At 50.2% G+C, this 57671-nt stretch carries 48 protein-coding genes (2 of these 48 running past the window's edge); 33 read left to right on the top strand and 15 right to left on the bottom strand.

Translation table 11 applies throughout. The features are described 5' to 3' along the window. Nucleotides 1-321 carry the end of a carbohydrate ABC transporter permease gene (locus tag PGL01S_RS00655; RefSeq protein ID WP_127490645.1) on the top strand. The gene continues 498 nt to the left of window position 1, outside the view, so the window shows 321 of its 819 coding nt (coding positions 499-819); its start codon lies off the left edge, out of view; the stop codon is at nucleotides 319-321. A gap of 56 nt (nucleotides 322-377) precedes the next feature. Here PGL01S_RS00655 and PGL01S_RS00650 read toward each other — a convergent pair whose 3' ends face one another. The 5 genes from PGL01S_RS00650 to PGL01S_RS00630 are packed head-to-tail and all read right to left on the bottom strand — an operon-like array spanning nucleotide 378 to nucleotide 5220. Next, nucleotides 378-1286, bottom strand: coding sequence for an aldo/keto reductase (locus PGL01S_RS00650; RefSeq protein WP_127490644.1), 909 nt, complete (start codon nucleotides 1284-1286; stop codon nucleotides 378-380). Between the two features lie 31 nt (nucleotides 1287-1317). After that, nucleotides 1318-2223: an RraA family protein gene (locus PGL01S_RS00645; RefSeq protein ID WP_127490643.1), complete on the bottom strand. Its 906-nt coding sequence runs from the start codon at nucleotides 2221-2223 to the stop codon at nucleotides 1318-1320. A 34-nt stretch (nucleotides 2224-2257) separates the two neighbouring features. Further along, on the bottom strand, nucleotides 2258-3643 hold the full coding sequence (locus PGL01S_RS00640; protein WP_127490642.1) for a mandelate racemase/muconate lactonizing enzyme family protein: 1386 nt from the start codon (nucleotides 3641-3643) through the stop codon (nucleotides 2258-2260). Between the two features lie 39 nt (nucleotides 3644-3682). Then, nucleotides 3683-4426, bottom strand: a complete 744-nt coding sequence (locus PGL01S_RS00635; RefSeq protein WP_127490641.1) for an SDR family NAD(P)-dependent oxidoreductase — start codon at nucleotides 4424-4426, stop codon at nucleotides 3683-3685. Then, on the bottom strand, nucleotides 4423-5220 hold the full coding sequence (locus PGL01S_RS00630) for an SDR family NAD(P)-dependent oxidoreductase (RefSeq protein ID WP_127490640.1): 798 nt from the start codon (nucleotides 5218-5220) through the stop codon (nucleotides 4423-4425). The genes PGL01S_RS00635 and PGL01S_RS00630 overlap by 4 nt, the downstream gene beginning before the upstream one ends. A gap of 244 nt (nucleotides 5221-5464) precedes the next feature. On the opposite strand from PGL01S_RS00630, the gene PGL01S_RS00625 reads away from it, so the two are divergent. From PGL01S_RS00625 to PGL01S_RS00590, 8 genes are all read left to right on the top strand, one after another. Further along, nucleotides 5465-6118, top strand: coding sequence for a GntR family transcriptional regulator (locus PGL01S_RS00625; RefSeq protein ID WP_127490639.1), 654 nt, complete (start codon nucleotides 5465-5467; stop codon nucleotides 6116-6118). Between the two features lie 52 nt (nucleotides 6119-6170). Next, nucleotides 6171-7316: a helix-turn-helix domain-containing protein gene (locus PGL01S_RS00620; protein WP_127490638.1), complete on the top strand. Its 1146-nt coding sequence runs from the start codon at nucleotides 6171-6173 to the stop codon at nucleotides 7314-7316. A gap of 58 nt (nucleotides 7317-7374) precedes the next feature. Continuing rightward, entirely contained in the window at nucleotides 7375-8367 is a 993-nt protein-coding gene (locus PGL01S_RS00615) for a mannonate dehydratase (protein ID WP_127490637.1), read from the top strand. Nucleotides 8368-8553: 186 nt separating this feature from the next. Beyond that, nucleotides 8554-9510 (top strand): carbohydrate ABC transporter permease, encoded by a 957-nt coding sequence (locus PGL01S_RS00610; RefSeq protein WP_127490636.1) that lies wholly within the window; start codon nucleotides 8554-8556, stop codon nucleotides 9508-9510. Beyond that, the gene (locus tag PGL01S_RS00605) at nucleotides 9507-10343 is read left to right on the top strand and encodes a carbohydrate ABC transporter permease (RefSeq protein WP_127490635.1); all 837 of its coding nucleotides are present in this window, start codon (nucleotides 9507-9509) and stop codon (nucleotides 10341-10343) included. Before PGL01S_RS00610 ends, PGL01S_RS00605 begins: the two co-directional genes overlap by 4 nt. Before the next feature lie 49 nt (nucleotides 10344-10392). Then, nucleotides 10393-11715 (top strand): ABC transporter substrate-binding protein, encoded by a 1323-nt coding sequence (locus PGL01S_RS00600; RefSeq protein WP_127490634.1) that lies wholly within the window; start codon nucleotides 10393-10395, stop codon nucleotides 11713-11715. Between the two features lie 132 nt (nucleotides 11716-11847). Next, the gene (locus PGL01S_RS00595; RefSeq protein WP_127490633.1) at nucleotides 11848-12417 is read left to right on the top strand and encodes an SF0329 family protein; all 570 of its coding nucleotides are present in this window, start codon (nucleotides 11848-11850) and stop codon (nucleotides 12415-12417) included. Nucleotides 12418-12584: 167 nt separating this feature from the next. Further along, a complete protein-coding gene (locus PGL01S_RS00590; RefSeq protein WP_127490632.1) occupies nucleotides 12585-13184 on the top strand; it encodes a hypothetical protein in 600 nt (199 codons plus the stop codon). A 47-nt stretch (nucleotides 13185-13231) separates the two neighbouring features. On the opposite strand, the gene PGL01S_RS00585 is transcribed toward PGL01S_RS00590, so the two are convergent. After that, complete coding sequence (locus tag PGL01S_RS00585; RefSeq protein ID WP_127490631.1) at nucleotides 13232-13948, bottom strand: DUF421 domain-containing protein; 717 nt, start codon at nucleotides 13946-13948, stop codon at nucleotides 13232-13234. A gap of 109 nt (nucleotides 13949-14057) precedes the next feature. After that, complete coding sequence (locus tag PGL01S_RS00580; protein WP_127490630.1) at nucleotides 14058-14990, bottom strand: cation diffusion facilitator family transporter; 933 nt, start codon at nucleotides 14988-14990, stop codon at nucleotides 14058-14060. Nucleotides 14991-15254: 264 nt separating this feature from the next. Between PGL01S_RS00580 and PGL01S_RS00575 the strand changes: the two genes are divergently transcribed. From PGL01S_RS00575 to PGL01S_RS00550, 6 genes are all read left to right on the top strand, one after another. Then, complete coding sequence (locus PGL01S_RS00575; protein ID WP_127490629.1) at nucleotides 15255-16853, top strand: xylulokinase; 1599 nt, start codon at nucleotides 15255-15257, stop codon at nucleotides 16851-16853. A gap of 126 nt (nucleotides 16854-16979) precedes the next feature. Further along, entirely contained in the window at nucleotides 16980-18077 is a 1098-nt protein-coding gene (locus PGL01S_RS00570) for a GntR family transcriptional regulator (protein ID WP_127490628.1), read from the top strand. A 97-nt stretch (nucleotides 18078-18174) separates the two neighbouring features. Then, nucleotides 18175-18867 carry an L-ribulose-5-phosphate 4-epimerase gene (araD, locus tag PGL01S_RS00565; protein WP_127490761.1) on the top strand — a complete coding sequence of 231 codons (693 nt, stop codon included), beginning with the start codon at nucleotides 18175-18177 and terminating at the stop codon, nucleotides 18865-18867. Nucleotides 18868-19067: 200 nt separating this feature from the next. Beyond that, complete coding sequence (locus PGL01S_RS00560) at nucleotides 19068-20675, top strand: spore germination protein (protein WP_127490627.1); 1608 nt, start codon at nucleotides 19068-19070, stop codon at nucleotides 20673-20675. A gap of 15 nt (nucleotides 20676-20690) precedes the next feature. Further along, nucleotides 20691-21815 carry a GerAB/ArcD/ProY family transporter gene (locus PGL01S_RS00555; protein WP_127490626.1) on the top strand — a complete coding sequence of 375 codons (1125 nt, stop codon included), beginning with the start codon at nucleotides 20691-20693 and terminating at the stop codon, nucleotides 21813-21815. Then, entirely contained in the window at nucleotides 21802-22989 is a 1188-nt protein-coding gene (locus PGL01S_RS00550; protein ID WP_127490625.1) for a Ger(x)C family spore germination protein, read from the top strand. Before PGL01S_RS00555 ends, PGL01S_RS00550 begins: the two co-directional genes overlap by 14 nt. Here PGL01S_RS00550 and PGL01S_RS00545 read toward each other — a convergent pair. Together PGL01S_RS00545 and PGL01S_RS00540 are read right to left on the bottom strand one after the other, a co-directional pair. Next, nucleotides 22976-23509, bottom strand: coding sequence for a hypothetical protein (locus PGL01S_RS00545; protein ID WP_127490624.1), 534 nt, complete (start codon nucleotides 23507-23509; stop codon nucleotides 22976-22978). The genes PGL01S_RS00550 and PGL01S_RS00545 overlap by 14 nt on opposite strands. A gap of 154 nt (nucleotides 23510-23663) precedes the next feature. Then, nucleotides 23664-24740 carry a GntR family transcriptional regulator gene (locus tag PGL01S_RS00540; RefSeq protein WP_127490623.1) on the bottom strand — a complete coding sequence of 359 codons (1077 nt, stop codon included), beginning with the start codon at nucleotides 24738-24740 and terminating at the stop codon, nucleotides 23664-23666. Between the two features lie 435 nt (nucleotides 24741-25175). Between PGL01S_RS00540 and PGL01S_RS00535 the strand changes: the two genes are divergently transcribed. The 4 genes from PGL01S_RS00535 to PGL01S_RS00520 are packed head-to-tail and all read left to right on the top strand — an operon-like array spanning nucleotide 25176 to nucleotide 32407. Continuing rightward, a complete protein-coding gene (locus PGL01S_RS00535) occupies nucleotides 25176-26093 on the top strand; it encodes a glycoside hydrolase family 43 protein (protein ID WP_127490622.1) in 918 nt (305 codons plus the stop codon). Nucleotides 26094-26112: 19 nt separating this feature from the next. Then, a complete protein-coding gene (locus PGL01S_RS00530; protein ID WP_127490621.1) occupies nucleotides 26113-28725 on the top strand; it encodes a glycoside hydrolase family 38 N-terminal domain-containing protein in 2613 nt (870 codons plus the stop codon). Beyond that, nucleotides 28691-31729, top strand: coding sequence for an alpha-mannosidase (locus PGL01S_RS00525; protein WP_127490620.1), 3039 nt, complete (start codon nucleotides 28691-28693; stop codon nucleotides 31727-31729). Before PGL01S_RS00530 ends, PGL01S_RS00525 begins: the two co-directional genes overlap by 35 nt. Before the next feature lie 15 nt (nucleotides 31730-31744). Further along, nucleotides 31745-32407 (top strand): SGNH/GDSL hydrolase family protein, encoded by a 663-nt coding sequence (locus tag PGL01S_RS00520; protein WP_127490619.1) that lies wholly within the window; start codon nucleotides 31745-31747, stop codon nucleotides 32405-32407. A 48-nt stretch (nucleotides 32408-32455) separates the two neighbouring features. Here PGL01S_RS00520 and PGL01S_RS00515 read toward each other — a convergent pair whose 3' ends face one another. Next, a complete protein-coding gene (locus PGL01S_RS00515; RefSeq protein ID WP_127490618.1) occupies nucleotides 32456-33421 on the bottom strand; it encodes an MTP-1 family protein in 966 nt (321 codons plus the stop codon). Nucleotides 33422-33565: 144 nt separating this feature from the next. Between PGL01S_RS00515 and PGL01S_RS00510 the strand changes: the two genes are divergently transcribed. The 10 genes from PGL01S_RS00510 to PGL01S_RS00465 all read left to right on the top strand — a co-directional run bounded on the left by PGL01S_RS00510 (nucleotide 33566) and on the right by PGL01S_RS00465 (nucleotide 45871). Beyond that, nucleotides 33566-34435 carry a helix-turn-helix domain-containing protein gene (locus PGL01S_RS00510; RefSeq protein ID WP_127490617.1) on the top strand — a complete coding sequence of 290 codons (870 nt, stop codon included), beginning with the start codon at nucleotides 33566-33568 and terminating at the stop codon, nucleotides 34433-34435. 397 nt (nucleotides 34436-34832) lie between these two features. Next, on the top strand, nucleotides 34833-35747 hold the full coding sequence (locus PGL01S_RS00505) for an ABC transporter permease (protein WP_127490616.1): 915 nt from the start codon (nucleotides 34833-34835) through the stop codon (nucleotides 35745-35747). A gap of 13 nt (nucleotides 35748-35760) precedes the next feature. Beyond that, nucleotides 35761-36657 carry a carbohydrate ABC transporter permease gene (locus tag PGL01S_RS00500; protein WP_127490615.1) on the top strand — a complete coding sequence of 299 codons (897 nt, stop codon included), beginning with the start codon at nucleotides 35761-35763 and terminating at the stop codon, nucleotides 36655-36657. 95 nt (nucleotides 36658-36752) lie between these two features. After that, nucleotides 36753-38408 (top strand): extracellular solute-binding protein, encoded by a 1656-nt coding sequence (locus tag PGL01S_RS00495; protein WP_127490614.1) that lies wholly within the window; start codon nucleotides 36753-36755, stop codon nucleotides 38406-38408. A gap of 40 nt (nucleotides 38409-38448) precedes the next feature. Beyond that, nucleotides 38449-39216, top strand: coding sequence for a sugar phosphate isomerase/epimerase family protein (locus tag PGL01S_RS00490; protein WP_127490613.1), 768 nt, complete (start codon nucleotides 38449-38451; stop codon nucleotides 39214-39216). Nucleotides 39217-39366: 150 nt separating this feature from the next. Next, nucleotides 39367-41352 (top strand): discoidin domain-containing protein, encoded by a 1986-nt coding sequence (locus tag PGL01S_RS00485; RefSeq protein ID WP_127490612.1) that lies wholly within the window; start codon nucleotides 39367-39369, stop codon nucleotides 41350-41352. Between the two features lie 26 nt (nucleotides 41353-41378). Then, complete coding sequence (locus tag PGL01S_RS00480) at nucleotides 41379-43388, top strand: discoidin domain-containing protein (RefSeq protein ID WP_127490611.1); 2010 nt, start codon at nucleotides 41379-41381, stop codon at nucleotides 43386-43388. 153 nt (nucleotides 43389-43541) lie between these two features. Continuing rightward, nucleotides 43542-44423, top strand: coding sequence for a nicotianamine synthase family protein (locus PGL01S_RS00475; protein WP_164775334.1), 882 nt, complete (start codon nucleotides 43542-43544; stop codon nucleotides 44421-44423). 74 nt (nucleotides 44424-44497) lie between these two features. Beyond that, nucleotides 44498-45073 carry a LysE family translocator gene (locus PGL01S_RS00470; protein ID WP_127490609.1) on the top strand — a complete coding sequence of 192 codons (576 nt, stop codon included), beginning with the start codon at nucleotides 44498-44500 and terminating at the stop codon, nucleotides 45071-45073. An 18-nt stretch (nucleotides 45074-45091) separates the two neighbouring features. Then, nucleotides 45092-45871 carry an AraC family transcriptional regulator gene (locus tag PGL01S_RS00465; protein ID WP_127490608.1) on the top strand — a complete coding sequence of 260 codons (780 nt, stop codon included), beginning with the start codon at nucleotides 45092-45094 and terminating at the stop codon, nucleotides 45869-45871. A 15-nt stretch (nucleotides 45872-45886) separates the two neighbouring features. On the opposite strand, the gene PGL01S_RS00460 is transcribed toward PGL01S_RS00465, so the two are convergent. After that, nucleotides 45887-46768, bottom strand: coding sequence for an AraC family transcriptional regulator (locus PGL01S_RS00460; RefSeq protein ID WP_127490607.1), 882 nt, complete (start codon nucleotides 46766-46768; stop codon nucleotides 45887-45889). Between the two features lie 151 nt (nucleotides 46769-46919). Between PGL01S_RS00460 and PGL01S_RS00455 the strand changes: the two genes are divergently transcribed. Continuing rightward, nucleotides 46920-47957 carry a glycoside hydrolase family 88/105 protein gene (locus tag PGL01S_RS00455; protein WP_127490606.1) on the top strand — a complete coding sequence of 346 codons (1038 nt, stop codon included), beginning with the start codon at nucleotides 46920-46922 and terminating at the stop codon, nucleotides 47955-47957. A 120-nt stretch (nucleotides 47958-48077) separates the two neighbouring features. On the opposite strand, the gene PGL01S_RS00450 is transcribed toward PGL01S_RS00455, so the two are convergent. From PGL01S_RS00450 to PGL01S_RS00435, 4 genes are all read right to left on the bottom strand, one after another. Continuing rightward, nucleotides 48078-49181: a Ger(x)C family spore germination protein gene (locus PGL01S_RS00450; RefSeq protein WP_127490605.1), complete on the bottom strand. Its 1104-nt coding sequence runs from the start codon at nucleotides 49179-49181 to the stop codon at nucleotides 48078-48080. Continuing rightward, nucleotides 49178-50263: a GerAB/ArcD/ProY family transporter gene (locus tag PGL01S_RS00445; RefSeq protein ID WP_164775333.1), complete on the bottom strand. Its 1086-nt coding sequence runs from the start codon at nucleotides 50261-50263 to the stop codon at nucleotides 49178-49180. The genes PGL01S_RS00450 and PGL01S_RS00445 overlap by 4 nt, the downstream gene beginning before the upstream one ends. After that, nucleotides 50260-51687, bottom strand: coding sequence for a spore germination protein (locus tag PGL01S_RS00440; RefSeq protein WP_244935465.1), 1428 nt, complete (start codon nucleotides 51685-51687; stop codon nucleotides 50260-50262). The genes PGL01S_RS00445 and PGL01S_RS00440 overlap by 4 nt, the downstream gene beginning before the upstream one ends. 66 nt (nucleotides 51688-51753) lie before the next feature. Beyond that, nucleotides 51754-54057: an AraC family transcriptional regulator gene (locus PGL01S_RS00435; protein WP_127490602.1), complete on the bottom strand. Its 2304-nt coding sequence runs from the start codon at nucleotides 54055-54057 to the stop codon at nucleotides 51754-51756. Between the two features lie 313 nt (nucleotides 54058-54370). Here PGL01S_RS00435 and PGL01S_RS00430 point away from each other — a divergent pair, with 313 nt between their 5' ends. From PGL01S_RS00430 to PGL01S_RS00420, 3 genes are all read left to right on the top strand, one after another. Beyond that, on the top strand, nucleotides 54371-55966 hold the full coding sequence (locus PGL01S_RS00430; RefSeq protein ID WP_127490601.1) for an extracellular solute-binding protein: 1596 nt from the start codon (nucleotides 54371-54373) through the stop codon (nucleotides 55964-55966). 78 nt (nucleotides 55967-56044) lie between these two features. After that, nucleotides 56045-56944: an ABC transporter permease gene (locus PGL01S_RS00425; RefSeq protein ID WP_127490600.1), complete on the top strand. Its 900-nt coding sequence runs from the start codon at nucleotides 56045-56047 to the stop codon at nucleotides 56942-56944. 19 nt (nucleotides 56945-56963) lie between these two features. Then, on the top strand, nucleotides 56964-57671 hold the 5' portion of the coding sequence (locus PGL01S_RS00420) for a carbohydrate ABC transporter permease (protein ID WP_127490599.1). 162 nt of this gene lie beyond the right edge of the window; 708 of the gene's 870 nt are visible here — the first part of the coding sequence; it begins with the start codon at nucleotides 56964-56966; its stop codon lies beyond the right edge, outside the window.

Here is a 57671-nt window from a genome sequence, read left to right as displayed (position 1 = left end):
AGCGCGCGCATCGACGGCTGCTCGGATCTCGGAATCTTTTTCAGGATCGTGCTGTCCTTTATTTATCCGGCATTAACAACGCTTTCCCTGCTGGTCTTCCTCTGGTCGTGGAATAATTACCTGCTGCCGTTAATCGTCATAAACAAGCCGGAGATGTACACGATCCCGCTAGGCATCACGACGCTAGGCTCCGCGTACAGAACCGATCTTGCGGCGCAAATCCTTGGACTGTCGATCGGAACGCTGCCGGTGCTCGTCTTATTCGCAATTGGTTCGAAAAGCTTCATTCGGGGGCTGACCGCCGGATCGGTAAAAGGATAAACGCTGAATAAAAAAACGAGCCAATGGAATTTGAATTCCATTGGCTCGTTTATGTTTTATTTCACGATTGCCGTCCGCCCGATGGCGTCCAATCGTTTCTTTGCTTCCTCGTAGACGTCGCTTGGTAGCGGGCCAAGCTCGGCATAACGGAGATTTTCAGCCAAGTGGGAGGGATTCTTGGTGCCCACGATCGTTGTCGTCATGGAAGGATGGGATAGGGTAAAGCGCAGCAGGAATCCGGTCCTCTGCTCGCCATGTTCCAAGAGGTCGTCCAGCTTCGCTTGCTCCCAGGCGCTCCAGCGTTCCTCCGAACCCCGCCCGATACCCGGTTCGCCTTGTCCCACGCCGCCGCGGACAATGATGCCGGCTCCGGTGTCCGCGGCTTTTGTTACCCAATCCTCGTGTTCTCGTTCCAGAGCGGAGTAGGGCAGCTGGAACGTATCGAATGCTCCCCAGTCCACGAAGGCCGGAAGATTCGGAAGGTAAGAGGAAACGCCGATGTAACGGGCTTTGCCGCTAGCTTGAATTTCCTTCAGGACATCGACCAGCGCGCCTTCTTCGGCTTGCTGCACCGTAGGTCCATGAAGCTGCAAGACGTCGACATAGTCGGTTTTCATGCGCTTTAAGCTTGTATCGATATTATGAAGCAGATTATCTCGCGTCCAAATATGGGATGTCTCGTCATGATCGCCGCGGTTCGTGACGCAGCAGCCGCATTTTGTCACCAGAATAAACTCGCTCCTGCGGTGGCTGATGAAGCGGCCGATTAATTCTTCGCTGCGGCCGTAATCGTAAGAGGTGTCGATCAGATTGATACCCGCATCGAGCACGGTATTCAAGATGAGGCCCGCATCGGCATCCTCGACCGGTCTTCCGTTCCATACGCGGGGTCCGCGTATTTCCATGGCGCCGTAGCTTAATTTCGTAACCTGCAAACCGGTACGGCCTAATATCGCTTTATCCATCAATTAAGCTCCTTTTTATTCCTATATTACCTTATAACCGGACATCGCTGGAAGGGCCGTTATTTTCACTCTTGCGCGCTTCTTCGAGCTCCTGCTCCCATGTCAAATGGCGATATGGCACGGCAGCTTTGTCAGTGTCGAACCATTGAATGAAGTCCTGCCACATGGCGGTCGTCCATGCTGCATCGATTTGCGCCGTCGTATAGGTTCTGCTGTTCAAGCGGGCAAAGCCAAACACGTCGCGGACCTGCGATTTTTCCGCATGGGTAGCCGTCAGCTCCGCCAAATGGGCAGGGATGAAGATGACGCCTGCCGGCGTGCCAAGCACAACGTCGCCGGGGAGGCAGACGGCCCGGCCAATGCGGGCGGGAACGTTCATGCCGACCATCGTGACATCTGCTATTGCGGTTGGGTCGCTGCCCCGATAGAAAACATTAATGTTTTCGATTTGCTGAACCTGCTGATTGTCGCGTATACCGCCCCATATAACGGCGCCTCCTGTCTTCGTGCGGGTTGAGATAGCCGTGGACAGGTTGCCTCCCACGTAGGTGCCTTGATAGATTTTATCGAACATATCGATGACGGCGACATCCTCTTCCTCCAGCGAATCGATTACCCATTGGTTAAAAAAGCCTCTGCGATCCTCTTGCTCATGGCCGTAATTGAGCAGCGTATCATGCAGATCCGGACGTTTCGGCACCATAACGGCCGTAACCGCACGGCCAACCATCACCTTGTTCGGGTGAATGATTTTGAAATCGCCCTCGAATTGATAATGATATCCTCTCGACCAGAGGGGGCCCCAAGCCTCCTCGAGCGTGATCCTGCCTAGTCGGGCAAGAACGCTGGACGGCACTTTGGGACGGCCGTCGGGAAAGCGCTCGCCTTGCCATAGCGGCGATAACTGAATGGTATCTTCGGCATTATTAAATTTCATATCGGACACCTCGCTTTATTTTTTGTCTTGCTGCTTAGCTCCATAGCCGGTCGTTGGACCAGTAGCCGTTCCATTCGTCGGTAGGGAGCCAAAGCCCTGGAATTTCAGGATGCAGATGCTGAGCGATAACCTCGTCGTTAAGCGCTTCGATGCCAAGGCCCGGCGCATCGGGCACATGAATGAAGCCGTTCTGGACAAGCGGCTTTGGCAACTTGCTGACGATCAGATCGTCCCACCAATCGACATCGACGGAATGGTATTCGAGCGCCAGGAAGTTTTCCGTGGCGGCTGCGGCATGCACGGCTGCGAGGCAGGCGATAGGGCTCTCCGCCATATGAATGGCCATCGCGACGCCGTATTCCTGGGCCATGTCGCCGATTTTTTTCGTTTCCAGAATACCGCCCGTCGTCAGCACGTCGGGATGGATGACGGATACGCCGCCGGATTCCAGAAGCGGCTTGAAGTTCTCCTTGAGATAGATGTCCTCTCCGGTGCAGACCGGAGTTGTCACCGCGCTTGCGAGCTGGGCATATTGATTCGTGTATTGCCACGGAATCATGTCTTCCATCCAAGCCAGGTTGTACTTTTCGATGCGGCGGCCCAGCTTGATGCAATCCTGCAAGCCGATATGCCCGAAATGGTCTACGGCAAGAGGTACCTCGTAGCCGACGACCATGCGAACGTCGGCTACGTATTGCTCCAGCATGTCGAGACCTTTCTCCGTCACATGGATGCCCGTAAACGGATGTGCGATGTTATAAATATCGTAGTGGCGGCTGCGAATTTCCCGCAGCTGGTGCTCGGAGAGGTTCGAATGCTTTCGGGAATACCAGGCTTTGGACAACGCTTTCATATCCTCCAGGAAGCCAAGAGGGGCACTTAACGTTCCGGGCTCGTTAATAATCTGATTGATGCCCAGATCCATCTTAAGGAAGGTGTAGCCCTGCTCCATTCTTTTTTGCAGCGCCAGGCCCATAGCTTTACCCGTATCTTTACCGTCAACGTCGGTGTCGCAATACATGCGGATTTTGTCGCGGAATTTGCCGCCAAGCATTTGATAGATGGGCATGCCGTAAGCTTTGCCGGCAATATCCCAGAGGGCGATCTCGATGCCGCTTACGCCGCCGCCTTGCCGGGAATGTCCGCCGAATTGCTTGATTCTGCGGAACAGCTTGTCGATATTGCACGGATTTTCGCCCAGCAGCCTGCTTTTGAGCTGAAGGGCAAACTGTTTGTCGGCGCCGTCGCGCACTTCCCCGAAGCCAACGATGCCTTGGTTCGTGAACACCTTGATCAGGCTGCAGTGCATGGGAGCGCCTGCGATATCGGCAAAGCGAATGTCGGTAATGCGAAGCTCCGAAGGCTTGGAGTAGGTGTTGACGTGAGCTAACGTGCTATCATAGGTTTCCTGTTGAGTCATGGGCAATGCTCCTTTGCGGGAATATGGGTATTGGGCAGATTACATCAACATGCCGGCACCATCCATGCGGATGGTCGAGCCGGTCATAAACGAACTTTCGTCTGAGGCGACGTAGCAGACGAGCGAAGCGATATCCTCAGGCAGTCCGACGCGTCCAAGCGGAAACTTTTTGCGGTTGGGTTCCTTATGAGACGCCTTGAACTTGCCCACGTCGACCGCGCCGGGAGCGATCGTATTGACCGTTATGCCATAACGCGCCAGTTCAATGGCGCTTTCCCTCCCGAGCATTTTGATGCCGCCTTTCGACATGCAGTAGACCACGTCGAAGTCGGTAGGTCTTTTGCCATGCACGGAGGAAATATTAATAATGCGGCCGAAATGCCGTTCCTTCATATAAGGGATAACCGCCTGCATGCATTGCCAGTATCCTTTAAGGTTGATGTTCATGACGCGGTCGTATAGCTCCTCCGTATAATCGAACCAGTTAAGATTAAGCTGCAGCGCGGCATTGTTGACCAGAATGTCGATGCCGCCAAGCTCAGCCGCGGCCGTATCGACCATGCGCACGATCTGCTCCCGTTCCGCGACGTCGGCTTGAACGGTTATGCAATTGCCGCCAAACTCCTCGATCTGGTGCTGCGTATCCTTGGCTCCGGCATCGCTGGAATTGTAGTGAATGGCCACCTTCGCGCCGCGCCTTGCCAGCTCCAAGGCGATACCCTTGCCGATGCCCGTTCCCGCGCCGGTGACAAGTGCCGATTTTCCTGTCAAGCTGTGGCTCATGACGTTCGCGTCTCCTCCCCGGCCGGCTTGTTCATGCGATGATCCATGTAATGCAGGAGAAAACCGCCGTCCAGCCGTATATCGGCGCCGTTCAAATAGCCGGCTTCCTCTCCGGCCAGGAAGAAGGCAAGCTCGGCCAGATCTTTAGCCGTCCCAAGCTTTCCGCCAGGCACCTTGTAACGGTAATCGTCGTAAAGTCCGGACACCGGGCTTTGAAACGTCGTGTCCGAACCCTCGACAGGGCCCATCTCAATTACATTGACTCGGATGCCTGATCGGCCGAGAAACAAGGCCGCTTCATGAGCAAGCATCTTCACCGATCCTTGAGAGATGCTGTAAGCGAAGGACGATCCGGCAGGCTTCTCGTTATGAATGGAGCTGACGAAGATCATGCTTCCGAAGCCTCTTACCGCCATCCGTTTGCCTAGCGCTTGGGTACAGAAGAAGGCCGATTTGGCATTTTTCCGCATGATTTCGACAAACTCCGTTTCTTCGCAGCTTTCGACAGAGGCGGGACTTATCGCACAGCAATTGTGAATCATGACGTCGACTGGGCCAAGCAGCTTCTCGGCTTGATCCAGCATTGTTGATATGTCGCCGCTGCTGCTAAGATCGGCATGGGTAACAAGCAGGTTTGAGCCTGCGGCGGTGCAGCTAACGATCATGTTGTCCCATTCTTTATCCTCACGTGAACTATTCAGAATGAGATTCGCGCCATCTTGACTAAACCGTGCGATAAGTACCTCGGCGGACCAGCTGTCGGCATCCGCGATAAAGACCACTTTCCTCTTCAAATCATGTACACCCCCTCATGAATACTGGACTCTTTTCGGCAGGCGATTTGCTTTACATGACCATCTTACCGACCGATTGAAGCGAAAAGCCATGCCGCAAAATTATGATTTTGTTTGTTTTTTTACGGTTGATTCAGCTTGAAAAAAGTGGGAAATTTTCATCTTGACTTTCCCGTCCGAAGCGACTAGCATCGAATTATCGATTATCGATAATCCGTACCAAATCTCAAGGTGGTGAGAGCCCGTGTCCATCGAAACAGCCAGTTCAGAGCAAAGTCCAATCTCTCTTAGCGAGCATGTCTATATCGCCTTAAAGAAAAAAATTATGAAAGGTGAACTGCTGCCCGGACACCGCATTATCGTTTTGGATATCGCCAAACAATTCAACGTCAGCCAAGCTCCCGTCAGGGAGGCGCTCGAGAGGCTGAAGCAGGAAGGTCTCATTGTCGGCAAAATGAATAAAGGCTCGGCCGTTTCCGAAATTACGGCCCAGGAGATACGGGACATTTACGAGCTCCGGCAAATGGTTGAGGGCGAGGCGCTTCGCAGAGCGATGAAGGTGCTGGATGAGAAGGATATCGCTTACCTGGAAAGCGTTATTGCCGGCATGCGGGATGCGATCGACAAGGACGATCCTTACCGGCTGGTCGAGCTGGATATGCTCTTTCACGGTTATTTTTATTTGAGGAGTGGCAATGCTCTTCTCTACGACATTTGGAACAGCATCAAAACGAAAGTTATGCGTTTCATTACGGTAACGAACAAGGATCATCCCGGCCATACGCTTTCTGACTCCCATACCGAAATTCTGGATCTCATTAAATCGGGCGACGTTGATCAGACGGAAACGAAGCTGATAAGGGGACTCGATTTCTATAAAAACTATATCGGAGAGTAGCCCTTCAGCCGCATTCTTTTATTCATCCTTTCTCAAGAGAGGAGTGCCGATTATGAAGCAAGGGGTTATGGATCGAGCTCAGACGCTAAACGACCTGCTTCCCGGCGGCAGCTTTGAAGCCGGAGAAATGAAGAGGAGGCTGGATGAGTGCGGGCTTCACGCTTATTACTCTTATCCGGCTCTAGCCCTGTTTGGCGTTAGCCTCCCGGAGGCGGATTTATGGTCCCGAAGATACGCCGTGGATGAACTCTATGCGGTCATCAAGCGCCATGGACCGGACAACACCGCTATTTTGCCAGATGACAAGGGAAATGTCGGAGTTCTATTCTCCTGGGACGACCGCGAATCCATCATGAAGTTATACGGCAGCATCTGCAAGCAAGAGCATAGCTTTAACCCTCAATTGATCTCGCTAGGCATCAGCAATCCTACTTCGCAATTATCAAGTCTGCATCATGGATACGAACAAGCCCTCTTCGCCATGAAACACCGATTCTATCAAAACCATTCGCAGCCCATTTACTACAGCAGTATTCCCGAGTATGCAACGGACGCCGAATATCCCCGGGATAAGGAAGACGAGCTTCTGCGTCTCTTGACTAACGATTCCATTACCGAACAATCAACCCGGCAAGCGGTAGAGAACTTCTACCGGCAGCTCACTCGCACCGGTCCTCTGCCGGTCAAGAAAGTCGTTGACGCGACGCTTCAACTACTGGTCAGCCTGCAGCTTCGGGTCAAATATGAGCTTGGACAGTCCCATTTATGCAACACGCCCGATATGACGGCGCTTATGCAGCTGAATACGCTGGAAGAAATGACGGATGCCGTTTGCCAGGCGATAAAAGGAATGGGAGGAACGCCTTGCAGCGCCGACAGCCTAAATCGCAACCTAATTAAGAAAGCGGTTACATTGATGGAGGAGGAATACGATAAGGCATCCTTGCATTACGTCGCCGATAAAGTATTTATTACTCCCGCCTATTTAAGCTTTCTATTCAAATCGAAAATGGGAGTCACGTTTATCGAGCATCTGACCCGCATCCGAATAACCCATGCCAAAAAACTGCTCAAGCAGACTCATCTGCGAAACTATGAAGTCGCCGAGCGTGTCGGCTACCAGGACTCTCGTTATTTCAGTCAAATTTTCAAAAAGAAGGTAGGTTTGTCGCCAAGCGAATTCCGAGATGCAAATTAACCAGCTATCCATCATCTCATTGGGGGTTATTTACGATAATGAAGGAGTGTACAAGGTTATGAAACTAGCCGAGTTTTTCACTTCCCATCCGAACCAGCTATGGCATCTGGCGAAGCAGATGGGCGTCGATTACGCCGTTGGCCCGCTGCCGAAGGAAGATAACGGCATGAAGCCTTGGGATTATATGAACCTGCTGCACATGAAGCAGCGTTACGAGAATCACGGAATCCAGCTGCTCGTTATTGAATCGGCACCGCCAACCAATAAGATTAAGCTTGGCTTGCCGGGACGAGACGAAGAAATTGAATGGATGGGCCAGCTCATATCGAATATGGGCGCTCTTGGCATCCCGGTCTTATGCTACAATTTCATGGCGCAGTTCAATTGGTTCCGCACGTCGACAACGACGCGTACGCGCGGCGGAGCGCTTGTGTCGAGCTACGATCATTCCTTGATGCAAAGCGCGCCGCTTACGGAAGCGGGGATCGTAACGGAGGATCAATTATGGAACAACCTGCGATATTACTTGGAGAGAATTGTGCCGATTGCCGAGAAGGCGAAGGTCAAGCTGGCTTTGCATCCCGACGATCCACCTATAAGCCCGATTCGCGGCGTATCGCGCATTCTCCGGAATAGCGAGGCTTTGCAGCGCGCCATTGATCTCGTGCCAAGCGAATACAGCGGAATTACGTTATGCCAAGGCACGCTTGCGACCGCTGGCGAGCATATCCCGGATGTCATCCGCCATTTTGCGAATCGGAACAAGTTGTTTTTTGTGCATTTCCGCGACGTCGTGGGCACGCCGGACAAATTCCAGGAGACGTTCCACGATGACGGCAAGACCGATATGTACGAAGCGATGAAAGTGTATTACGAGGTTGGATTCGACGGACCGGCAAGACCGGACCATGTTCCGACAATGGAAGGGGAGGACAATGCGAATCCCGGCTACGAAACGCTTGGACGACTGTATGGCGTAGGGTACATTAAAGGGTTGATGGAGGCGGCCACGGCGGAACGAAGGGCGCTTGCGGGGAATCTGAACGGATAAGCAGGTTTGATAGGGAAGAAGCTATGCAAGCTGCGGCTGCATAGCTTTTTTGTGTTCGAAAGAGCTTTTTAAGGTCGCTTAAGAGTGTAAAAAAACAAACCAATTCATAAATCTATCGCATGTACACATGTAAGCGATTTCAATAGAATGAGCCTTATAGATGCTGTGAGGGGGGATGAACATGAAATGAAGGCTGAAGCTATGAATAAGCCGGCAACGGCAACAAAGCTGCGCTTGACGAAGAAGCTCAAAGGAACCAACGATAACAATCTGGCAGGCTACATATTCATTTCACCTTGGTTAATAGGCTTTTTATTGCTTACCGCATGGCCAATCATCCAGTCTTTTTATTTGTCCTTTACGGAGTATTCGCTGCTCGAGGCTCCGACCTGGACCGGTACGGATAACTACGCCAACATTTTCACTAACGATAACGATTTCAAGACATCGCTGAAAGTCACCTTTATCTTCGTGTTGTTTTCCGTCCCGCTGAAGCTTTTCTTTTCCTTAATGGTCGCGATGATGCTGAATAAAAATGTGAAGGGCATGAATCTGTACCGGACGGCCATCTATTTCCCTTCTCTCATTGGCGGTAGTATTGCCGTAGCGGCGCTGTGGCGCAACATGTTTAATCTGAACGGTTATTTCAATCATGTGCTTTCCTGGTTCGGCATTCAAGGCGTCGGATGGATAACGAATCCGCATACCTCGCTTGGGACTCTTATTCTGCTGAATACATGGCAATTCGGCTCTACGATGGTTATCTTCCTGGCCGGGCTGAAGCAGATTCCGGGCGAGCTTTACGAATCGGCGTCGGTTGACGGCGCATCGAAGCTGAGAAAGTTTTTCCACATCACGCTTCCGATGCTGTCGCCGGTCATGTTTTTCAACTTGGTGCTTGGCATTATCGGTTCCTTCCAAATGTTCACCTCCGCGTTTATCGTTACGCAGGGCGGCCCGATCAATTCGACGTATATGTACGCCCTGTTCCTCTACGAGAAAGCGTTTAAGCATTATCAAATGGGATATGCCTCGGCGCTTGCCTGGATTCTGCTCGTAATCGTGGCGCTGATGACCGCCATTAACTTCCTGGTATCGCGCTACTGGGTATTTTACGAGACGGACGGAGGGAAGCAAAAGTGAACAAAGCGCTTAAGAATCATAAGGTTGCCAGCCATCTGCTGCTGATTGCGTTCTCTCTCCTGATGCTTTACCCGGTTATCTGGTGGGTGGGCGCTTCGCTCAAAACGACGGCCGAGATGAGCTCGCCATCTATCTGGCCCTCAACGCCGATATGGGAAAATTACACCAAGGGCTGGCAATTCTCCCCTGAATTTACGTTTGGACGTTTCTTCGGAAATACGCTGCTTATGGAGTTCTGGAACGTGCTGGGAGGCGTTCTTACAAGCGCGATCGTCGCTTACGGCTTTGCCCGTCTGAACTTTAAGTTTCGCGGTGCGTTATTCTCGATCCTATTGCTTACGATGATGCTGCCGGGACAAGTGACGATTGTGCCGCAGTACATTCTCTACAATAAACTTCAGCTCATGGACAGTTACATACCTTTAGTTCTTCCTCATTTCTTCGGCGGCGGCGCCTTCTTTATCTTTTTGCTCGTGCAATTCATCCGAGGGATTCCGCGGGAGCTGGACGAAGCCGCCAAGATCGACGGTGCTTCCGTCTACGGTATTTTCTATCGGATTGTTTTACCGCTGATTAAGCCTGCCTTGGTGACCGTGGCGATCTTTACGTTTATATGGAGCTGGGACGATTTCTTCGCGCAAATGCTGTACTTGAATTCGGTTGGCAAGTTTACGGTTGGTCTGGCGCTGCGCATGTACGTGGATCAGTTCGAGATCCAATGGGGCAGGCTGCTTGCGATGTCGCTGCTTTCGGTTATGCCGTCCGTCATTTTGTTTTTCTTCGCGCAGAAGCAGTTCGTCGAGGGGATTGCAACGACGGGCTTAAAGGGATAACGGCATGGCGGATCCCGCTTAAAAATTACAAGGTAAAGGGGAAAAAAAGATGAAGCGAAGTGTTTACAAAGGATTCACGTTATTCATGCTTGCCGCCACACTGGGCTTGTCGGCTTGCGGGAACGGCGGCGCGAATAACGGGGAGGCGAATGCTTCAAACGCTGGCGGCAATGGCGCCTCCAATGCTCCGGTGAAGCTCAAAATCATGTGGCAAGGCGCGGATATCAGGCATCAGGCGATGTTGAAGACGCAGGAGGTCTATACGAAATTAAATCCATCGGTTACCTTCTCGCCCGAATACATGGCATGGGACGATTATTGGAAGAAGCTTCCGACATTGGCCGCTTCCCATTCGCTGCCGGATGTCCTTCATATGGACGGGGCATACATTCAAGAATACGCGACTAGAGGCACGCTGGAGGATTTATCGGATATCGATCTCACAGGCGTCATCGACGATAAAACGCTCGAAAACTTGAAAATCGGCGGCAAGCTTTACGGCATCCCGATCAGCCGCAATGCGCAAGGCATGGCGTTCAACAAGGAAGCGCTCGAGGCTGCCGGCATCGAACTGCCGAAGAAAGACTGGACGTGGGACGAATATTTCGACTTTGCGAGAAATGCCCGCGCCAAGCTTCCGGATGGCGTCTATCCGATCAGCGACACGGATACGTGGGATTTCTACCAGTATTATCAAATGTCATACGGCAAAGGCCGGATTATTCAAGAGGACGGCAAGAAGTTTAATCTGGACAAAGACCTGTTCATGAAATTCTACGGCATCCATGCGGAATTCCGCGAAAAGAAAATCGTTCCTCCTGCGGACATGGTTAGCGCATTTAAGGAGAACGACCCGCAAGCGGACCCGATGGCAAGCGGCAAAGTGATGACGCGGGGCGCAACGGTTGGTTCGGTAGGAGCGCTTGAGCAGTTAATGCCGGGAAAAATAGACGTCGTCAATCTTCCGGTAGGGCCGGAAGGCGGCGGATGGGCGCAGCCGACTATCTTCCTAAGCGTAAGCACCGATGCCAAGCATAAGGATGCGGCGAAGGCTTTCATCAAATGGTTCGTGACGGATCAGGAAGCCGGCAAAACGTATGGCACGAACTTCGGCATTCCGATCTACGACGAGATCTATGCAGCGCTTGAACCTACCTTGCAACCGAAGGAGAAGCTGGGCAAGAAATTATACGATACGTCGATTGATAAAGCCATGCCGTTCTCCCCGGCTGCCGCAGGGTGGACGGAGTGGGTAGACAACTACAAGAAAACGATGGATGCCGTTATGTACGGCCAGAAATCGATTGAAGATGCCTATAACGAGATTTCCAAGTCGGGCAACGCGATCGCAGAGAAGCAAGCCGCGAAATAATTATTTTCGAATACGAGTTAACGAAAAGGCGGCAAACCTATCCGGGTTTGCCGCCTTTTCGTTAACATTAGTGGGATTGAGGTGCATATTCCTGTATGATAGACAAGAAGTATTGAAATTTTGGAGGTTTACATGTCCTGGAGCAAAATGAAGCAGCAACTGGAGAGCTTTCTTAGTCCGGCGTTATCGGGGAGGGTCGAATACCGGTCAACCAGCTACCGTTATTTACCCGATAAAGCAGGGCTTTGTTATATAGCCGTAGATAAGAAGAACGTATTTAATATGAATGATGCAACTACATTGATCAGATGGTATCAGACCGAGCAGGAAATCAAGAATGACCCGTTGCTTCAAATTCCGATCAGCAAGGATGAGATTGAAGCCGTCAGAGCGGATACCAAAGGGCTTGTTCCGGAGGATCGTCTAAAGGTTATGGCAAGAGGCAGGAAAATCGGTGAGCTAGCAAAGGAGCTTTTGACGGCGCAGACATCCCTAAGCAAATCGAATTTTGTGTTTATAGCCAATAAATTTTTATCTCTTTCCATTGAAGAGAGCATGGAGAGCAAGGATATCTTATTGAATATCCTTGCGTTGATTGACAGAAGGGTCGGGAAAAAAAGGCTTCAAAACATGAGCGATACAATCAAGTTAAAGCATCCCGTCGTTCAGTATTTTTATGAATTGCGGCTTAGCGCGATGTGAGTATATGAAGCTTAACAATGGTTTAATCAGTAACCGATTACCGTCTCCTGCGGTGAACGGTTTTTTTTATGGAAACAGAAATAATAAGTGAATAATAAATTTTTAAGATCTTTTTAATACCTGCCTCCTATACTGAATCAAACGTTGAAGAGAGAAGGGGAATGCACATGAAACCTGGTCGTAGCGTATTTGTTCCCGCCGTAGTTGTGGCACTGGCAAGTCTTGCCTTGATCTTCTACGCATTTTTTGGCACAATCCATCAGGGCCCTCCCGGAATAAACCCTGAAGAAAGAGGCAGCGAAGGCCTATTCAAGACCATGGGAACGATTGCTGTCTGGTGCGCCGCCGTTAGTTACGCGTGGCTGCGATTGAAGCGCAAGCGCAAATCGCCGTCTCCTCTTGTGAAGAAGCTGGTCAAGCTATTTGACAAAGCGCATCGACTTGCCGGGTACGCCGTAATCGTCTTAATTGCTGCGCATGGCATCTATTTTTTGACGCAATCGAGAATAAAAGACGACACTTATACAGGTATCGCAGGATTTGCGCTGCTGCTTTCGTTAGGGATCTACGGTTTTCTAATCCGGCGCGTCAAGAACAAGCATTTGCGAAAAATTCATTTCTTGCTGGCAACCGCGTTTGCCGTTGTGGCTATTATTCATGCAGGCGGTTCTGCGATTATCGCGATACTCAGCACAATCGTGTTCTGGGGATTGGTCTGGTTGATTGAACGAAGGGCGGCCCAGCAGACCGGGAAGAGAGCAGCATAATCTTTCAGTGAACTCACGGCAGGCAGTTACGCCGTGAGTTCCTGGATTTACATATCTTTTGGACGATCTAATTGGTCTTGATAAAAATCAAAATACATTTTCCCATCCGTACCTCTTACAGCGTAAAACACATCGGTAAGAACATGTCCCTTCTTTTGCACAGCCTTTTCGATCATTTCAGTCTTAATATTTGCTTCATGCAAATGTTCGTAAATAAACTTGCCTTCTTTTATGAGTTCCACAGGAACGTTTATTGGTTTTGGCGGATATGCTTTTTCAACATTTAGTAAATGTAAATTAAGATGCCGATATTCTTTCTTTCTCAGAACGGAGAGTTTGCCGCTGTTTTCAAGTAAGGCATACTCAACTTCGGCAATGTCGAAAATCTCCTTCTCCCGGAGCATCTCGTTTAAGGAATCCAGTGTTAATTTGTTTTTCTTCATGTTTTCCTGAAGTAATACTCCTCCATCTACGACGACGGATGGTTTTCCAAATAACCATCTCTCCACATTTCTTCCTTTTAAAGATAAAAGACTAAGCAGCCACGAAGTGACAGTAAACACACCTAGTGAAATGACAAGATGGGATAGAACGATTTTCTCGTTAAACGCAATGTTCGCCGCTATGGCGCCTAGGATAATCGCGGTTACGAAATCGTGGCTATTCATGTTTGATAATGTTTGTTTGCCAATCAATCTTGTGATGATTAAAAGGAGGATAAAGGAAGAGATACTCCTTATAAAAATGACATAGTATTCAGACATTTAGCTCCTCCAAAAATTGTATTTAAATTAATTTTTCTTCAAGAGCTTTTATTTATTCAGGCACAAAAAAAGACCAGCCTATATGCTGATCTCAAGGTTTGTAGTTTCGTTAGGTTAAAGTCAAAAACTGTCGTCCGTATTCGCCATGATGATGAATGGCGGCATGCTCGATCTGGATGGTCGAGTGGACGATGCCGTATTTCTCCTTCAATAATTCGTTCAAGGCAAGCGTAATGCAATACGGCTGGGTATCCGAATGCGCAAGGACATGGGCGGTTAAGGAATAATGGTCCGTCGATATTGCCCACAGATGCATATCATGCACGTCCAATACTCCTGCTATGCTGCTCAAATCCCGGCGTATCGCCTCCAGATCAAATTGCTCCGGCACAGCCTCCATTAGAATAACATAAGACTCCCGGATAATTTTTGCGCCGCCGATCGCGATAATGCCGCCGATCACCATGCTTATAAGAGGATCGAATATAAGAATGCCAGTGGCTTTCATCAGAATGGCGGATACGATTACTCCCGCCGAGCTGAGCGTATCGCCTATGAAATGCCATAAAGCGCTTTTAACATTCAGGTTTTCTTCTTCTTTCGTGCTTCGATGAAGCAGCAAGGTGAGTACGACATTCACGACTAATCCGATCACCGCAATGCCAAGCATGAGCCCCATATTTACCGGCTCAGGATGGATTAGCCGCTGAACGCCTTCGTACCAGATGAACACGGCTATAGCCACTAGCGCAAGGCCATTCAAGAAGGAGGCCATAATCTCGAAACGCACGAACCCGAAGGTGTATTTGCTGGTAGGCTGCCGTGATGCCATATAGATGGCGAACATGCTTAAGCTAAGCGCAAGCACGTCGGATACCATATGCGCCGAATCGGAGAGCAAAGCTAGCGAACCAGACAATAAGCCGCCGATTATTTCAATTGCGGTAAAGATTGAGGTTAGCGTCAAGGTGAGCCACAGCGTTTTTTTGGATGTGGACTGCTCTTTTACATGCGGAAGATGATGATAGTCCCCTTTGTTCATGGCACTCACTCCTTTGTTATAGATTAGAATTATTATAAATAAGTAGTGTAGCTTAAGTATATGCCTTCCATAGCCAAACGTTCAAATGAACATTATATGGATAACGGAAGGAATTCTCATTCTCATAAACTTCTTCTCTATTTTCACAAAAACCTTCTCAACTTTCACATGTACATACAAGTTGCAATGATGTTATACTGTCTACAGACAAGTTAGATATGCTGGAATTCATACAAATTCATTAATCATAACGGAGGAACAAACATGAGTCTTGATGTGAGAGAGGCTATTAAGAACGGCAAAACGGTACTTGGAATCGAGCTGGGTTCAACCCGGATTAAAGCAGTTCTCATCGGGGAAGACAATACGCCGATTGCATCGGGCAGCCATGACTGGGAGAACAGCTACCTCCATAATATTTGGACGTACAGCCTGGAGGATATTTGGAAGGGCGTTCAAGACAGCTATCGGAAGATGGCGGACGATGTGAAGGAGCGGTATGGCACGGCTTTGCAAACCATTGGCGCCATCGGCTTTAGCGGGATGATGCATGGCTACATGGTGTTTGATCAGGCCGGCAATCAGCTTGTTCCTTTCCGTACATGGAGAAACAATATAACGGAGCAGGCTTCGGCTGAGCTGAGCGAATTGTTTGATTTCCATATTCCCCAGCGCTGGAGCATTGCCCATCTGTATCAAGCCATTCTGAATCAGGAAGCGCATATTTCCGATATTCATTTCCTGACGACGCTGGCAGGTTACATTCATTGGAAATTGACCGGGCAGAAAAATCTCGGCGTAGGCGAAGCTTCCGGCGTATTCCCGGTTGATATTCATACGGGAAGCTTTAGCGAGGTTATGATTAATCAGTTTAATGAGCGGATTGCGGCAAAAGAGCTTCCGTGGAAGCTTGAGGATATTTTGCCTCAAGTATTGGTTGCGGGCGAGCATGCGGGAGTACTGACTGAAGAAGGCGCGAAGCTTCTGGACGCGACAGGAGAGCTTCAGGCTGGAATTCCATTCTGCCCGGCAGAAGGGGACGCCGGAACCGGCATGGTTGCAACGAACAGTATCGCGAAGCGCACGGGCAACGTGTCCGCGGGAACTTCGGTATTCGCGATGGTCGTTCTGGAGAAGGAGCTGTCCAAGGCCTATGATGAAATCGACCTCGTTACGACGCCTACCGGCAATCTGGTTGCCATGGCTCACTCCAATAACTGTTCGTCGGATCTGAATGCATGGGTGGGCTTGTTTGACGAATTTGCCAAGGTTATGGGCCTGAATGCTGACGCCAACAAGCTGTACGGTACGCTTTACAATCTGGCACTGCAAGGCGATCCGGACGGCGGCGGACTGCTGGCTTACGGTTACCTCTCGGGCGAGCACATGACGCATTTCGAAGAAGGCCGTCCATTGTTTGTCCGTTCCTCGGAGAGCAACTTCAATCTGGCGAATTTCATGCGCGTTCATCTGTTTACGGCGCTTGGAGCGCTTAAGATCGGCATGGATATTCTTCTCAAGCAAGAAGAAGTCAAGCTTGACCAGATCCTTGGTCATGGCGGCTTGTTCAAGACCGAAGGCGTAGGGCAGAAAATTATGGCAGGCGCCCTAAACGTGCCGGTCTCCGTCATGGAGACGGCCGGCGAAGGCGGAGCATGGGGGATTGCCCTGCTTGCTTCCTATATGATAAATAAAGCAGAGAACGAGACGCTGGAAGACTTCTTGAATAAGAACGTATTCGCAGGCAAAGCCGGCTCGCAGGTTTCCCCTGATCCGAAGGATGTGGAAGGCTTTGAAGTCTTTATGAAACGGTATAAGACGGGACTTTCCATTGAAAGAGCCGCGGTTGAAAATTTGAAATAAGCCGTTATCTGGAGCATGCGGATAGAAAGAACGATTGGAGCCGGGAGTAGTATTTCCTGGCTCCGATTTGTTAATCTATACTCATATCGCAGAATCGTACAGACAAGCTAGCAAAGGGGCAAGTTCATGAAAGAAAAATCATTGCCGAAATACATTCAGCTCAAAAAAGAAATATTGGTATGGCTGGATACGGGGAAGCTGCAGCCCAATGAGCAGATGCCGTCGGAGAACGAAATATCCGAACAGTTCGGACTAAGCCGGCAAACGGTCCGCCAAACGCTTGGGGAGCTTGAGAAGGAAGGCAGGCTGTACCGCCTGCAGGGAAAGGGGACCTTCGTAGCGGATGCGCGGGAAAGCGAGAGCCGCGTGGAAACTCAGACGATAGGTCTCATAACGACTTATATTTCGGATTATATTTTCCCGCATATCGTCCGGGGGACGGAAGCGGCGATTCGCGCCAAAGGCTACCGGCTGCTGCTCTCCAGCACGGACAACGATAAGGGCAGGGAGCGGGAAAGCCTGTCGATGCTAACCAGCCAGCCGCTTAGCGGCTTGATCATCGAACCAACCAAAAGCGCGGAAGGGAACCCGAATCTCGCTTATTTTCTCGCGCTTAATAATCGGAGAATTCCTTACGTGATGATAAACGCCAGATATCCGGAAATCAGCTGTCCTTCTCTTGTTATTGACGATGAAGAAGGCGGCAGTACGGCTGCGCAGCATTTGCTCGAGCTGGGGCATCGCCGGATTGTCGGATTTTTCAAGACGGATGACCAGCAGGGCGTGCTGCGACTGAAAGGCTTCATGCGCGCGCATCAGCAGGAAGGCTGCCTGCTTCAGCCGGAATTTGTGGTGGCTTACCGGACGGAGGAGAAAGCGGAGAAGCCGATTGCGGAAGCGGCAAGACTTCTGGACCTTCCCGAAGAGGAACGGCCAACGGCATTTGTCTGCTACAATGACGAGCTGGCTCTGCAGCTGCTTGAGGTTATCCGCCAAGCCGGGTTATCCGTACCGCAGGATGTATCCATTGTTGGATTTGACGACTCCCCGCTTGCGACGGCATCCGAAGTGAAGCTGACAACCCTTGTTCATCCGAAGGCGGAAATGGGTGAGGATGCGGCAAGGCTGTTGTTCGAGCTGATCGAGAGCGGCGGCGCCATGATTCCGGAATCCAAAACCTACAAGCCAAGTCTGATTATTAGAGAATCTACCCGCAGGATGTAATGACAAGTCGTACGTTAAGCTAAAATAAATGTAGAAAACATGTACGTACAAGTGTATAATGACAATGAAAATGAGGATCGACGAAAGGATGAGCAGCATGCTGGAGCGGTTAAAGCAAGAGGTATTGGAAGCCAACTTGGATTTGCCCAAGTATGGTCTTGTTACATTTACCTGGGGAAATGTGAGCGGTATCGATCGGGAAAGCGGCCTTGTGGTCATCAAGCCTAGCGGCGTGCCTTACGATAAGCTGAAGCTCGAGGATCTCGTTGTTGTTGATCTTGAGGGGAATAAGGTGGAGGGCGAGCTTAAGCCATCCTCGGATACTCCAACCCATCTCGTCTTATATAAAGCATTTCCGCAGGTTGGCGGAATCGTGCATACGCATTCTCCTTGGGCAACAAGCTGGGCGCAGGCCGGCAGAGGGATTCCCGCGCTGGGAACCACGCATGCCGATTACTTCTACGGCGAAATTCCGGTTACCCGCGCCATGACGCGCGAGGAGATCGAAAGCGCTTATGAGCTCGAGACCGGGAACGTGATTGTCGAAACGTTTAAGGATAAAGATCCCATGATGATTCCAAGCGTGCTTGTGAACAGCCATGCGCCGTTTAACTGGGGCAAAGATCCGCATGAAGCCGTTCATAATGCGGTAGTGGTGGAAGAAGTCGCGAAGATGGCCCTTCATACTTATAATCTTAATCCAGACATTCAGCCGATGGATCAGGCTTTGCTCGACAAGCATTTTCTCCGGAAGCACGGGGCTAATGCCTATTACGGCCAGACCAAATAACGAAGATGAGAGCCCAAGACAATTTTCTTCTGGTTACAGAAGGGAATTGTCTTTTTTTTTGCATCCATCGTTCATGAGGCCACACCAAGCCTAGCCTTGTATATTTGAAGCCAAATTAGGAATATTATTCTTACATTGCCATTGGCCCTAGTCAGCGTTCCCGAAAGAATGAGTTAGAGTAATCAAAGGAATGATTATGGATGTTATCCTCTATTAAATCCCATATTCCGGGATGGAGTGTGTTTTTCCAGGCGCTAATTACTCTTGTCGTTCCCCTATTGATATACCGGATTTATAAGGCGCTGACCTCTTTAGCGGATGATAAGCTGGTCTCTTCAGGCGGGGCTGACTCTTCGGACGAAGAGCCGACTCATCCCATTTCCGCAAGTTACGATGCCAATATAGACGAAATCAGGAACACGATTGGGATAAACAGCGACGTTGTGATCCGCGAATTGACGATGGGAGACGCCAAGGTCCGCGCAGCTCTTATATTTGTTAAGGGCATGCAGGAGGATCAATTGCTAAAGATGGAGATTATGAGGATGCTGCGGGATACGGAGCCCGATCATCCTCTCCCGATTATTGAGCGATTGCCGACGAATGCGGCACATACGATCTCCACGATGGAGGAGCTTACGAAAGCCGTTTTATTCGGCTATTTGGCGCTCATGATAGATGGTCGCGATGAAGGCTTCCTGATTAATCCGCCTAGCGGACCTGCCCGCGATATAACGGAGCCGGTATCCGAATCTCTGCTGCGCGGCTCGCGTATTGGCTTTACGGAAGATATAAACGTCAATACCGCTATGCTGAGGAAGCAGGGAGTCACGGAAAACCTGCAAGTCCGAAGCTTTATGGTTGGCCACACGATTCAGAAGGAGCTGGCTATCCTTTATTTGGATCAAATCGTTAACCCGGATTTACTCCGGGAGGTTACCGGCCGGATTGAGAAAATAAAGCTCGATTTCGCCGCTGAGTCCGGTTATATCGAACAAATGATCGAGGATAATTATTTAAGCCCTTTCCAGCAAACGCAAAACACGGAGCGTCCCGACCGGGTGATCGCGGCGCTTCTCGAAGGCAGAATCGCGATTTTGCTGGACGGAACGCCGTTTGCGCTTATCGTGCCGGTCACCTTCAGCATGCTCCTGCAGTCTCCGGAGGATTATTTCGAACGCTGGATGCCCGGTTCCTTATTGCGTATTCTCCGCTTTCTGGCGGCCTTTATCGCACTAATGGCGCCATCCTTGTATATTTCCTTTATTTCGTTTCATCCGGGTTTAATCCCGACGGAGCTTGCTTTAACGATTATTGAGACGCGGCAGGGCGTTCCGTTTCCGGCCTTGATCGAGGTTCTGATTCTGGAAATTGCCATTGAAATATTGAGAGAGGCGGGGATTCGGCTGCCTAAGCCGATTGGGCCCGCAATGGGCATCGTTGGCGGTCTTGTTATTGGAGAGGCGGCTGTGAAGGCGGGCATCGTTAGTCCTTTTCTTGTTATCGTAGTTGCGGTCACGGCGATTTCATCCTTTTCGATCCCCATGTACAGCGCCGGGATTACGCTTCGGCTTCTCCGGTTCGTGGCTATGCTGTTTGCTTCGATTTTGGGCATGTTCGGAACCATCTTGTTCTTCTTGCTGATCTGTTGCCATCTGTCCAAATTAAAAAGCTTTGGCGTCCCTTATCTTACCCCGCTAACGCCATTCCGCTGGAGTGACTGGAAGGATTTCTTTGTGCGCGTGCCAATCTTCATGATGAAGAGAAGACCAAAGCTCATGAAAACGATGCAAAACAAACGCAGATAGAATCGAGGGAAAACGATGTCTGCTTCAAAATCATTTCTTGCCCAGGACGACAAAATCACATCCTCGCAGGCGGCGCTGGTATTAAATAATACGATGCTGGGAGCGGGCATCCTGACCCTGCCAAGAAGCGTAAGTGAGACGGTGAAAACGCCGGACAGCTGGCTCTCCGTGCTTTTGGGCGGTCTGGTCGTTATGCTCGTTGTCATACTGATGGTCAAATTAAGCCTGCGCTTTCCGGGCAAGACCGTCTATCAATACACGCAAATCGTGATTGGCCGTTATCCCGGCATTTTATGGTGCCTGTTATTAGTCCTGTATTACATCGCAATTGCAGGCTTCGAGATCCGCGCGATGTCGGAGGTGACGATGTTCTACCTTCTGGAAGGCACGCCGATATGGGCGATCACGATTCCGTTTATTTGGGTGGGAGCTTATTTGGTTCGCGGAGGCATTAATGCGATTGCGCGGGTTGGTCAGATTATCTTTCCCATCAGCTTGTTTATCTTGATTGTCTCGTATTTGCTAAGTTTAAGACTGTTTCATCTCGATAATCTGAGACCGGTTCTGGGTAATGGGATCTTTCCGGTCATCCAGGGGCTAAAATCAACCGTTCTGGTTTATTCGGGCTGCGAGGTTGTTATGACGCTTGTGGCTAAATTGGAACAACCAAAACAGGCTCTGAAAGCTATGCTGGTAGGCATCTCGATTCCTGCCGGCATTTATTTTATTACCATCATCATGGTTATCGGCGGCTTGTCCGTAGATTCGGCGGTAACGAGTACATGGCCAACGATAGATCTGATCCGGAGCTTCGAGGTTACGGGATTTCTGTTCGAACGTTTCGAGTTCCCGCTGATGGTCATTTGGCTGATGCAGATGTTCTGCAACTACAGCAGCTTCTTTTATCATTCTTCCCTGGGAGTGTCGCAATTGTTTAACCTTCCTTACAAGTCGGTTATTTTTGCGCTTGTACCCGTTATCTTTCTTGCGACCATGGTTCCGAAAAATATTAACGAGGTGTTCATGCTTGGAGACGACATCGGATACTTTAGCATCTTACTGTTTATATTGTTTCCCGTCACTCTTACGCTTGTTGCTCTTATAAGATCCAAAGGCGGTCCTCAGCATGAGAAGTCTTAAGTTTCTGGCCCTGCTGCTTGCCGTTGCCATCCTGATTACACAATCCGGCTGCTGGAGCAGCAATGAGATTGAAGATCTTGCGGTTTACGCGGGTATGGCGTTGGATACGGGGGAGGAAAGCCCCGAAGAAAAGACATTTGAACAAGAGGGCGGGAGCTATTCCAAGCAAAATAAAATAACAGCTACCGTTCAAATTGTCCCGCTTAAGACGGGATCCAAGGATGAGGTGAAGGGCAAGACTTCGCCCTATACGAATATTACGGGAACGGGCGATTCCATTCTCGAGATTTTCCGCCAGTTCTCCTTGCGGTTGAATAAGCCGATTATTGGCCATCACTTGAAAATAATCGTAATATCCTCGCAGCTGCTGCAACAAAGAAACATTAAGCAGGTGACCAACTTTATGCTACGGGATAACGATATTCGGCCCAGCGTAAAAATCTTTCTGAGCTCGGGTAAAGCATTGGAGGCTTTAACCATAAAAACGCCCGATGAGGTGCCTTCCTTCTATATTAACGATGTGGTACAGAACCAGTTCCGGACTAGCAAGATTATGGACGCCGTGCTGTTGACGGATCTGGATGCCATGATGCATTCCAAGCAAAGCTTTATCCTTCAGAATATTATTCAGGCCAAAAAACATATCGAATTCTCCGGAGCCGGCATTATCAAAGGGGATACCGGACGCTGGATCGGGAATTTGACGCAGGAAGACGTGGAATGCATCGACTGGCTGACCAACCAAGGGGATAGCGGAACAATCAAAACCTACGACGAGCAAGGTAATCCCATCACTTACGAGATGAAAGCCATGAAAACCCGCATCCGGGTAGAGTCGGATCAAGACAATCAGCTTACCTTCCAAGTCCATGTTGAAACCAAGGGCAGAATCAGCGAGGATTGGGATATGGAGGGGAACCCAGCCTTGAGGTCCTACCAGAAAGAGATAGAGAAGTTGTTCAAGAGCAAGCTGACGAGCATGATCGAACATCTGCTGAGCGCCATGCAGAACCGTTATAAGGTAGATGTAGCCAAGTTCTGCCAAGCTGTGAGGATTCAGAAGCCGGGATTATGGAAAGAGGTCAAGTCCAACTGGGATGAAGCGTTTAGCGCTTCGAAAATCAATTTGGATATCGACCTGCAAATAACGGATTTTGGCTCTACGACAAAATAGATGACAGCGCCGCCTCCCGCGCGGCGTTGTGGGCGAGCCGATGCAGGTGATTGTTTTTCTTATGCTTGCTTATGTATTTAATCTGGAGGTTAATGTCCGGAAATTTGCGATTAAACCTGTCCAAGGCGGCTGACAGCTCGTTTCTTGCGGATGCGTTTCGGGTTTGCGGGCGGGTTGGCTGTGCAAGCAAATGGGAGATGCGGATACAGTCGGTGTATACGACGGCGATTTTAGGCGGCTGCTCCAGCTCTGCATAAGCGGCAGTCAGGGTATCCAGGCTGAAAATAATCGCCAATACCTCGCCATAGTTCGAACCGTAATCCTTGGAGATCGGCAACTTTTTGGCGGATAAACCGATCATCCGGTTAAAAACGGTACAACAAGCAGCGCCGTAAGCGTTGTGCGCGGCGAAGCCCGCGTAATCGCAATAAAGGAACATGGTTCCCTTATTGAAGAGGTATTGTCTTAATTGGGGACTCGCATAAGCTTTTTTAACCAGCAGATTATTGCTTAAATCCATGCGTGCATCTCCTATGAATATAGTACGGGGTAAGGGTATTCTAAGGGTATTCGATCAGCATTTACCGATCGTTCTTTTTTTAAACCTTATCATGTCTGCTTGATTGCCGATAAAAAAGACTGCTCCCATATCGGAGAACAGTCTTTTTGCTTTGTTAGACCGGTCTAACGGTATCCCGGATAATCAGACTGGTAGGCAGCATGACCTTTTTGTTCCCATAGGAATTTCCTTCGCTGATTTCAAGCAGCAGCTTGGCGCTTTCGTAACCCAGCACGTCAAAATACTGCTTCACCGTACTTAGAGCGACCTTGGCGAACTTGGAGCTTTCGAAATCGTCAAAGCCCATTAGCGAAATTTGATCCGGAATCCGGATTCCCCGGCTGGTCAGCTGCTCGAGTACTTCAAGGGCGCGTTTGTCATTCGTGCAAAAGAGGGCGGTTATCTCTCCCTCGTGAATTTGCCTCGCGAGCGTATCGTAATCCAGTTCCTTCTCCAGATAGAGAAGCTTTTTGTTAATGGGCAGGGAAGCGTTAGTCATTGCGTTATTATAGCCGTTGTAACGGTCTACCTCCGGACTGAGGTGGAAATCGTAAGCGGCAAATCCGATCTGCTTATGACCGTTCCGGATTAAATATTCAACGGCTTCATAGGCGCCGTCGTGATTGTTGCAAGTCACGACGTTAACCGGATAACCTGCCGGCGAGCGGTCAAGCATTACGAATGGAATCGATTTCTTCCGAATGTCATTCAGATAGCTTTTCGCCGCAACCGGATCCGAGGAGTAAATAAGAAGCCCCCTGATATCGGATTGGATTAACCGTAAAATAAGCTCGCGTTCCTGTTCGAAATCGTTTTCCACGAATTCAATGATTAATTTGCAGTCATGCTTGCCGAGGAAGGATTGAATGCCCTTCATAATCTGCATATAGGAGCTGTCGTACATTTCAACGCCGGAGATAACAAAGGCAACGAGATTGGAAGCCTTCTCGGCTACGGCGGTTTGGCCGGCGGCCACAAAGCTTCCTTTTCCCCGAACGCGGTAAATCACTCCTTCGTTCACGAGCTCGGATAGCGCCTTTCTAACCGTAATGGAGCTTACATTTAACATCTTGGAAAATTCCGATTCGCTTGGGATGCGGTCATCCTTGGAAATTTCCTGATTCTCAATTTGCGCCAACACGTAATCCTTCACGATTTGGTACTTCGGTAGTCCTGGCTCTTTTTCACTCATTATTGAGTCACCTCATAACAACATTTCTTTGATTATAACCTAACTTAGGTTATATTGGTATACTAACTTTTCACGGCATAAAAAATATGACGAGCATACTGACCAGGAATTGATTTGCGGAGTAGGAAGATGCTCCTATTTACACAAAAAAGGTTTGAAAAATTTAGGAGTTCGTATTACTATAGGTTCAAAGATAGTGTGTGAACTTGTCGTGCTTAGCATAATAAGTTAAATGAGAAAACGACAAGAATCGTTGGGAGGTTAGGATAAAGAAGCTAATATTCGGTTTATGTAAGCGCTTAATCAAAAGATTGGTAAATGATAGTACTATAAATTAACGACAGGAAGTCTGGAAATACATGACACTTCTACTGTGTTTCTCGCTTCTTCGTATACTTACCTACTACATGGATATCTACTAGGAGGAATATTTTCATGAATAATAACCTAACATCCGGCAATCCCGTATTTCCCGGCTGGTATGCCGATCCTGAAGCAAGAATCTTCGAAGGGCGGTATTGGATTTATCCGACTTACTCGGCTCTTTACGAAGAACAGCTTTATCTGGATGCCTTCCATTCCGACGATCTGGTCAACTGGACCAAGGTTGAACGGGTATTGGACGAGAAGGATTTCCAGTGGGCGCATAAAGCGGTATGGGCGCCTTCGCCAATCGAGAGCAACGGAAAATATTATATCTATTTCTCCGCGAACGATATTCAAAGCAATGATGAGCTTGGAGGCATTGGCGTCGGAGTTGCTGACCGGCCGGAGGGACCGTTCCTCGATGCGATCGGCAAGCCTCTAATTGACCGGTTCCACCATGGCGCGCAGCCTATCGATCCGCATGTTTTTCGGGATGAAGACGGTCAGGTATACCTGTACTACGGAGGCTGGGGACATTGCAATGTCGTTCGTCTCGGCGAGGATATGATCAGCCTGCTTCCTTTCGAGGACGGAACCGTCTACCGGGAAGTGACGCCGAAAGACTATGTGGAAGGCCCGTGCATGATCAAGCGGAACGGCCAGTATGTCTTCATGTGGGCGGAAGGCGGATGGGGCGGCCCTCATTATCGGGTAGCTTACGCGCTTGCGGAATCGCCGCTTGGTCCATTCGAGAGAATCGATACCATCTTGCAGCAGGATCCGGAAGTGGCAACCGGGGCAGGACATCACGGATATCTTCAAATCCCGGATACGGACGAATATTATATCGTTTACCATAGACGCCCGTTGACCGAAACGGCTGCGAACCACCGCGTGGTGTGCATCGATAAGCTTACCTTTAATGAAGATAATACGATTCGTCCCGTGAAAATCAGCTTTGAAGGTGTTGCGGCCCGTAAACTTTAATCTGCGGACAGGTGATCAAATGGATCCATCGAAAAAGGCTTATTTCGTAGACGGCTATCATGGCGGAATCAAAGGCCATATGCCATTAGGGTCATGGGCGGATGTAATTCGCCGGCTGGAGCAGAATCCGGATTGGAAGCTTTCCCTGGATATCGAACCGATCTCCTGGGAAGCACTGCGACGGACGGATCCGCGTTCCTATGACGCAATCAAACAGCATCTGCAAAGCCATGCCGGGCGCGTTGAAATGGTGGCGGGCAGCTACGCCCAGCCCTACGGCTGGGTCATTGGCGGCGAAAGCAATATCCGCCAGCTCATACGCGGCAGAGAAATCATCCGGGAGCATTTTCCCGAGACTGTTGTTGATACCTATGCCTCTCAAGAGCCTTGCTGGAGCAGCAGTTACCCTCAAATTCTCCGTTCGCTTGGCTATAAGCGCGCCGTGCTTAAGAATCCGGGAACGGGCTGGGGCGGCTATGCTTCCGGCATCAATCACGAAACGGTGCTATGGGTTGGCCCGGACGGGACGTCCATCCCTTGCGTGCCAAGATACGAATGCGAGGAGCTTCTAAACTGCTGGGAGTCGGAAGCGGGTTACATGAAGCCTGAATTCGTGGAGAAATGCAAGGCATACGGGATTGCGCATCCGGCAGGCAGCTTCCTTCAGGATCTGGGCTGGATGGCCAGGCCGTGGCTGAATGAGGACTACATTCAATATACGACCTGGCGCGAATACATAGAGGAGATTGCCGCCGAACCGGCGGAAGCCTGGTATTTCACCCAAGAGGATATCCGCTGCACGCTGCCGTGGGGAGAAGGGACGCTTCAGCGGATGTCGCGTGAGGTCCGGGCTGCGGAGCAGGCGGTTGTATCGGCGGAGAAGCTGGCTTCCCTCTCAAGCGTGACGGGGAATTTCGCTTATCCGAAGGAGAAGCTGCGCGAGGCTTGGGATCAGCTCCTGCTGTCCCAGCATCATGATGCCTGGATCTGTGCCACAACAAGAACCGGACGGGAGAAGTGGGCATGGCAGGCAGGAACGCAAAGCTGGCTGGCGGAGGAGATTGCTGGCGATATCCGTTTCCGGGCGATGAGCGGCATAGTTCAGGAACCGCAAGACGAAATTGAGCCTCAAACGTATGGCGTCCGTGTATTTAATACTTCGGGCATTACCCGCAAAGAACTAACCGAGATCGAGGTTCCGGGGGCCGGAGGAACCGCTTTGATTCGGGTCTTGGACGCCGATGGAAGGGTCGTTCCCAGCCAGTTGGTTCCGACGAGAGTATCTCAGGAGGACGGCAGCGTTTTTGCCGGCAAGCTGCTTTTTGAGGCGGAGACACCTGCCATGGGTTATCGGGATTATAGGCTTGAATACGTGAAGCGGGAAGACGCGGAAGCTACCGGCAAACAGCAAGAGGATAATGCTGCGTCTGTTCAAATCCATGACGATTATGCCATCCTGACGACCGATTTGTACCGGATCGGAATCGATGCCAAGCGCGGCGGAGTAATTACGGAGCTATACGACTTGATGAATAACCGGCCTCTGATCGCTCCTGGCAACCCGTTTAATGAGTTAACCGGTTATTTAATGGAGGAAGCTCGCTGGGCGAGCAGCATGGAATCGCCGGTTGCGTTGAGAGTCGTAGAGAACGGTCCGCTTCGGGTCACCGTCGAGATGAATGGCCAATTTGCGGGTACTTGCTTTGTAATGACTTTATCGGCTGCCAAAGGCCGGCGCAGGATCGATTTCCATGCGCGTTTCCTCTACGAGAGAGACACATGGATTGGCGACCCTTGGGAAATGGCGCCGGAGAACCGCAGTACCGAGCGGCGGAAGTCCCATCATAATACCCGCTATAAGCTGCAGGCGCGTTTTCCGGCTGCTTTTGGCGAGGGAAAGCTGTATAAGAATTCCGCCTTTGACGTAACCGAAAGCCGCCATTCGGATACGCGGTATGAACGTTGGGATGAGATTAAACACAATATCATCCTGAATTGGGTGGATATTTACGATGAGCAGAGCAATCGCGGACTGGCCATATTCACCGATCATACGACGGATTATTCGCATGGCGATCATGACCCGCTCGCGTTAACGCTGGGCTGGGGCGCGGAAGGCGGCTTCTGGTGGGGGAAACGTCCGCTTCGGGATGCGCAGGAGATGCGGTATGCGATTCTGCCTCATGAAGATCGTTGGGATCGTGCCGGAATTGCGCAAGAGTCCGAACGTTGGACGCAGCCTCTGCAGCCGATGCTTATACGCTGGTCCAATCGTACGCCGAAATCGCTGTCCTTGCTGCAAGTGTCGGAGCCCTCTATTGAAATCATCTCCTTGCAGCGCGACGGAGAAGACTTGCTTGTCAGGCTGTACAATTCGGGAACGGAAGACTCTGCTTTCTCGTTTGTTATCAAGGCGGAATCGAGCGGCATTTCGGCCGTTGAGCTTGACGGCAAGCATAAGGAAAGATTGCAGCATAGCCGATTGCCTGACGGCGGTTCCGAAGTCGGAATGACATTGCCCCGTCATGGTCTAGCTACGCTTCGGATTTCCGATATTCGTTACAACAAAGACGAAACCATGGGATGTGAAACTGGAATTGAATACGAGAAAAGAAATTCAGTATCAGATTGAGAAGCTTCTGAGAGTTAAGCGGGACTTTATTTATAAGAAATTATCAATCGTTGAATTTACGCACTTTGTTACCGGAGAACGTCTTTCTTATTCCGATATCAGTTCCCAGTCTTTCGAGCCGATAAACGCCGGGGACCGATGGGGGAGCAGCTGGATGTATGCTTGGCTTCGCAGCAGCTTTGTTGCGCCTGTTGGGACGGAAGGCAAGCGGCTGGTTGTGCTCGCGGACTTTGGCTCCGAAGCAACTTTGTACGTGAACGGGATTGTAAGCGGTGCGCTCGATTTGCAGCATCATGATGTGACCATAACCCGTCTTGCTCGCGAAGGCGAGCGCTTCGAGCTTGCCGCCGAAGCTTATGCCGGCCACTCCGGTCTTCAGCCGGTATTCGGCGAATCGTATTTGTGCCGGTTCGAAGAGGAGGTTTATCAATTCTTCATCGATCTGGAATGCTTGTGGCAGGTCCTTCAGAATACGGATGCGAACTCCCTTCGGGCAGCCGAAATTAACCGTTGTCTAACGGATGTCATTGCCGTCCTTGATCTCGGGCTTCGGGATTTGGAGCTGATAGAGAACGTTAACGGCTGCCGCAAAAGGATGGAGCCGCTTCTCGCTTGCGTAAACGGATCCACTTCTCCGCTGCTGTATTTGATGGGCCAGTCCCATCTTGATATTGCCTGGCTGTGGCCAATTGAGGAGACGAAGCGTAAAATTGCCCGAACGATGTCCAATCAGCTTGCGTTAATGGACGAATATCCGGAATATACGTACACCCAAAGCCAGCCGTATTTATTCCGGATCGTGAAGGAGCTTTATCCGGAGCTCTATTCCCGCATTAAGCAGAGAGTGGCGGAAGGGCGAATCATCCCGGAAGGCGGCATGTGGGTCGAATCGGATACGAATCTGGCAGGCGGGGAAAGCTTGATCCGCCAGTTCCTTCACGGCAAGCGGTTCTTCATGGAGGAGTTCGGCAAGGGCAACGAGATGCTGTGGCTGCCCGATGTGTTTGGTTATTCCGGCAATATGCCGCAGATTATGAAGGGCTGCGGGATAAATTATTTTGCTTCCGTCAAAATGTTCCAGACTTACGAGAATGCCGTAGATCCGTTCCCTTACAACACGTTTATATGGGAGGGGATCGACGGGTCGGAGATTCTGACTCATCTTCTTGATTACGGCGATTTCCCGATCCGGGTGAATCCGTCATTCCTGATCGGGCAGTGGAACGATCGCGTGCAAAAGGACGGCATCGCAACCCGGCTTGTCCAATACGGGCATGGGGACGGCGGGGGCGGCGCGAACCGGGATGATCTCGAGTTTCTGCGCAGGCTCGACAATCTGGAAGGCGTTCCGCGGACAAGACAAAGCTCGCCGATCGATTATTTTGAAGACCAGCAAGCAAGGGGTATTCCGGATGCGAGATATGTAGGCGAGCTGTATTATCCGGCGCATCGGGGAACCTATACGACGCAAGCGAAGCTGAAGCGGTTGAACCGGAAGACGGAGATCGGATTCCGCGAATACGAGCTTTGGGCCGCTGCCGCAGAGCGCCTCCGGACGAAGCCGTATCCCTATGAACAGATGGATGGCTTGTGGAAGCAGCTTCTGCTGCATCACTTCCATGATATTCTGCCGGGAACCTCCATTCACCGGGTTCACGAAGAAGCGCAGGCGGAGCTGCTTAAGCTGCACGAAACGATTTACGAAATGGCCGACGAGGCTAAAGCTACGCTTGTTGAGTCTGAGCGGGAAGGGGTTACCGTATTTAACCCTCTGTCCTGGAATCGAACCGAGCTGGTTGCGTTGCCCGCAGGGGTTGCTGCGGTTGCGGACCGTTCCGGTCAACCGATACCCGTGCAATGGCAGGACGGGGTTGGTTATGCCCGGCTTGAGACGCCATCCTTGGGATGGGCGGCTTACGTAGCTATCGAGAATAGCCAACCGGAGCTTGTGGTTTCTCAATCCAAGGTGTCGGCCACAGCTTCGCGGCTGGAAAATGAATGTATGACAATAGCGATAAACGGTACGGGAGAAATCACCAGTATCGTTGATAAGCAGACAGGCGTTGAGTGGGCAGCCGGTTCCTGCAATACGCTTGCTATGTACCGCGACCAGCCGTCTGCCTTTGACGCATGGGAGATTGACCGCCGCTATCAGGCTTCCAAGGTTGAACTGGAGGAGCAGGCGGAAATAACGGTTACCGCAAGCGGCCCGCTTTTTGCCAATGTTCGCGTCCGGCGGAAGCTCAACCGGTCGACGGTTGTGCAGGATATCCGAATCGAAGCGGGCAGCCGAAGGGTTGAATTCCGAACGACGGTTGAATGGCAGGAGAAGAACAAAATGCTGCGCGTTGATTTTCCGGTCCGGCTGCACGCCAATGAGTCGATGCAGGAAATCCAGTTCGGTTACGTACGCAGACCTAATCACGCCTCCAGGCCGCATGATGCGGACCGGTTCGAGGTAAGCCAGCATAAATGGACGGCGCTAGCCGAGACGGGACGCGGGTTTGCGCTGCTGAACGACTGCAAATACGGAATAGCCGTCAAGGGAAATACGTTAAGCATGACGCTTCTTCGCTCGCCGTCTTATCCGGACGAAACCTCCGATCAAGGAACGCATGAATTTACTTATGCTTTCTTGTTCTGGGAAGGAGCCTTTAGGGAAAGCCGGGTAATCCAGGAGGCTTACGAGATTAATTATCCGGTTAGCGCCTTGAGCGGTGCAGACCGCCATGATCAGCAATCCCTTTTGCGGATCGATCAGCCGGGTGTTCTCGCGGAGACGGTTAAGCTGGCCGAAGACGGGTCCGGAGATTGGATTGTGCGCCTGTACGAGAGCACGGGTTCCGCCGTTTCCTGCGGTATCCGCGCCGGGTTGTCCTATTCCGCCGCGTTTGAGACCGATATGCTGGAAGTTAACCAAGCGGAGCTGCCGGTTGCCGATGAGCTTATTAACCTGCATTTCCGGCCATTTGAAGTCAAGACCATCCGTCTTGCGCAAAAATAAGGAGGTAGCGTATTTATGAAGCTTGAGCAAGGGCAAAGACTGGTTATGATCGGTGACTCGATTACCGATTGCGAGCGTAAATTCCCGCATGGGGAAGGGTTGTTCCAAGGCGTCGGCAAAGGCTATGTCGCGCTTGTGGACGCCTTGCTGCAGACCGCCTATCCGGAGCTGTCGGTCCGCGTAACCAATATGGGCATTGGCGGCAATACCGTAAGGGATTTGAAAAGCAGATGGCAAACGGACGTGCTTGATTTGAAGCCGGACTGGCTGACGGTTATGATCGGCATCAATGACGTATGGCGGTATTTCGACCAGCCGAATATTCCCGAATCGCATGTGCTGCTGGAGGAATACGAGCAGACGCTGGAGGAATTGGCGAAGTCTGCGCAGCCGGAGGTGCGGTGGCTCGTCATCATGACGCCCTTCTATCTGGAGCCTAATCCGGAGGACCGGATGCGCAAGCGGATGGATGAATACGGCCAGGCTGCAAGAAGAGTGGCAGAGAGAACGGGCGCCGGCTTCATTGATATCCAAGCGGCGTTTGCCCCGCAGTTCGAATACGTGCATCCTACCGCCATCGCTTCCGACCGGGTGCATCCGGGCTTGTCCGGCCATATGATCATTGCGCGGGCTTTGCTTCAAGAGCTTGGCTTTGAATGGGAACGGATGAAGGGCTGACAAAAGTGGCGCCTCGGGGAGAACTCCCCAAGGCGCCTTTAGTTGTTCTTATTTGATCCGGAAGCTTATAATCGCACCCTCGCCTTCGAACGGGTAATCGATGGCAATGCGGCCGGATTCCGTATCGCCGATTCCGCTGTACAGATTGACCTTGCCGTCAGGGCGCATTTCGATGCCGGCCGTAAAGGCGCAATCGGTCAGATTAGGCTTCTTGGCTGGCCCTTCCGGGTAGCATGGGCGGGTGCCGATAATTTTCAGATTGGTAAACTGATTAGTCTGCGGGTCAAGCACAAAGGACATATTCATATACGTCCAAATTTCCTGATTGCGGCTATCGGCGGCTTTATAGCAAATATGCCCGATAACGCCGATCCTGCCGCTCTCCAGCAGATAAGCTTGATTGCAGCCGCCCCACTCGTCCTTTTGGAATAATCCGGGGATATGAGGCGCATTCTCTATAGCCGAAGACGACAACTCATCCAGGCTGTTGATTACCGTAAAGCCAATGAGGGATTCACTCCCGTATTTTTGACGTACCTCCTCGCTTCGCGGTCTGGAAAATACGCCAATTTTGCTGCCTGGGAGCTGTACGAGACGGATATCCTTCATATAGTCGGGCCCTGTCGTGAAGTAGAGAAGATCGTGAACATCCGTCCCTTTGTAGAAATAACCGTAGAAGGTATCCAACCGCCCCTGGTTGTAACGGACATGAGTTCCGCCCAGTACAAGCAACTCATTTACGATGCTGACATAAGGGTCTTCCAGCTGATAGATCATGGTATCCGGTACTAGCGTCCATTCATCCGGACCGCTCTGTTCGAACAGTCTGACCCAGGAACGCGCCCATTCCTGCCGTTTTTCCACGCGACCGTAGATATAGCGCTTGCCCTGCCATTCAAACGGAATGGAGGGGTTATACACGTCGAAGCCGTCAATGCCCCGGAAGATAAGCTTGGCACTCTCGTAAATTTGTTTGTTGTCTTCGAATAGACGGCGCTGTTCAAGTAAATTCATGACTCGCGTTCTCCTCTCAATGGTTGCTGATAGCCTAATCGTAAAGGATAGGAGACTATAAATCTTGCCTATACTTCGTATGGATTATGGTATTTTGACCTGGCTTATTTGAGATGCAAAAGAACAGAATAGGGGCTGACCGCCATGTTAAAGCTTCTCGCGGCCGACGGTATCGATCCGGATATCCAGGCGCACTACCGGCTGATCGCATCCGTTCACGATACGATCGGCTTGCATACGCATGATTTCTTTGAGCTGTTTCTTATCCTGAAGGGAAGCGTTGTGCATAAGGTTAACGGCACCCGGCAGCTGCTGCGGGAAAATACGCTTGTCTTTATCCGCGACCGGGATGTTCATTGCTATGAGCAGACATGCGAGGGGGACTGCCAATTTATTAATCTCTCGTTCTATAAAGAAGTTATTGACGAACTGTTTGCTTTTCTGGGGGCGGGATTTCCTAGCGGGAAGCTGTTCGAGCCGGAATTGCCTCCTACGCTCATGCTGTCCAAGACGGAAAAGGAATACGTACGCTACCGGCTGGATCAGATTAACTTAACTCCGATTAACCGGAAGCTTGCTGTCAAAGCGGAGGTGAGAGCGCTGCTGACGGATCTCTTTTCCCGTTACATCCGGATTACGGCGGATAAGGCTGATCCGTACGGCCAGCCGGACTGGTTCCGGAAGCTTTGCCAGGAGATGCGGAAAAAGGAGCATTTTACGAAGGGGACCTCCGCGCTGATTCAATTGTCGGGTAAGTCCCATGCTTATTTATGCAGGGTGTTCAAGCAGCAGCTGAAGATTTCGCCAACCCGGTTTATTAACGATTTGAGACTGTCTTACGCGGAAAATTTGCTGCTTAATACGGATATGGACATCTTGGATATCAGTCTGGAGACCGGCCTCGAGAATGTCAGCTATTTCTATGAACTGTTTAAGAGGAAGCATGGGATGACTCCTTACCGGTTCCGTCAATTCGACAGTCCGGCTGCCGTGCGCGTAACCTGCGAGGGCTAAGAGTCTTATTCGTTAAACGAATCGGGCTTTACGCCTATTTGACAGAGTTTGCATACTAACTTATACGAAGTTCCTCTAAAAAAATAGAAAAATGTAGGAGTAAAACTGTATTGACGTTCAAAAAAGTATGTGTTAATTTTAACATAGTATAACAAGGTTGAAGGGGGGAGGTAAGCCGTTCCCTATGATTCCGTTTCCTTTGTGGCACTGCTCCTTTCTAGGAAAGCTATGCGGTTAGTTCGCTATCCCTTGAAGACGGGAAAGGAAGCGTTCTTGAATAGGCTCAAAAATGAATGCGCTTCCAACCAAGGTATTTACCTGCCTTTTCCAGATGTTAGGTAGCGGCAGGAGTTAGTTGGTATACTAATTTGATAATGGCTGTTGAAGGGGTGTTTTTTTGGAAACAACCAATAAAAGCTTGTGGTCGCGGATTAATAGACATCGTTATTTGTATTTGATGGTTTTGCCGGGCTTTCTAACGGTTCTCGTCTTTAACTACTTTCCGATGTACGGCATTCTGATTGCTTTCAAAAAATACAGCGTGGTCAAAGGAATTATGGACAGCCCGTGGGTGGGCTTTAAATACTTTAATACGTTCTTCCATGATCCGCTTGCGTTCCGGGTATTAAAAAATACATTGCTGCTAGGCGTATACACGTTGTTCTGGTCCTTTCCCGCGCCTATCATTCTCGCCTTGCTGTTTAACGAGCTTCGGAACAAGAGGTTCAAAAAAATCGTGCAAACCGTTTCGTATTTTCCCCACTTCATCTCGGTTGTCATTGTCGCCGGCATGATCAAGGAATTTACGGCTAGGGACGGACTTTTCAACGATATCATTTCCTTCTTCGGCGGATCGCCGGTGATGTTTCTCCTGGAGCCGGGGTATTTCAGAACCATCTTTATCTCCTCGGGGATCTGGCAAGGGGTAGGCTTCGGGACCATCATCTATCTGGCCGCATTAAGCGCCATAGATCCTACCTTGTATGACGTAGCGGAAGTGGACGGGGCCAACCGGTGGAAAAAAATCGTACATATTACCTGGCCGTCATTAAGATCCACAACGGTTATATTGCTCATATTCGCCGTTGGCGGAATACTCGGATCGGACTTCCAGAAAATTATATTGCTCTATTCGCCCGAAACCTACAGCGTGGCGGACGTTATCGGCTCCTACGTGTACCGTCAAGGGATACTGGGAGCGCAATACGAATATACAACGGCAATCGGCTTGTTCATGTCCGTCATTTCCTTCGTTATTCTGTATCTGACCAACTGGATCAGCCGCAAGGTGTCGGATACAAGTTTGTTCTAGGAGAGGGTAAGCAATGAAAAAGGTGAGCTTGGGTTCCAGAACGTTTGACGCGGTCAACATTTTTGTCATGCTGTTGATTATGATCGTTATCCTGTATCCGATTCTGAACATTATCGCGACTTCCGTGAGCAGTGCCCGTTATATCTCGTCGGGAAGCGTGTCGGTCTGGCCGAAGGGCTTCAACGTCGAAGCTTATACGACCGTTTTTAAAGATCCATTTATCTTCAAAGGTTATCTGAACTCTATTATTTATGCGGTAGGCTCTACGGGGCTGATGCTGCTGTTTACCTCGTTGATGGCGTATCCCCTTACCGTACAGACCTTTGTGGGGAAGAAGTTTCTTACCATCTTTCTGATGATTACGATGTTTTTCGGCGGCGGCTTGATTCCCACCTATTTGCTAATGCGCAGCATGCACATGCTGGATACGCTGTGGGTCATGATTCTTCCGGGGGCTATCGGTGCCTATAACGTCTTTCTGTTTCGAACCTTCTTTCATAATATACCGGCGGAGTTAAAAGAGTCTGCCTTAATAGACGGGGCCAACGATCTTGTCGTTTTGTTCAAAATTGTATTGCCTTTATCCAAGGCATTGCTCGCAACCTTCGCTTTGTTTGGGCTAGTGGGGAGCTGGAACAGCTGGTTTGAAGCATTGGTCTACTTGCAGGACCAGGATAAATATCCGCTGCAGATGGTGTTAAGAAACTATCTGTTTACACTGGATACCAATGCCATTGCGGGAAGAGTCGGCGCCGGCAACGTCGCGATCAATCAGCCGGGAGATTCGCTCGATCCGCAGGCGGTACGCATGAGCGTCATCATTATCACGATGTTCCCGATTATGTGCATCTATCCTTTTTTCCAAAAGCATTTCACAAAAGGGGTCCTTGTAGGCTCCATTAAAGGGTAGAGAGCGGTAATCCTGCTTGGGAGGTGAAGGGGCGGCAAGCAATCCGCAAGCCTAATGACATGCTGTAAACCAATTATTTATCAGGAGGGGTTTCTATGAAAAGAAAGACAAAAACGATGTCTTTGCTTTTGGCTTCCGCGTTGGCACTGGCAGTAACAGGCTGTACAAACAACAATACAAACCAAGCGCCTAACGAGACTTCCAGTACGAATACGGGGACGGATAAGACGGACAGCAAGCCATTAAGCTTCTCGGTAGCGCTGCCATCCAATGGCGTTGATAACCCGAATAGCATGATGGGGAAAGAATGGCAGAAGGAAATGGAAGCCTACATGGGCAGAAAGGTCAACATTGATTTCAATTACATTCCTTCTTCCGAGTATGACGAGAAGCTGAAATTAATGATTGCGAGCAATGATTTGCCGGATTTCTTCGTTACTCCATTGTTCTACGACACAACCGAAATGGCGGAGCAGGGCCAGATTCTGGAGCTAAGCCAATATAAAGACCTGATGCCTAACTATATGAATTATTTGAGCAAGGTGAAGAACGGTTTGACCCGGGTAACCAACGCCGAAGGCAAGATGTATACCTTCAAAGAAACGTCAACGCCAAGGTTCCCCGCCGATAAAGGCATGCTGATCCAGAATACGTCCTCGTATCGTTATGATATTTTCCAGCAGAACAATATCAAGATACCGGAGACCTGGGATGACGTGTATCAGGCAGCCAAGAAGCTGAAGGAGCTGTACCCGGATAAATATCCGATTGCCACTAGATGGAACAGCTTGCGATCCTTGTTCGCCGCCGACCATGTGAAGGACGATATCTATTGGAACGGCAGCAAATACGTGTACGGCGTTCTCGAGGACGGATACAGGGATGCTCTCCAGTTCGCGAACAAGCTGTATGCCGAGAAGCTGCTGGATCCGGAGTATACCATCGATACGGACGATACGCTTAAACGCAAAGCTTTGAACGGCGACAATTTCATCTGGCTGACGCAATGGTTCACGACTCCGGCCGAATATACCAGAACGCTTAATGACGGGAAAATATTCGCAGTTACCCTTTATCCGAATAACCCGGATTACGGAACTGCGTGGCAAGAGGTCGCAAACGGCAATACGCCTGATTTGGGCTGGGCTCAGTTCTGTATTAATGCCAAAACAAAAGTGGCGGAAGATCTGATCAAATTCATTGATTATCAATACACGGACAAAATGATGAACCTGATTACCTGGGGAATCGAAGGAACCACGTATACGGTTGGGGCGGACGGCGTACAGACCTTTACGGATGAATTTAAAAATGCGCCGGATCCATGGCTGGTTGGCGACAAATACGGAATCCGGGCGAGCAAGAACTATAACCCCGGCTTGCAAATGGTTAACGATTCCAAAGCATTCGTAGACTTTGCCGCCACGGATTACACCTACTTTAACGGCAAATACGAAGAGGTTCCGATCGAGAAATCGCCGTACTTAAGAAGTCTGCCGATGCCGCAGAATGACTATGTGCCATCGTCGTACAGCGAGCCAAGCATTCAATTTACGCAAGACGAAAGCCAGAAAATTTCCGAAATCATGAACCCGGTTAAAACCTTTGTTACCGAAGAGCAAGCTAAATTTGTTTCCGGCAAAAACAAATTCGACGATTGGTCCAAATTCATCGACAAGCTGAAGAAAATGGGCGATATCGATAAAGTGCTTCAAATTTACAACGATGCCGCGCAACGTGCGACGAAATAAGAATGCTATTTAGCACAGACACGGAATGGAGTGATCGATTGTGGCTAAACCGGTTGTGGGGCTTCAATTATATACTTTGCGCGATTTAACGGAGCGGGATTTTCTCGGTACCATCCGCCAAGCGGCGCAGCTAGGCTACAAAGCGGTAGAGTTTGCGGGATTTTTCAACACCCCGGCCAAGGAGGTTAAGGCGCTTCTTGCCGAGCTTGATTTGCAGGCGCCATCGGCTCATATCGGGTTGAATTTTTCCGAGGATGCCGCTGTCCGCTCCGCGGAGCTCGATAAGCAAATCGAATACGCACAGGAACTCGGGCTACAATATATGGTTGCGCCGTGGGCTCCTCTGCCCGAGAATCCCGAATGGGACGATGTCCGAAAGCTGGCCGGCATGCTTGAAGAAGCGGGAAGAAAAGTAACCGAGGCGGGAATGACCTTTGGCTACCATAATCATGCTTTCGAGTTTCAATTGGTTCATAAAAAACCGGTTATGGATCATCTGCTGGAGCTTGTTCCGGCGCGGTATCTCGTAGCGGAATTTGACCTCGGCTGGGTTCATGTGGCAGGCTATAAGCCCGTTGATTACGTGCAAAAATACAGCGGACGCGTACCGCTCGTTCACTTCAAGGATTTCGTGGAGGGGCATACGGATACCGAGGTAGGCAAAGGCTCCGTTGATCTGAAGAGCGTATTGCCGATTGCCGAGGAAGCCGGAATTCAGTACATCTTCGTCGAACAGGAAGTTTTCCCTTCCTCCTCGCTGGAGAGCGCAAAGATCAGTCTTGAATTTTTCCGAAAGAACGGCCTTTAAACTTGCATGATTTCATCTTAGATCGTATAGGAGCAGTTTGCGTTCAGCATGCTGCTTCTTTTTTTTTCGGGAGGTGATGCGATGCCGTAGTTTGCAGTCGAGAACATGATGCTGCGCAAGGAAATGAAATCAATGGGAGGATGATCATGTATGCATGCAAAGCTGCGTAGAACGACCGGAATAGCAGCCTCAATTCTGCTTAGTCTGGCTTTATTCCCGGGGACGATGTTGGCGGGCAGCACGGTGAGTAACAGCGGGGCCAGTCAAATCCAAAGCCAGCAGCCTTTTGGGATTCGGGTGGTGGACTCGAAGACCGGACGGGGAATTCCGGCCGTTGAACTGAGGACTACCAACAATATGACCTTCTATACGGACAGCGCCGGTTACGTCGCTTTTAAAGAGGTTGGCCTTATGAACGAAACCGTATTTTTCCATTTGTCCAGCGACGGCTACAAAGTTCCGCAGGATATGTTTGGTTATTATGGGCAGGCCGTTGAAGTAACGCCGGGAGGAAGCGTTACGCTGACGATGGATAGAGTAAATATCGCAGAGCGGCTGTACCGTCTGACGGGCGAGGGCATTTACCGGGACAGCTTATTGCTTGGCAAGACGCCGCCGATTAATGAACCGCTCTTGAACGGGAAAGTAATGGGACAGGATTCCGTCCAGACGATTAAATACAAAAATAAATTGTACTGGTTCTGGGGAGACACGGACCGCGTAGCTTATCCGCTAGGGAACTTCCGGGTAACGGGTGCAACCTCGAAGCTTCCGGGACAAGGCGGACTCGACCCGGATGTAGGCGTTGACCTGAGTTACTTCAAGCAGGACGACGGCTTCGTCAAAAGTCTGGTGCCGGCGCTGCCTGACGGCGCGAATATCGCGTGGGTATTTGGACTGATGACTGCCAAGGATGCAAGCGGACAAGAGCGTCTGCTGGCGGGCTACAGCACGCATAATCCGGATCTGTCGGCCTTTGGCATTCTTCAATTTAATGATCAGACGGAGCAATTCGAGCAGCTGGTCCAATTCCCGGACAAGAATGACTGGCGACATCCTGGAGGGCAAGCCAGCTACTACAAGGAAAACGGAAAAGGCTATTGGGTATTTACCGAGCACCGGATGCCGAATCTTCGCGTACCGGCGACCTATGATGCGATTAAAGACTACACGAAATACGAAGCCTTTACGCCTCTGAAGCCGGGGACAACGTACAACGGGGCCGATACGCAGCTTGAACGGGACGCTTCGGGCAAGCTGGTCTGGAGCTGGAAGCAAAATACGCCGCCGCTAAAGCAGGACCAGGAGAAAGAGCTTATTAATCTGGGAGTAATAAAGGGCGCGGATGCCCGTTATTACCAGCTGAAGGACGCGGATACCGGCGCCGACGTTACGATTGCCGGCAGCTCCGTTGAATGGAATGACTACCGCCAGAAATATGTTCTGTTCGGCCAGCAAATGGGCGGAACAACATCGGGACTCGGCGAGATGTGGTATGCGGAGGCGCCTGCGCCGCAAGGGCCGTGGACAACGGCCAAAAAAATCATTACGCATAACAACTACACGTTCTATAACCCGGCTCACGATGAGTTTTTCGATAAAGACGGCGGCCGTTATATCTACCTCGAAGCGACTTACACCAACACGTTTACGGACCACGAGCCAACACCGCGCTACAACTACAATCAGATGATGTATAAGCTGGACCTTGCCAATCCGGATCTTGGGCTGACGCCTCCGGCAACGGATTTGGCCAAAGGCAAGCCAATTGCCTCCGCTTCAAATGAAAAGAATCAGCCGGCGAAGCTGGCTAATGACGGCAGCACGGAGACGTTCTGGACATCGGCTGCCAAAAGCCCGCAATGGCTGAAGGTTGATCTTGGCGTGCCAAGCAGCATAAACCGCATTGTGTTGAACTGGGGAACCGCCTACGGGAAAGCGTATCAAATTCAGATTTCAAACGACGGGGTGAAATGGAAGGACGTATACAACACCAAAACCGGCGACGGCGATGTAGACGACATTACAATTACGGGTACCAAGGCCAGATATGTCCGAATGTACGCAATACCAAGAGGCGTTAAGCTATCCGTACGCGATTTCGAGGTGTACGGAACCGAGCAGGGCTCAAAATAATCAACTGGAACGGAGGAGATTGCGGCATGGGAATGAAATTAAGCAAAGCATCCCGAATTGTGGCGGGCGTAATGCTGGCTGCGGCACTTTTCCCTGGAACCTTCGCAGCGGCCGGTGCGGCAGGGGCAAGCAGTGCCGGTAAGCCGGCACAAAGCCAGGTTTATAATCAGGAGCTGTTCAAAATTCACGTCGTTGACGCAGAAACCGGAAGAGGAATTCCGGCCGTGGAGCTGAAAACGACGAACAACATTCGTTACTATACGGACAGCGCCGGCAATGTGGCTTTTGACGAGCCGGGGCTTATGAATCAAACGGTATTTTTTCATATAGCCAGTCATGGCTACGAGGTTCCGGCGGATATGTTTGGTTACCGCGGTCAAGCGGTGGATGTAACGCCTGGCGGAAACGTGACCATTCAGATGAACCGGATCAATCTCGCAGAGCGGCTTTACCGGGTAACCGGTCAAGGCATTTACAGGGATACCGTCATGCTTGGCGAAACGCCGCCGATTGAAGAACCTCTCCTGAACGGGAAAGTGATGGGCCAGGACTCCGTGCAGACCATTAAATACAAGAATAAGCTTTATTGGTTCTGGGGCGATACGGATCGGCCCTCCTATCCGCTCGGGAACTTCCGCGTGACCGGAGCTACGTCAAAGCTGCCGGAGCAAGGGCTGGATCTCGACGTTGGCGTCGACCTCGACTATATTACGCGCGAGGACGGCTTCGCCAAAAGTCTTGTACCGCCGCTTCCGGACGGTGCGAATATTGCCTGGATATTCGGCCTGATGACCGTCAAGGACAATAATGGGGAGGAACGGCTGCTTGCCGCTTATAGTACGCATGATCCTAACCCTCGTTCTTTCGGCATTCTGATCTTTAATGACGAAAAGCAAGAGTTCGAGCAGCTGGTCCAATTTCCGGGTACCAGCGACTGGCGTTACGCGGGAATGGGCGGTCAAGGAACGTATTACGAGGATGGCGGCAAAGGCTATTATATTTTCACGCAATACGAGTATCCGAATATTCGGGTAGAGGCGAAGATGGATGCGATCGTGGATTATACCCAATACGAGTATTTTACTCCGCTTGCGCCAGGAACGACATATGCCGGGGCGAACACGCAGCTTGAGCGCGACGCTGAAGGCAAGCTGGTCTGGGGCTGGAAGAAAAACACGCAAATGCTTACACAGGAAAAGGAGAAAGAGCTGATTGGATTAGGCTTGATCAAGGCGGATGATGAACGTTATTTCCAATTGAAGGATGTCGATTCGGGCGATGAGGTTCAAATTGCCCAAAGCTCCGTCGAATGGAATGAATATCGCCATAGCTACGTCATGATCGGTCAGGAGAAATTCGGCAAGACGTCGCTGCTGGGCGAAATTTGGTTCGCGGAAGCGCCCGCGCCTAACGGGCCATGGAAATCGGCCAAGAAGATTATTACCCATGACGAATACTCCTTCTATAACCCTTCCCAGCATGAGTATTTCATTAAGGACGGCGGACGTTATCTCTATTTCGAAGCGACCTTCACCAATACGTTTACGAATGCGCCTGCCATGCCGCGTTACAACTATAATCAGATGATGTATAAGCTGGACCTTGCCAATCCGGAGCTGAACCTTGCGCCGCCGGAAGGACCGGAGCTGACGGAGCTGGCCCAAGGCAAAGCAATCACCGCTTCCTCTTCGGAGAGCTCGCATCCGGCAGCGGATGCCAATGACGGAAACGGGCAGACCCGCTGGGCTTCCGACTCATCCGATCCGCAGTGGATTCAGGTCGATCTTGGAACTCCAAGCCCGATCAGCCGAGTCAAGCTGGATTGGGAGGTCGCTTACGGCAAAGCCTACAAGATTCAAGTATCGGATGACGGCCAGAGCTGGACCGATGTCTACAGCACAACCTCCGGTGACGGAGGCACCGACATCGTTAACTTTGACGAGACGACAGCCCGTTACGTGCGGATGTACGGAACGCAAAGGGGGACGATGTACGGCTACTCGTTATGGGAGATCAAGGTGTTCGGACGTAACTAGCGGCTAATAGCAAGGCATCCTGTTACCGTTTATCGGGAATTAGGATGCCTTGTTCTCTTGTCGGAATAAACCGATTTGTCCCCATTCCCTTCTACATCCCGTGCGATATGAATATATTTCGATTATATGCGGGATGAAGGAGAGTTGCGTAAAATGGAGGGTTATTCTACGGGGACGGCCGCATCTGCGGGCAGCCTGCCAAGATGGCAGGTCGTTGACGACTTTATTGCTTTTATCCGCGAAGCCAACGAGCTTCTTCAGAAGGAAATAGATTTGTCTCCGGCTAATCAATTGGTAACGAGCGTCATTAGCCGTATTTTCGTCCAGCTGCGTTCCCGTTATTTGCCGGAGGAGGTACAAGCCGTTCTGAGCAACGAATATATTCAGACGCATAAGCGGCAGCTGCAGGATAAGCTCTCGGAAGCCGAGTTTCTGACGGAGCTCACCGATTCCAGGCAAGCCCGCGAAGCTCAAGATTCCGGATTGGATGCCGTTAGAAATCTCCCGAATTGGCCGGTTTACATAGCGTTGGTGAGGAAGGAGCTGGACACCCTTGGCCGTTTCACTGATCCGGATAGCCGGCTGGAGCAAGCTCCCGTTGTGTTTGTCGGCAGCGGGCCGATGCCGTTAAGCCCGATTATTTTTTATCTGCTGGGCGATGTGGAGGTTGTCTGCCTGGAGAAGGATGCGGTGGCTTATGAGGCGTCCTGCTTGCTGCTCGAGCATATCGGCCTCGGATCCAAAGTGAAGGTCGTGTTGGAAAATGGCGCCAACTACGATTACGGCCCATATAAGCGGATTTTCATCGCTAGTCTTGTGAGAAACAAGCAGGCCGTACTGGAACAGATAAGCCGCACCGCCTCGGACCCCCTGGTCGCCATGCGTACGGCCGAGGGAATGAAACAGATTATGTATGAAGCGATTGATGAGGAGGTTCTTGAAAACGAAGGGTGGCATATTCTGGGACGGACGCAGCCTGACGAGGGGCTGGTCATCAATTCCACTTTATTTTTGAAGCACAAAGGCTTAGAATAAGCTGCAATAATATACTATAGGCAATTTCCATTCGGATGTAGGATAGGAGAAGAGCGTGAAAGGAGCGGCTTCTCATGGATACTACATCTTTTTTTGTTTATTGTTTGATTGCGACGTTTACACCCGGGCCAACGAATATTCTGATTTTGTCTACCGTCACAAACGCGGGTACCAAAAAGGCGATGATCTTCTCTTACGGGTCGACGATTGGCTTTGGTTTGCTGCTTGTCTGTTCGGCCGCGTTAAGCTCGGTGCTCCTGTCGGTAATGCCTAAGTTTATTACGGTCCTGCAGGTGATCGGAAGCGCCTATATGGTCTACCTCGCGTACCGGATGGTCCGAAGCCGGCATTCGGAATCCGACGTAAACCAAAAGGCTACCTTTCGATTTGGCGTCCTGCTGCAGTTCTTGAATCCCAAGACCGTGCTGTTTGCCTTAACCGTCATCCCGGCGTTTATTTTGCCCACTTACAGAGGGTTTACGGGATTGTCCGTTGGTATTGCGGCGATCACCTTAATCGGATTTGCGGCCTTTTTTACATGGGTTCTTTTCGGGACGGTCTTTAAAACGTTTTTGCAGAAGCATCATACGGCTGCTAATCTGATTATGGCTTTATTTTTAGCTTACGCTGCCGTTATGATTTGGGTATAGCTTTGCGAGGTGAGTAAGATGGAGAGGTTTATTTATAAAAAGTCGGCCGGCATTACCGCATTATCGGCTACAATGACGGAGTTTAAATATAAGAAGCATGCCCATCAGGAGTATGCCATCGGCGTTACCTTGCGCGGCATTCAGCGTTATAATCTGGACGGCAGCCTGCAATTATCTCATAAGAACGGCATCATGCTGTTTCATCCGGAGCAGACGCATGACGGAATGGCGCATGACGAGACGGGTCTCGATTACGTCATGCTGTATATTGAACCGCAGCTGCTGCTGGAGGTTATGGAGAAGAAGGAGATTTTGCGTTTCTCTAATCCTATCGTGTATGACCGGGAGCTGGAGCATAGGGTGCTTAATTTGACGAATGCCATCTTAAGCGAAAAGGATGAAACGTTATGCAGCGAATTATTGCTTACGCTGACGGATCGTCTTGCCGATTCCAGTCTTTCGCAATACGGAAGCAGAACGGATCATGCCTTGATCCGAAGAGCGAAGGACAGGATTCACGATAACCTGGATCATGTTCTGAAGCTGGATGAGATTTGCATGGAGCTTGGATTATCGAAATATCAGCTTATTCGATTATTTAAGGCGCATACCGGAATATCGCCGTATCAATATTTCCTTAACAGCAAGATCGAAAGGGCTAAGCAGCTGATCGAGAGCAGCAAGGATATTTATTCGGCGGTAGCCGCATGCGGGTTCGTGGATTTGACTCATCTGAATAAACATTTCAAGAGCGTTTACGGCACAACGGCGTTTGATTATATCTCGCATTTCCATTAACGGTTAAGCAGCTGCTTAACCGTTATTTTTATGCTGCTCCAGCTTCCGGTAAGCGCGGGGGGGAAGTCCGGACAGCTCCTTGAACATCTTGCCGAAGTGGGAAAAGTTCTCGAAGCCGCAATGCTCGGATATTTGAGTGATGCTCCAGTCGGTTTCCTTCAGCAGCAGCTCGGCTTCCTTGATCCGGGTAATGTTGATGTATTGGCTAAAGCCAAAGCCGGTAACCTCCTTAAAGACGCGGCTAAGATGTCCCTTGCTGATGAAGAAGCGCTTGGCGAGGTCATCTAGAAGCAATGGCTCTCTGAAATGCTGGTTGATATAGCGGACAATATCCGTTATTTTCTGCTGAACCGGGGTAAGCTCAAGCTCGATGCTAGGCTGCACCTTGCGTCTCTGAACGTGACGGGCGGTAAACAGCAGCAATTCGACCGCCGTGTTCCGGACATGCAGCTGGTAGCCTGGCGGGCATTCGTGCAGCTCGCGAAGCAGTGATTCGAACAAAGCCTCCAATTGCATGCGTTCCTGCAGGTTAAGCTTGATGATGGGATGCGCGGAAGCAAAAGGGGACAGCAGCAGCTGCGTCTCCTCCTTCGATAAACCGTCAAAGAACGGCAGGTCGTAATGCAGGACAATCCGCTCGTGATTGGGCTGGCTCAGCTCGGAAGTCCGGTGGACGTCATTGGTGTTGACGAGGATCAGATCACCCGACTGAATAGGATAAACGGAATCACGTATAAAAAACTTTCTTTCGCCGCTGTACAAATAAAAGAATTCGTACGAACGATGATAATGGGTATTGTCCATGGAATGGTAGCCGATTCTCCGGTCGAATTCAATCCATAAAGGCTCGCTGATTGAACCGAACCGGAGGATATTGGGAAGCGACGTTATCGTCATATTGAGATGAACTCCTTTCAAGGACATTCGCATCTCATTATATCAATATTTGCGGGGTTTAAGCAGTATTTATCGATAAATGCGGAGAAATCCATGCAAAATTCATGCTACTCTTGGGGTATGAGAGCGATTTCAGACGGAGGTTTGGACGATGAAAAAATTTGAAGTGAACCAAGAGGAAGTATTAGAGCTGATCGACCTTGTCGTACGCAGAACGATGAATATGGATTTTACGTGGAACTGGTCTTGCGGAGTTGCCTTTTACGGCATCAGCAAAGCTTGGGAAGTAACGAAAAATCAGGAATATATCGATTTTCTGGTGAAATGGGTGGACGAGTATTTGGAGCTGGGGCTTCCGGCCTTAATGGTTAATTCCTGTGCCATGGGACATACGATGCTGACGCTGCATGAAGCGACGGGCGACCAGAAATACCTGGATCTCGCTTTAATGAAAGCCGAATACCTGCGCAAGGATGCGATCCGGTTTGGAGAAGGCGTATTCCAGCATACCGTTTCGTCCAAAAACGATTTTCCCGAGCAGGCGTGGGCGGATACATTGTTTATGGCGGCGTATTTCCTGCTCAGACTTGGCTTCAAGCTGGACAAGAAGGAATATATCGACGATGCGCTTAACCAGTTCTACTGGCATGAAGAATATTTGCAGGATACGAAGACGAATCTGTTCTACCATGCATGGGATAATGTCAGAGGAGATCACCTGTCCGGCATCTATTGGGGCAGAGCAAATGCATGGGCGGCCTACACAATGGCCCAGGCTCATAAAATGCTTAATCCGTTTATGCCGATGTGGATGCAGCTTGGCGGAGCGCTTGGCGATCAGTTAAGCTCTCTGGTCAGACTGCAGTCGCCGGACGGATTATGGCGTACGGTCTTGAATGACGAGACCTCGTACGAGGAAACCTCGGCTTCCGCCGGCATTGCCGCAGCCTTGACGATTTACGCGCATCCGCTGCATCAGATTTATATGGCCAAAGCTTATGAAGGCATCCGCGCCAATATCGATGATGACGGTTCGGTCCGGAATGTATCCGCCGGCACGGCGGTTATGTATTCGGCGGACGACTACAAGGTGATCTCCAAGAAGCGGGTGCAAGGCTGGGGGCAAGGCTTAACGCTGGCTTACCTGGTTGCATTGATTCAGAATACGGAAGTCGTCAGCGCGATTTAATCCGCTTTATTCCGGAAGACGGTAGGAATGACGCCGGGTCAATACCTGGAAGAGGCATAGGAAGCTAGGAAGCCCCATGATTCTGGGAATCATGGGGGCTTGTCCGGTATAAGGCATCCATTATTTAAGCGCTCCGGTGCTTGTAATGTGTACATGCACCTCGGGCTTCAGCTTGGTTTGAGGGTATTTGGTTTTCCAATCGATCTTCTTCCATAGACCGGAATGGCTTACCTTAAGCTTACGCCCAATACCAAAAGCATCGCAATTCGCTTGCAGCAAAGTATCCGTTACCGTGATTGCTTGCTTGTTTAGGGACTTTTCCAGCTCTTTGCTTAATTGAGAGGGATTGACGGACCAGTCCGGATTGCCGGTATAGCTGACGATATTACCGTACAAATCAATTCGTATGTTGCTTTCAATCGATTGGGTCTGCTCATCGACAGTTACCTCGAACTTCCGTTTCATCTTGCGTACCTCAAAGGAAACCACATTCGTCTCCAGCGGAACATCCAGCCAAGCCACATTGCTCATTTTGTCTTTAAGCAGCAGTAATAAGCCGCTCTCGTTTCGGGACAAGATGACCCCGGTAAAGGTATCTCCATTAAATAAACCCGTGCTGTCAATGATAAGAGAGCGATTGTTCAGTTTGCGGATGATCGGCAATATTGCGTCTTCAGCAGGATCAGAGATCTGGTTCCATAAGGAATACAGAGTTTGATTCGATACTAGCGTGGTTCTTTCGGAGCTAAAAATCATCTGCTTGATATCAAACGCAATCGGATTATTTTCCGTCTCGGGTACCGCTAGAATATCGGCGGCCTGTCCTTTTGCAATCAGCACTTTGGTGTTCAAATAAGCTTTCGGCAGACGGTAAAAAAACTCCAATAGGGGCATGATGCCCTTTTTCGCAAGCTCATCGCCAACTATGATAACAAAGGCTTTATTCGCTTCGATCGTCCCCGGGAGCATGCTGTCGATTTTATGTCCGATTTCCGGGATATTGCGTCCGAATGCCTGCTCCAATTTATCTTTCACGTTAAATTGGCCGCCGCCTTTGCTTTCGAGAATAATGGCTTTAACCGTGCCCCGCAATTGTCCGTTCTCTTGCGAATCAAGAGCAATCCCGTTCACTAGTTTCTTATTGATCAAATACTGGGCGTCCCAGCATCCCGGAAGAAGCAGCAATAGGACAATGCTAACTGAAGGTATGAGCTTCTTAATCATGTCAATCTCCTCTTATAAAAGCTGCGGAACAAGAAGGACATCGCCCACATCAGAAGGGGAACCGCCGCAATCATCACGAGATAGCCGTATTCCATCCATTTGCTGAACGTATCGAGACTTTCGCGAGTCGACAAGTAGCTGGCCAGCACTAACACAAGCGTACCGCTGAACCATACCATCCGTTGATAGGCGCTTCTTTTTTTTGTTAGGCTTTTGCCGGCCATGCACAGATAAGAAACGATAGTTGCGGACATCGGGATGATCCATATCGAAAGGAAGATCAGATCCAGCCGGTCAAAAAGCTGGAAGGTCAATCCTCTGAGCAGGAACAAGACGGGCTCCTTTACCTTCGACAAAGCATCCTGGCTGAACCCGATTAAGCAAATAAATACAAAAAAGGCGTAAAACAACGTCACGAACCAATTGGCAAATGAAATGGTTCTTATTAGGCCGCGAGGCGTATCTTTCGACTGGGCCGCAAAATAAAGAATAACTTCAAACCCAAGCATGGCAAAAAACGTCTTTTCGCTGCCTTTTGCGATGTGGGCCATGCCGGATTGCCCCATTGGCAGAATGTTGGAGATATGGGTCTCGTTCGAAAGGCTTGCCAGGCTTATCCCCAGCAATATAATCAACAGGATGGAGGCTACTTCGTAAAATCTTGCAACAACCCGTAAATTTTCTACGGCTAGGTAAACGCCCACCGCGAGAATAAGCAGAAGGAGCACCCAGCTTGGAGTTAAAGGAAGCAGCCAGACTTTTATAAGACGGACATAGAGGGTACAGGCATAACCCGCAACAACAACAAAAAAGCAGTAGTAAATAAAATTGACCGCTTTGCCGGCATATTTTCCGAAGAAGAGCAGGCTCATCTCCCTTAAGTTCATCCCCGGGTACTGGCTGCATAGGCGCCAATACACAAGAATCAACAACTGGATGACAAGGCCCGAGCCCAGCACGGATATCCATGCATCTCCGCCGGCGGAATCCTGTATGACGGAAGGCAGCGATAACAGCCCTATGCCGATCTGCGTTTTAATGATGAGGAAAAACAATTGTCTCTGCGTAATCGATATATTCAATGCCTTTTCCACCTCTGAGTAAACGACTGTTTATAAGGACCGGGAAGCTGGGCATTTTTTTGGCTTTTCCAAACCGGAAGCCTAAGGAAGATATCCTTCATGCTGTCCTTGCCATGAAACGGACCAAAGGGCGCGAAATAAGGGACGCCAAGCGTTTCGATTTTGCACAGATGGATAAAGATGACCATCATCATAACGGAGATGCCGAAAAAGCCGAACAAAGCCGCGGCAAACATCGTCGGAAAGCCCAATATGCGCAGACTTGTCCCAAATTCGTTTAACGGTGCTGCAAAGGAAGCGATAGCAGTCAGCCCGATCACGACGATCATCGTATGGGAGACAAGATGCGCCTCGACAACGGCTGTGCCGATGACCAAGCCGCCAACGATGCCGATGGTTTGTGAAATAGGGGAAGGGAGCCGAATGGCGGCTTCTTTTAATAATTCTAGAATAACTTGCATAGCGATGGCTTCTACAATAGGGGGAAACGGAACGTAAGTCAGGGAAACCTTAACCGAGTACAGGATCCCCGGCGGGAGCACTTCCGAATGATAGGAAACGATGGCAATATAAATCGCAGGCAGGCTGATAGCCAGAATGAAGCTGATCATCCGGACAAGACGGTAAAAGGACCCGATTATCCACCTGCTGTTATAATCATCCGGCGACTGGTAGAAGGAGAAGAACGTAATCGGAAGAACTAATACCGTCGCGGAGCCATCCACCAAAATATTGATCTTACCTTCCATTAAATAAGAAACGGCACGGTCCGTTCGTTCCGTGTTCAGGGATTGGGGAAAAGGGGAAAGCGGATGCTCCTCGAGCATTTCGTCAATTTCACCCGTCGAATAAAGCTGGGTAAGATTGATGGATTTCAGCCGATTTTCGCATTCCATCACAATATTCGGATCGGCAAGCTTCTCCATGTAGACCATGGCTACCTTTGTATTGGTCAGAGTGCCAATAGTGAAGTACCTTACTTTGAACTGCGGACTTTTAATTCTGTATCGAAGCAAATAAAGGTTCGTACTGAGGCTTTCCACAAAGCCTTCATGAGAGCCTTTAATGATCTGTTCAGCCATAGGCTCGTCGATTGAACGGCCATAAGACTGAGCTGCGGAAATCATGTAAACATTCTCGTGGTTTTCCAGACGGATAACGCAATAACCATCCAGCAAAGAATGGCCGATGAGCTCAAGATCGGAAGATTTCTGTGCCCCGGTGGCAGCTGCAAACTGCTCGATGTTGTGGTAAGGAGTCTCCAGCAAGGGCTGGATGATGAAGGATTGAATGATTTCCAGATTAGCCATGGATTCCAAATAGAGGATGGTGCATGCCGCCGCATTAGGAAGAATGAGGCTTTGAGCTTTCAGATCCTCGGAATCGGACAAGTATTCTTTGATTTGAGCGTAAGAGACAGCCATAACTACACCACCTGTATTTTCCATGCATTGTTTACGTATTATGAGCAACCAACAGGAAAATTATGATTAGTGGTTATGGGTAAGCAGCTTCTCCGCCGCATGCTGCTGCCGGTATTGCCCGGGCGTAAGCCCGGTGCGGGCTTTAAAAATCTTATTGAAGTAGCTGACATTGGCATACCCGATCTCGTGGCAAATCTCTTCAATGGACAGGTTAACCTGGCCAAGCAGCTCCGTCGCTCTTTTTATGCGCAGCTGAATCAAATAGTCGTTGATGGTCATACCCGTGGACTCTTTGAAAATACGGCTTAAGTAAGAGGAGCTGCGTTCCACGTATTCGGCAACGGTATCGACGGAAATGTTGTTATTGAAATTCGAATCCATGTAATCGATGGCGAGCTGCAAGGTCACGTCCGTCATTTTGGAGCGCTTCTCGCGGTGGTAGTCGATAATTCTACCGCACATCTCGATCAGACATTTCTCCATATCCTTCAGCGTCTCGGCGCGCGCTATTAAATCGGCATAAGCAGCGCGGCTGCCGAATACGGCGGCAATGTCTCCCCGGGATTGGACAAGGGTTTTGACAATCTCGCCGCTCAGCTGGAAGAACAGCTGCTGGATATTGGCCTTGCTCAGCTTTTTCTCCATCGCGGTCCCGGTGATTTCCCGGAGGGTATCATAGCACTCTTCTTTATCCGTCTGAAGCAGCGCCTGCTGCAGCTTAGCCTCCAGGTCATACGGATAGTAATAGGCATCTTCTTCTCCGGTCTGCCAGTCACCCAAGATCGAATAGGGCAGCACCTCGCCTTTACCGATATAGATTTTCAGGTTCAAGACCGCAATCGTATCCTCGTAAGCCAGCCTTACCGATTCCTCTCCCGTGCCTATTCGGCTGACGGCAATCGTAACCGTTAATCCATACCTGGTGAGCATATGCTGCTTCAGCCTCTTGGCATATTCCAGAGGAAATTCGTCATTGTCGGGTGGAACAGCCAATAGAATAACCGTTCTTTTATCATCCTTGGCGAATACCTCGCCGTCGATATCCGCGCCTAATTCATCCATAAACCCGTAACGCAGCAGGTGGAAATGAAAAAGATCGTCCTTTACGGGATAAGGCTCCTCCAGCTCAAGCGTAAGCAAGGCAAACCGGGAGAAATCAATCCGCAGCCCTAGCAGCTCCACGGCTTGCCCGTTCCCTTCGCCGCCTTGGATCAGATCGTTCAGGTATTTTTCTTTAATTGCCGTACGGTTGTCGGTGAGCAGGGAATCAACCTTCCTCTTCTCCTTGGCGAGGGTCTCCCAGCTGCGGATTATATGCTCGAACCGCTGCCGGATAAAGCCCGCCTCGTCTCCGGTTGGAAGAGGCCTGATTCCACCATCCCGCTGGTCATGCGCGGCATTCTCAATATAAGAGATGACGCTGTGGAGCGGACGGTACAATCTTCTGGACACGAAAAAGGAGATGGCGATTGCGGCTGTCAGATAAGCCGCGGCTACGCTGACCACGATGACTTTGATACGCCCCATCCCTTGCAGGAGGGCCGACTTCTCCGTGACGTCGATAAACTTCCAGCCTGTCAGCTCGGAGGTTGTGTAGGAGATAATGCGGTCGGAATCATCGATATAGGAGCCGCTTTCCGCGTTTAGACGGCTGAGATTAACGCCCTTCATTAATCGATCCCCGTCGGCCGCATCGGTATAGAGCAGCTCGGAGTTTGCTCCCAGCACAAGGGTGGTGCCTTTTTTATTATGGTAGTGGCTTAAATAATCGTTAAACAGTAGATCCAGCTTCAAGTTGATCACAATAGCGCCGTTGACTTGGCCGATCAACGGCATTTTTTGAAGCAGGCTGGCCGCGGAATGATCGGGGGAGAAGCCATCCTCTCTCCCGGTAATCCAGATGGAACGGCTTGCCGAAGGCTGCTTCCACGTATCCAGCCAGGACCGGTCCGCGAAGGTGGAGATCGGGGAGGTCCGGATCTCCTGCCGCGAGGTCAGGACAAGCTCCAGCGGAGCGTAATAAATATAGATGGAATCGATGTAAGGACTGATTTTTTTCTGTTCGGCTACAAAGCCGGTTAAGTCGATAAGGGAGCTGACGCTTAGCTTGCTTCCTTTCATTTGATACAGATACGACTGGGTCGCAATCATGCTTGAAGCGTTATATTTAATGGAGGTTAGTTCTTTGTGGATGAGCTCTTGCTGCTGGGTAAGGACAGATTCGTTGTATGTAATCGCATTTTGAATACTGTTGTCTGCCGAGATGGAATAAGTAACGGATGCAATAAGGACAACCGTGATGACGGCAATAGCGGTTAAGGAAAGAAGCTGCTTCACGAACATGCTGTTCTGCTTGATTGAGCCCGGCATTGGATTCACTCCTTGTCTCGATGATTGCGCTTACATAACGAGGCGCCAAGCAACGGGCGCTAATACGGGGATTATATCACAGTTGCCTCCCTTGGAAAGGAAATGCGCGAAAAACATACAAAAAAGAGAAAAACATAAGGCCTTCCAAACGGAGCAATAGCGGAAAAACATAAAAGAGAATTGGAATAGAGGATTGAGAACGCCGGCGGAGAAGGCTATCGTAAATATTGTAACCGCTCCCATAACCCGGCCGGGAGCCAGAGCCTGGATGCGGTCCATTATACCGAATCAATAGGGGGAGATTGAATTGCAAATGAAACGACAGACAATGGGCAAGGCCGCATTGGCGGCAATCGTGGCTGCGGGATTACTCGCGGGCTGCAGCTCCAATTCGAATAACACGACTAATAATAAAACATCGGATCCGACGGCCAGCCCAAGCGCAAATGCAAGCGAGCCAGCGGAAACAAAAGAAGCAAACGCAAAGCCGATTGAAATTACATGGGGGATCCATTTCCAGGCTGCGGGCGTCGTGGAGAACACCGAGGTTCAGAAATGGCTGGAACAGAAATTCAATGTCAAGATCAAGCCGGTGAAAGTGACCGATGCCAGTATCGCTTCCGGCGATATTCCGGATATCTTTATGCTGGGTGATCCCGCTAACGTGTCGGCTTATCAGAACCAAGGCGTGCTCATGAGCATTGATCCTAATCAATTGAAGGAAAAGATGCCGGAATACTATACCGATATCGAGAAAAACAGCAAGCTGTTCCAGACCGTTACCTTTAATGATCAGCTGTGGGCAATTCCGATGTTTATCGATTTGAAGCCTTATGATCTGGGTATGCTCTGGCGCAAGGATTGGCTGAATAACGTCGGCATTGCGAAGGTGCCGGAGACGCTGGACGAATTCGAGCAGGCGGTATATGCGTTTGCGCAGAAGGACCCGGACAAGAACGGCAAAAAAGATACGTACGGCTTGACCGGCACGGCTACCTCGACCTGGTCCTCCGGCTTCTATTCGATCTTTGGGGCGTTTGGCGTGGAGCCAACGATGTGGCATGAGAAAAACGGCGAGATCGTCAATGGCTCGGTTATGCCGGAGACGAAGGAAGCATTGGCGAAGCTGCGGCAGTGGTATGCGGACGGGGTTATTGACCCTGAATTTATTACCGATACGCAGGATTCTTACCGCAAGAAGCTGTACAACAACCGGATCGGCGTTATTGAAGAGCAAATCGCCAAAGGCGCGCTTCCGGAAGGCGGCACCGTAACGGAGATGAAATCCTTAAGTCCAGACGCGGAGCTTGTCTTCTCGAAAAATCCGAAAGGCCCGGGCGGCGACGGATCTTGGGACTGGGGCGTGAAGAGCAATTTCGTCGTGATCGGCAGCAAAGTAAAGGATCAGCCTGAGAAGCTGGAGAAGCTGTACGAAATTCTCCGCGCGGAAAGCAGCGATGAAGAAACGATTAACATGACCAGCCTTGGCGTGAAAGGGACGCATTGGGATTTTGCGGACAGTGGAGCGACTTCGGGGGCTACCAAGTTCCTTCCGGCATTCGAGAAGCAGGAGCAGCGTGACCAGGAAGGAATCCGTCTCTTCTCGCTTGGCAACATTACGACGCAGGCATACCGCGAGAAATATTCCAATCCGAAGCTGAACGAAGCGATCAAAACGTATTCGTCCGCGCCGAACCTGACGGATGCCCTTCTGTTCTCGGTATTGCCGTCCGACGGCAAATACAAGGCGGATCTGACCGCGCTTATACAGAAGTATTTCGCACAGATTATTAGCGGTGAAATTCCGCTTGACGACTTCGATAAATTCGTAACGGAATGGAAGGCTAGAGGCGGCGACGAGTTAACCAAAGAGGCTAACGAGCTGTACCAGGCGCAATTCAAAAATTAACCGGCCGGCTCCGCGAACCCGCAAGGGCTGATGCCAGCTCTTGCGGGCGGACCGGGCAAGGTTGCAAGGAAGTGTGGCATGAAGACTATACGCAGGCACGGAGAGCTGCTCTCGTTATTTCTGTTCTCGTTTCTCTTTTTCTTCATTTTCAAATACGGTCCGCTGTATGGCGTGATCATTGCGTTTAAGGATTTCAAAGTGGTGGACGGCATTTGGGGAAGTCCTTGGGTAGGGCTGCAGCACTTTCAAGAGCTGTTCCAGAACAGCGATTTCTACCGTCTCCTTAAAAATACGCTGCTTCTTAATTTGTATCTGCTTCTTTTTGCTTTCCCCGCACCGATTATTCTGGCGCTGCTGCTTAACGAGGTCCGGTCGCGCTACTTCCAGCGCTTTATTCAGATGACGATGTATTTGCCCCACTTTGTATCGTGGGTCATCATGTCGGGGCTTATCATTTACTTTTTGTCGCCAACGACCGGGGTTTTGGCTGAAATCGTGGGATGGTTTGGGGTAGAGCCTGTCTTCTATATGGGGAAAAAGGAGTATTTCCGCTCCATTGTAGTTATTTCCGCGATTCTGAAGGATCTGGGCTGGGGCTCCATTATTTATTTCGCAGCTTTGACAGGGATCAACCCGGAGCTTCAGGAATCCGCGATTATCGATGGCGCCAACCGCTGGCAGCGGATGATTAAGATCAATATTCCGTCCATTATGCCTACGATCGCGATTATGTTTATTCTCAGTCTCGGCGGGTTCTTAAGCGCGAATTTCGAACAGATCATCAACCTGCTTAACCCGGTTACGTTCGAAACCGGCGATGTGATCGATACTTATGTCTACCGGGTGGGCCTGCAGCAATTCCAATACAGCTATACGGCGGCGATTGGTCTGTTCAAGTCGCTGGTCGGCCTTCTGCTTATTCTCGGCGCCAATCTGCTTGTACGGAAAATGAGCCGGGGAGAGAGCGGGTTATGGTAGGGACAGGAGGAAGTTTGTCATGAAGGCAAGAAGATGGCAGGAACGTATTGCCCCCGGCATCATTTATTTTGTATTGGCCTCACTCGCGGTAATCGTTGTGTATCCGTTTATCCATGTCATAGCCGTTTCGTTCAGCGGACGAGGGGAGGCGCTTCGCAGCGGGTTTCATTTCTTCCCGAGGGATGTCCAGTGGACGGCCTACCGGGAGCTGCTGAACTACCCGTTTATCTGGTCCGGCTACTCGAATACGATTTTCCGGATGGTCGTGGGTACGGCCCTCACGCTGCTCGTTACCGTCTGCGCGGCTTATCCGCTGTCGCGTCCCGATTTTCCCGTCAAAAGGCTCCTTACTTTGCTTCTGCTCTTCACCATGATTTTTGACGGAGGGATCGTGCCTCATTATTTGCTTATGAAGGATTTGCATTTGCTTAACTCCCTTTGGGTCTACGTGCTGCCTACGGCGGCTAATGCCTTTCAGGTTCTGGTCATGTTATCCTTCTTCCGGTCGCTTCCCGATGCCTTAATTGAAGCAGCCCGGATCGACGGAGCCAGGGATATCGGGATTTTATTCCGCATCGTGCTGCCGCTCTCGATTCCGCCGCTTGTCACGATCGGACTGTGGTCCATGGTTCACCATATTAACGCGTTTATGGATAATTTGCTGTACGTGACCGACCAGTCCAAGTTTGTCCTTCAGCAGGTTGTCCGGCAAATTCTAATCGAAAAC

The organism is Paenibacillus glycanilyticus NBRC 16618 (assembly GCF_004000805.1).
GTDB classification, from domain to species: Bacteria; Bacillota; Bacilli; order Paenibacillales; family Paenibacillaceae; genus Pristimantibacillus; species Pristimantibacillus glycanilyticus.
The sequence above is the reverse complement of the archived record's forward strand: the minus strand, read 5'-3'. Positions and strand labels throughout refer to the sequence as shown.

What these genes read in the sequence shown, in the direction of transcription:
- PGL01S_RS00610 (WP_127490636.1), top strand. Translation starts at nt 8,554, where the DNA reads ATGAAGGCTGAAGCTATGAATAAGCCGGCAACGGCAACAAAGCTGCGC.
- PGL01S_RS00555 (WP_127490626.1), top strand. Translation starts at nt 20,691, where the DNA reads ATGTCTGCTTCAAAATCATTTCTTGCCCAGGACGACAAAATCACATCC.
- PGL01S_RS00620 (WP_127490638.1), top strand. Translation starts at nt 6,171, where the DNA reads ATGAAGCAAGGGGTTATGGATCGAGCTCAGACGCTAAACGACCTGCTT.
- PGL01S_RS00480 (WP_127490611.1), top strand. Translation starts at nt 41,379, where the DNA reads ATGGGAATGAAATTAAGCAAAGCATCCCGAATTGTGGCGGGCGTAATG.
- PGL01S_RS00475 (WP_164775334.1), top strand. Translation starts at nt 43,542, where the DNA reads ATGGAGGGTTATTCTACGGGGACGGCCGCATCTGCGGGCAGCCTGCCA.
- PGL01S_RS00460 (WP_127490607.1), bottom strand. Translation starts at nt 46,768, where the DNA reads ATGACGATAACGTCGCTTCCCAATATCCTCCGGTTCGGTTCAATCAGC.
- PGL01S_RS00465 (WP_127490608.1), top strand. Translation starts at nt 45,092, where the DNA reads ATGGAGAGGTTTATTTATAAAAAGTCGGCCGGCATTACCGCATTATCG.
- PGL01S_RS00510 (WP_127490617.1), top strand. Translation starts at nt 33,566, where the DNA reads ATGTTAAAGCTTCTCGCGGCCGACGGTATCGATCCGGATATCCAGGCG.
- PGL01S_RS00570 (WP_127490628.1), top strand. Translation starts at nt 16,980, where the DNA reads ATGAAAGAAAAATCATTGCCGAAATACATTCAGCTCAAAAAAGAAATA.
- PGL01S_RS00450 (WP_127490605.1), bottom strand. Translation starts at nt 49,181, where the DNA reads ATGATTAAGAAGCTCATACCTTCAGTTAGCATTGTCCTATTGCTGCTT.
- PGL01S_RS00455 (WP_127490606.1), top strand. Translation starts at nt 46,920, where the DNA reads ATGAAAAAATTTGAAGTGAACCAAGAGGAAGTATTAGAGCTGATCGAC.
- PGL01S_RS00440 (WP_244935465.1), bottom strand. Translation starts at nt 51,687, where the DNA reads ATGGCTGTCTCTTACGCTCAAATCAAAGAATACTTGTCCGATTCCGAG.
- PGL01S_RS00520 (WP_127490619.1), top strand. Translation starts at nt 31,745, where the DNA reads ATGAAGCTTGAGCAAGGGCAAAGACTGGTTATGATCGGTGACTCGATT.
- PGL01S_RS00495 (WP_127490614.1), top strand. Translation starts at nt 36,753, where the DNA reads ATGAAAAGAAAGACAAAAACGATGTCTTTGCTTTTGGCTTCCGCGTTG.
- PGL01S_RS00550 (WP_127490625.1), top strand. Translation starts at nt 21,802, where the DNA reads ATGAGAAGTCTTAAGTTTCTGGCCCTGCTGCTTGCCGTTGCCATCCTG.
- PGL01S_RS00430 (WP_127490601.1), top strand. Translation starts at nt 54,371, where the DNA reads ATGAAACGACAGACAATGGGCAAGGCCGCATTGGCGGCAATCGTGGCT.
- PGL01S_RS00595 (WP_127490633.1), top strand. Translation starts at nt 11,848, where the DNA reads ATGTCCTGGAGCAAAATGAAGCAGCAACTGGAGAGCTTTCTTAGTCCG.
- PGL01S_RS00545 (WP_127490624.1), bottom strand. Translation starts at nt 23,509, where the DNA reads ATGGATTTAAGCAATAATCTGCTGGTTAAAAAAGCTTATGCGAGTCCC.
- PGL01S_RS00560 (WP_127490627.1), top strand. Translation starts at nt 19,068, where the DNA reads ATGTTATCCTCTATTAAATCCCATATTCCGGGATGGAGTGTGTTTTTC.
- PGL01S_RS00585 (WP_127490631.1), bottom strand. Translation starts at nt 13,948, where the DNA reads ATGTCTGAATACTATGTCATTTTTATAAGGAGTATCTCTTCCTTTATC.
- PGL01S_RS00635 (WP_127490641.1), bottom strand. Translation starts at nt 4,426, where the DNA reads ATGAGCCACAGCTTGACAGGAAAATCGGCACTTGTCACCGGCGCGGGA.
- araD (WP_127490761.1), top strand. Translation starts at nt 18,175, where the DNA reads ATGCTGGAGCGGTTAAAGCAAGAGGTATTGGAAGCCAACTTGGATTTG.
- PGL01S_RS00515 (WP_127490618.1), bottom strand. Translation starts at nt 33,421, where the DNA reads ATGAATTTACTTGAACAGCGCCGTCTATTCGAAGACAACAAACAAATT.
- PGL01S_RS00580 (WP_127490630.1), bottom strand. Translation starts at nt 14,990, where the DNA reads ATGAACAAAGGGGACTATCATCATCTTCCGCATGTAAAAGAGCAGTCC.
- PGL01S_RS00615 (WP_127490637.1), top strand. Translation starts at nt 7,375, where the DNA reads ATGAAACTAGCCGAGTTTTTCACTTCCCATCCGAACCAGCTATGGCAT.
- PGL01S_RS00540 (WP_127490623.1), bottom strand. Translation starts at nt 24,740, where the DNA reads ATGAGTGAAAAAGAGCCAGGACTACCGAAGTACCAAATCGTGAAGGAT.
- PGL01S_RS00650 (WP_127490644.1), bottom strand. Translation starts at nt 1,286, where the DNA reads ATGGATAAAGCGATATTAGGCCGTACCGGTTTGCAGGTTACGAAATTA.
- PGL01S_RS00600 (WP_127490634.1), top strand. Translation starts at nt 10,393, where the DNA reads ATGAAGCGAAGTGTTTACAAAGGATTCACGTTATTCATGCTTGCCGCC.
- PGL01S_RS00500 (WP_127490615.1), top strand. Translation starts at nt 35,761, where the DNA reads ATGAAAAAGGTGAGCTTGGGTTCCAGAACGTTTGACGCGGTCAACATT.
- PGL01S_RS00470 (WP_127490609.1), top strand. Translation starts at nt 44,498, where the DNA reads ATGGATACTACATCTTTTTTTGTTTATTGTTTGATTGCGACGTTTACA.
- PGL01S_RS00535 (WP_127490622.1), top strand. Translation starts at nt 25,176, where the DNA reads ATGAATAATAACCTAACATCCGGCAATCCCGTATTTCCCGGCTGGTAT.
- PGL01S_RS00645 (WP_127490643.1), bottom strand. Translation starts at nt 2,223, where the DNA reads ATGAAATTTAATAATGCCGAAGATACCATTCAGTTATCGCCGCTATGG.
- PGL01S_RS00530 (WP_127490621.1), top strand. Translation starts at nt 26,113, where the DNA reads ATGGATCCATCGAAAAAGGCTTATTTCGTAGACGGCTATCATGGCGGA.
- PGL01S_RS00640 (WP_127490642.1), bottom strand. Translation starts at nt 3,643, where the DNA reads ATGACTCAACAGGAAACCTATGATAGCACGTTAGCTCACGTCAACACC.
- PGL01S_RS00435 (WP_127490602.1), bottom strand. Translation starts at nt 54,057, where the DNA reads ATGCCGGGCTCAATCAAGCAGAACAGCATGTTCGTGAAGCAGCTTCTT.
- PGL01S_RS00575 (WP_127490629.1), top strand. Translation starts at nt 15,255, where the DNA reads ATGAGTCTTGATGTGAGAGAGGCTATTAAGAACGGCAAAACGGTACTT.
- PGL01S_RS00425 (WP_127490600.1), top strand. Translation starts at nt 56,045, where the DNA reads ATGAAGACTATACGCAGGCACGGAGAGCTGCTCTCGTTATTTCTGTTC.
- PGL01S_RS00485 (WP_127490612.1), top strand. Translation starts at nt 39,367, where the DNA reads ATGCATGCAAAGCTGCGTAGAACGACCGGAATAGCAGCCTCAATTCTG.
- PGL01S_RS00590 (WP_127490632.1), top strand. Translation starts at nt 12,585, where the DNA reads ATGAAACCTGGTCGTAGCGTATTTGTTCCCGCCGTAGTTGTGGCACTG.